This window comes from Lentibacillus sp. CBA3610, assembly GCF_013373365.1.
Taxonomy (GTDB): Bacteria; Bacillota; Bacilli; order Bacillales; family Amphibacillaceae; genus Lentibacillus.
Map to the genome: position 1 here is coordinate 3344695 of NZ_CP035925.1, position 56458 is coordinate 3401152.

The 56458-nt window shown below is 43.0% G+C and carries 69 protein-coding genes, 4 tRNA genes, 3 rRNA genes and 1 pseudogene (2 of these 77 running past the window's edge); 68 read left to right on the forward strand and 9 right to left on the reverse strand.

Annotation, left to right across the window (positions count from 1 at the left end; translation table 11 throughout):
- The 42 genes and pseudogenes from rpoC to rpsI all read left to right on the forward strand — a co-directional run.
- Window positions 1-86 carry the 3' end of a DNA-directed RNA polymerase subunit beta' gene (rpoC, locus tag Len3610_RS16430; protein ID WP_176448897.1) on the forward strand. It extends 3526 nt beyond the left edge of the window, so the window shows 86 of its 3612 coding nt (coding positions 3527-3612); the start codon falls outside the window, past its left edge; it ends in the stop codon at window positions 84-86.
- Window positions 87-321: 235 nt separating this feature from the next.
- Window positions 322-573, forward strand: coding sequence for a ribosomal L7Ae/L30e/S12e/Gadd45 family protein (locus Len3610_RS16435; RefSeq protein ID WP_176448898.1), 252 nt, complete (start codon window positions 322-324; stop codon window positions 571-573).
- Between the two features lie 139 nt (window positions 574-712).
- The gene (gene rpsL, locus Len3610_RS16440) at window positions 713-1132 is read left to right on the forward strand and encodes a 30S ribosomal protein S12 (RefSeq protein WP_176448899.1); all 420 of its coding nucleotides are present in this window, start codon (window positions 713-715) and stop codon (window positions 1130-1132) included.
- A gap of 40 nt (window positions 1133-1172) precedes the next feature.
- Window positions 1173-1643, forward strand: coding sequence for a 30S ribosomal protein S7 (gene rpsG, locus Len3610_RS16445; RefSeq protein ID WP_176448900.1), 471 nt, complete (start codon window positions 1173-1175; stop codon window positions 1641-1643).
- A 42-nt stretch (window positions 1644-1685) separates the two neighbouring features.
- On the forward strand, window positions 1686-3764 hold the full coding sequence (gene fusA, locus Len3610_RS16450; RefSeq protein WP_176448901.1) for an elongation factor G: 2079 nt from the start codon (window positions 1686-1688) through the stop codon (window positions 3762-3764).
- A gap of 123 nt (window positions 3765-3887) precedes the next feature.
- Window positions 3888-5078: an elongation factor Tu gene (gene tuf / locus Len3610_RS16455; RefSeq protein ID WP_176448902.1), complete on the forward strand. Its 1191-nt coding sequence runs from the start codon at window positions 3888-3890 to the stop codon at window positions 5076-5078.
- Between the two features lie 549 nt (window positions 5079-5627).
- The gene (gene rpsJ, locus Len3610_RS16460) at window positions 5628-5936 is read left to right on the forward strand and encodes a 30S ribosomal protein S10 (protein ID WP_176448903.1); all 309 of its coding nucleotides are present in this window, start codon (window positions 5628-5630) and stop codon (window positions 5934-5936) included.
- A gap of 30 nt (window positions 5937-5966) precedes the next feature.
- A complete protein-coding gene (gene rplC / locus Len3610_RS16465) occupies window positions 5967-6596 on the forward strand; it encodes a 50S ribosomal protein L3 (RefSeq protein WP_176448904.1) in 630 nt (209 codons plus the stop codon).
- Window positions 6597-6622: 26 nt separating this feature from the next.
- The gene (rplD, locus tag Len3610_RS16470; RefSeq protein WP_176448905.1) at window positions 6623-7249 is read left to right on the forward strand and encodes a 50S ribosomal protein L4; all 627 of its coding nucleotides are present in this window, start codon (window positions 6623-6625) and stop codon (window positions 7247-7249) included.
- Window positions 7246-7533 carry a 50S ribosomal protein L23 gene (gene rplW / locus Len3610_RS16475; RefSeq protein ID WP_176448906.1) on the forward strand — a complete coding sequence of 96 codons (288 nt, stop codon included), beginning with the start codon at window positions 7246-7248 and terminating at the stop codon, window positions 7531-7533. The genes rplD and rplW overlap by 4 nt, the downstream gene beginning before the upstream one ends.
- Before the next feature lie 28 nt (window positions 7534-7561).
- Window positions 7562-8398 (forward strand): 50S ribosomal protein L2, encoded by an 837-nt coding sequence (gene rplB, locus Len3610_RS16480; RefSeq protein WP_176448907.1) that lies wholly within the window; start codon window positions 7562-7564, stop codon window positions 8396-8398.
- 55 nt (window positions 8399-8453) lie between these two features.
- A complete protein-coding gene (gene rpsS / locus Len3610_RS16485) occupies window positions 8454-8732 on the forward strand; it encodes a 30S ribosomal protein S19 (protein WP_176448908.1) in 279 nt (92 codons plus the stop codon).
- Window positions 8733-8750: 18 nt separating this feature from the next.
- Window positions 8751-9092 carry a 50S ribosomal protein L22 gene (gene rplV / locus Len3610_RS16490; protein WP_176448909.1) on the forward strand — a complete coding sequence of 114 codons (342 nt, stop codon included), beginning with the start codon at window positions 8751-8753 and terminating at the stop codon, window positions 9090-9092.
- 3 nt (window positions 9093-9095) lie between these two features.
- A complete protein-coding gene (gene rpsC, locus Len3610_RS16495; protein ID WP_176448910.1) occupies window positions 9096-9770 on the forward strand; it encodes a 30S ribosomal protein S3 in 675 nt (224 codons plus the stop codon).
- Window positions 9763-10190, forward strand: a pseudogene (gene rplP / locus Len3610_RS16500) (50S ribosomal protein L16). The gene rpsC and the pseudogene rplP overlap by 8 nt, the downstream one beginning before the upstream one ends.
- Window positions 10180-10380 (forward strand): 50S ribosomal protein L29, encoded by a 201-nt coding sequence (rpmC, locus tag Len3610_RS16505; protein ID WP_176448911.1) that lies wholly within the window; start codon window positions 10180-10182, stop codon window positions 10378-10380. Before rplP ends, rpmC begins: the two are co-directional and overlap by 11 nt.
- Window positions 10381-10402: 22 nt before the next feature.
- Window positions 10403-10666, forward strand: coding sequence for a 30S ribosomal protein S17 (gene rpsQ / locus Len3610_RS16510; protein WP_176448912.1), 264 nt, complete (start codon window positions 10403-10405; stop codon window positions 10664-10666).
- 43 nt (window positions 10667-10709) lie between these two features.
- Entirely contained in the window at window positions 10710-11078 is a 369-nt protein-coding gene (gene rplN, locus Len3610_RS16515) for a 50S ribosomal protein L14 (RefSeq protein ID WP_176448913.1), read from the forward strand.
- A 37-nt stretch (window positions 11079-11115) separates the two neighbouring features.
- Window positions 11116-11427: a 50S ribosomal protein L24 gene (gene rplX / locus Len3610_RS16520; protein ID WP_176448914.1), complete on the forward strand. Its 312-nt coding sequence runs from the start codon at window positions 11116-11118 to the stop codon at window positions 11425-11427.
- Between the two features lie 27 nt (window positions 11428-11454).
- Entirely contained in the window at window positions 11455-11994 is a 540-nt protein-coding gene (gene rplE / locus Len3610_RS16525) for a 50S ribosomal protein L5 (protein WP_176448915.1), read from the forward strand.
- A 17-nt stretch (window positions 11995-12011) separates the two neighbouring features.
- Entirely contained in the window at window positions 12012-12197 is a 186-nt protein-coding gene (locus Len3610_RS16530; RefSeq protein WP_176448916.1) for a type Z 30S ribosomal protein S14, read from the forward strand.
- 30 nt (window positions 12198-12227) lie between these two features.
- Window positions 12228-12626 (forward strand): 30S ribosomal protein S8, encoded by a 399-nt coding sequence (rpsH, locus tag Len3610_RS16535; RefSeq protein ID WP_176448917.1) that lies wholly within the window; start codon window positions 12228-12230, stop codon window positions 12624-12626.
- Window positions 12627-12656: 30 nt separating this feature from the next.
- Window positions 12657-13193, forward strand: a complete 537-nt coding sequence (rplF, locus tag Len3610_RS16540) for a 50S ribosomal protein L6 (protein ID WP_176448918.1) — start codon at window positions 12657-12659, stop codon at window positions 13191-13193.
- A gap of 32 nt (window positions 13194-13225) precedes the next feature.
- On the forward strand, window positions 13226-13588 hold the full coding sequence (gene rplR, locus Len3610_RS16545; RefSeq protein WP_176448919.1) for a 50S ribosomal protein L18: 363 nt from the start codon (window positions 13226-13228) through the stop codon (window positions 13586-13588).
- Window positions 13589-13612: 24 nt separating this feature from the next.
- Window positions 13613-14116: a 30S ribosomal protein S5 gene (rpsE, locus tag Len3610_RS16550; RefSeq protein WP_176448920.1), complete on the forward strand. Its 504-nt coding sequence runs from the start codon at window positions 13613-13615 to the stop codon at window positions 14114-14116.
- Between the two features lie 13 nt (window positions 14117-14129).
- A complete protein-coding gene (gene rpmD / locus Len3610_RS16555; RefSeq protein WP_176448921.1) occupies window positions 14130-14315 on the forward strand; it encodes a 50S ribosomal protein L30 in 186 nt (61 codons plus the stop codon).
- Window positions 14316-14343: 28 nt separating this feature from the next.
- Window positions 14344-14784 (forward strand): 50S ribosomal protein L15, encoded by a 441-nt coding sequence (gene rplO / locus Len3610_RS16560; RefSeq protein WP_176448922.1) that lies wholly within the window; start codon window positions 14344-14346, stop codon window positions 14782-14784.
- Entirely contained in the window at window positions 14784-16076 is a 1293-nt protein-coding gene (gene secY, locus Len3610_RS16565; protein WP_176448923.1) for a preprotein translocase subunit SecY, read from the forward strand. Before rplO ends, secY begins: the two co-directional genes overlap by 1 nt.
- A 33-nt stretch (window positions 16077-16109) precedes the next feature.
- On the forward strand, window positions 16110-16754 hold the full coding sequence (locus tag Len3610_RS16570) for an adenylate kinase (protein WP_176448924.1): 645 nt from the start codon (window positions 16110-16112) through the stop codon (window positions 16752-16754).
- Window positions 16755-16935: 181 nt separating this feature from the next.
- Window positions 16936-17256 carry a KOW domain-containing RNA-binding protein gene (locus Len3610_RS16575; protein ID WP_176448925.1) on the forward strand — a complete coding sequence of 107 codons (321 nt, stop codon included), beginning with the start codon at window positions 16936-16938 and terminating at the stop codon, window positions 17254-17256.
- The gene (infA, locus tag Len3610_RS16580; RefSeq protein WP_010529010.1) at window positions 17249-17467 is read left to right on the forward strand and encodes a translation initiation factor IF-1; all 219 of its coding nucleotides are present in this window, start codon (window positions 17249-17251) and stop codon (window positions 17465-17467) included. Before Len3610_RS16575 ends, infA begins: the two co-directional genes overlap by 8 nt.
- Window positions 17468-17504: 37 nt before the next feature.
- Window positions 17505-17618, forward strand: a complete 114-nt coding sequence (gene rpmJ / locus Len3610_RS16585; protein ID WP_176449720.1) for a 50S ribosomal protein L36 — start codon at window positions 17505-17507, stop codon at window positions 17616-17618.
- A gap of 114 nt (window positions 17619-17732) precedes the next feature.
- Window positions 17733-18095, forward strand: coding sequence for a 30S ribosomal protein S13 (gene rpsM / locus Len3610_RS16590; protein ID WP_176448926.1), 363 nt, complete (start codon window positions 17733-17735; stop codon window positions 18093-18095).
- Window positions 18096-18114: 19 nt separating this feature from the next.
- Window positions 18115-18507, forward strand: coding sequence for a 30S ribosomal protein S11 (gene rpsK, locus Len3610_RS16595; RefSeq protein WP_176448927.1), 393 nt, complete (start codon window positions 18115-18117; stop codon window positions 18505-18507).
- A gap of 278 nt (window positions 18508-18785) precedes the next feature.
- On the forward strand, window positions 18786-19730 hold the full coding sequence (locus Len3610_RS16600) for a DNA-directed RNA polymerase subunit alpha (RefSeq protein WP_176448928.1): 945 nt from the start codon (window positions 18786-18788) through the stop codon (window positions 19728-19730).
- Between the two features lie 174 nt (window positions 19731-19904).
- Window positions 19905-20258, forward strand: a complete 354-nt coding sequence (gene rplQ, locus Len3610_RS16605) for a 50S ribosomal protein L17 (protein WP_176448929.1) — start codon at window positions 19905-19907, stop codon at window positions 20256-20258.
- A gap of 120 nt (window positions 20259-20378) precedes the next feature.
- Window positions 20379-21218, forward strand: a complete 840-nt coding sequence (locus tag Len3610_RS16610; protein WP_176448930.1) for an energy-coupling factor ABC transporter ATP-binding protein — start codon at window positions 20379-20381, stop codon at window positions 21216-21218.
- Window positions 21194-22063 (forward strand): energy-coupling factor ABC transporter ATP-binding protein, encoded by an 870-nt coding sequence (locus tag Len3610_RS16615; protein WP_176448931.1) that lies wholly within the window; start codon window positions 21194-21196, stop codon window positions 22061-22063. The genes Len3610_RS16610 and Len3610_RS16615 overlap by 25 nt, the downstream gene beginning before the upstream one ends.
- Window positions 22060-22860 carry an energy-coupling factor transporter transmembrane component T family protein gene (locus Len3610_RS16620; protein ID WP_176448932.1) on the forward strand — a complete coding sequence of 267 codons (801 nt, stop codon included), beginning with the start codon at window positions 22060-22062 and terminating at the stop codon, window positions 22858-22860. The genes Len3610_RS16615 and Len3610_RS16620 overlap by 4 nt, the downstream gene beginning before the upstream one ends.
- 16 nt (window positions 22861-22876) lie before the next feature.
- The gene (gene truA, locus Len3610_RS16625; RefSeq protein ID WP_176448933.1) at window positions 22877-23629 is read left to right on the forward strand and encodes a tRNA pseudouridine(38-40) synthase TruA; all 753 of its coding nucleotides are present in this window, start codon (window positions 22877-22879) and stop codon (window positions 23627-23629) included.
- A gap of 293 nt (window positions 23630-23922) precedes the next feature.
- The gene (rplM, locus tag Len3610_RS16630; protein WP_176448934.1) at window positions 23923-24360 is read left to right on the forward strand and encodes a 50S ribosomal protein L13; all 438 of its coding nucleotides are present in this window, start codon (window positions 23923-23925) and stop codon (window positions 24358-24360) included.
- 20 nt (window positions 24361-24380) lie between these two features.
- Window positions 24381-24773: a 30S ribosomal protein S9 gene (gene rpsI / locus Len3610_RS16635; RefSeq protein WP_176448935.1), complete on the forward strand. Its 393-nt coding sequence runs from the start codon at window positions 24381-24383 to the stop codon at window positions 24771-24773.
- 147 nt (window positions 24774-24920) lie between these two features.
- Here rpsI and Len3610_RS16640 read toward each other — a convergent pair whose 3' ends face one another.
- Window positions 24921-25442, reverse strand: coding sequence for a tyrosine-type recombinase/integrase (locus tag Len3610_RS16640; protein ID WP_255259663.1), 522 nt, complete (start codon window positions 25440-25442; stop codon window positions 24921-24923).
- A gap of 581 nt (window positions 25443-26023) precedes the next feature.
- On the opposite strand from Len3610_RS16640, the gene Len3610_RS16645 reads away from it, so the two are divergent.
- The 6 genes from Len3610_RS16645 (at window position 26024) to Len3610_RS21935 (ending at window position 29696) form a co-directional block, all read left to right on the forward strand.
- Window positions 26024-26317, forward strand: coding sequence for a DUF378 domain-containing protein (locus Len3610_RS16645; RefSeq protein WP_176448936.1), 294 nt, complete (start codon window positions 26024-26026; stop codon window positions 26315-26317).
- A gap of 172 nt (window positions 26318-26489) precedes the next feature.
- A complete protein-coding gene (locus Len3610_RS16650) occupies window positions 26490-27077 on the forward strand; it encodes a TetR/AcrR family transcriptional regulator (RefSeq protein ID WP_176448937.1) in 588 nt (195 codons plus the stop codon).
- Window positions 27078-27233: 156 nt separating this feature from the next.
- Complete coding sequence (locus tag Len3610_RS16655) at window positions 27234-27896, forward strand: hypothetical protein (RefSeq protein WP_176448938.1); 663 nt, start codon at window positions 27234-27236, stop codon at window positions 27894-27896.
- Between the two features lie 156 nt (window positions 27897-28052).
- Entirely contained in the window at window positions 28053-29120 is a 1068-nt protein-coding gene (locus tag Len3610_RS16660; RefSeq protein WP_176448939.1) for an ABC transporter permease, read from the forward strand.
- 52 nt (window positions 29121-29172) lie between these two features.
- Complete coding sequence (locus Len3610_RS21930) at window positions 29173-29418, forward strand: hypothetical protein (RefSeq protein WP_369693597.1); 246 nt, start codon at window positions 29173-29175, stop codon at window positions 29416-29418.
- A gap of 68 nt (window positions 29419-29486) precedes the next feature.
- On the forward strand, window positions 29487-29696 hold the full coding sequence (locus tag Len3610_RS21935) for an ATP-binding cassette domain-containing protein (RefSeq protein WP_369693598.1): 210 nt from the start codon (window positions 29487-29489) through the stop codon (window positions 29694-29696).
- 188 nt (window positions 29697-29884) lie between these two features.
- Here the strand turns inward: Len3610_RS21935 and Len3610_RS16670 are convergent, their stop codons facing one another.
- A complete protein-coding gene (locus tag Len3610_RS16670; protein WP_176448940.1) occupies window positions 29885-30154 on the reverse strand; it encodes an AEC family transporter in 270 nt (89 codons plus the stop codon).
- 819 nt (window positions 30155-30973) lie between these two features.
- Between Len3610_RS16670 and Len3610_RS16675 the strand changes: the two genes are divergently transcribed.
- The 7 genes from Len3610_RS16675 (at window position 30974) to Len3610_RS16705 (ending at window position 37023) form a co-directional block, all read left to right on the forward strand.
- The gene (locus tag Len3610_RS16675) at window positions 30974-31396 is read left to right on the forward strand and encodes a pyridoxamine 5'-phosphate oxidase family protein (protein WP_176448941.1); all 423 of its coding nucleotides are present in this window, start codon (window positions 30974-30976) and stop codon (window positions 31394-31396) included.
- A gap of 122 nt (window positions 31397-31518) precedes the next feature.
- Window positions 31519-31944: a YugN family protein gene (locus tag Len3610_RS16680; RefSeq protein WP_176448942.1), complete on the forward strand. Its 426-nt coding sequence runs from the start codon at window positions 31519-31521 to the stop codon at window positions 31942-31944.
- 865 nt (window positions 31945-32809) lie between these two features.
- The gene (gene eis / locus Len3610_RS16685; RefSeq protein WP_176448943.1) at window positions 32810-33982 is read left to right on the forward strand and encodes a GNAT family N-acetyltransferase; all 1173 of its coding nucleotides are present in this window, start codon (window positions 32810-32812) and stop codon (window positions 33980-33982) included.
- Window positions 33983-34101: 119 nt separating this feature from the next.
- A complete protein-coding gene (locus Len3610_RS16690; protein ID WP_176448944.1) occupies window positions 34102-34776 on the forward strand; it encodes a hypothetical protein in 675 nt (224 codons plus the stop codon).
- Complete coding sequence (locus Len3610_RS16695; protein WP_176448945.1) at window positions 34773-36143, forward strand: efflux RND transporter periplasmic adaptor subunit; 1371 nt, start codon at window positions 34773-34775, stop codon at window positions 36141-36143. The genes Len3610_RS16690 and Len3610_RS16695 overlap by 4 nt, the downstream gene beginning before the upstream one ends.
- Before the next feature lie 79 nt (window positions 36144-36222).
- Window positions 36223-36624: a DUF948 domain-containing protein gene (locus Len3610_RS16700; protein ID WP_176448946.1), complete on the forward strand. Its 402-nt coding sequence runs from the start codon at window positions 36223-36225 to the stop codon at window positions 36622-36624.
- Window positions 36625-36678: 54 nt separating this feature from the next.
- Window positions 36679-37023 (forward strand): DUF948 domain-containing protein, encoded by a 345-nt coding sequence (locus tag Len3610_RS16705; RefSeq protein ID WP_176448947.1) that lies wholly within the window; start codon window positions 36679-36681, stop codon window positions 37021-37023.
- 29 nt (window positions 37024-37052) lie between these two features.
- On the opposite strand, the gene Len3610_RS16710 is transcribed toward Len3610_RS16705, so the two are convergent.
- Complete coding sequence (locus Len3610_RS16710) at window positions 37053-37466, reverse strand: DUF948 domain-containing protein (protein WP_176448948.1); 414 nt, start codon at window positions 37464-37466, stop codon at window positions 37053-37055.
- 267 nt (window positions 37467-37733) lie between these two features.
- Between Len3610_RS16710 and cwlD the strand changes: the two genes are divergently transcribed.
- Both cwlD and Len3610_RS16720 read left to right on the forward strand, forming a co-directional pair.
- Entirely contained in the window at window positions 37734-38453 is a 720-nt protein-coding gene (cwlD, locus tag Len3610_RS16715; protein ID WP_176448949.1) for an N-acetylmuramoyl-L-alanine amidase CwlD, read from the forward strand.
- 126 nt (window positions 38454-38579) lie between these two features.
- Entirely contained in the window at window positions 38580-39638 is a 1059-nt protein-coding gene (locus Len3610_RS16720) for an Mrp/NBP35 family ATP-binding protein (protein ID WP_176448950.1), read from the forward strand.
- A 123-nt stretch (window positions 39639-39761) separates the two neighbouring features.
- Here the strand turns inward: Len3610_RS16720 and gerD are convergent, their stop codons facing one another.
- Window positions 39762-40430: a spore germination lipoprotein GerD gene (gene gerD, locus Len3610_RS16725; protein ID WP_176448951.1), complete on the reverse strand. Its 669-nt coding sequence runs from the start codon at window positions 40428-40430 to the stop codon at window positions 39762-39764.
- A 134-nt stretch (window positions 40431-40564) separates the two neighbouring features.
- Here gerD and Len3610_RS16730 point away from each other — a divergent pair, with 134 nt between their 5' ends.
- Window positions 40565-41209 carry a KinB-signaling pathway activation protein gene (locus Len3610_RS16730; protein WP_176448952.1) on the forward strand — a complete coding sequence of 215 codons (645 nt, stop codon included), beginning with the start codon at window positions 40565-40567 and terminating at the stop codon, window positions 41207-41209.
- Between the two features lie 93 nt (window positions 41210-41302).
- Here the strand turns inward: Len3610_RS16730 and pdaB are convergent, their stop codons facing one another.
- Window positions 41303-42061 (reverse strand): polysaccharide deacetylase family sporulation protein PdaB, encoded by a 759-nt coding sequence (gene pdaB, locus Len3610_RS16735; RefSeq protein WP_176448953.1) that lies wholly within the window; start codon window positions 42059-42061, stop codon window positions 41303-41305.
- A 237-nt stretch (window positions 42062-42298) separates the two neighbouring features.
- Here pdaB and Len3610_RS16740 point away from each other — a divergent pair, with 237 nt between their 5' ends.
- The 8 genes from Len3610_RS16740 (at window position 42299) to Len3610_RS16775 (ending at window position 49035) form a co-directional block, all read left to right on the forward strand.
- Entirely contained in the window at window positions 42299-42520 is a 222-nt protein-coding gene (locus Len3610_RS16740) for a hypothetical protein (RefSeq protein ID WP_176448954.1), read from the forward strand.
- 816 nt (window positions 42521-43336) lie between these two features.
- A 16S ribosomal RNA gene (locus Len3610_RS16745) occupies window positions 43337-44907 on the forward strand.
- A 74-nt stretch (window positions 44908-44981) separates the two neighbouring features.
- Window positions 44982-45058 (forward strand) — tRNA-Ile (locus tag Len3610_RS16750).
- Between the two features lie 16 nt (window positions 45059-45074).
- Window positions 45075-45147 (forward strand) — tRNA-Ala (locus Len3610_RS16755).
- 81 nt (window positions 45148-45228) lie between these two features.
- Window positions 45229-48559: ribosomal RNA gene (locus Len3610_RS16760) — 23S ribosomal RNA — on the forward strand.
- 136 nt (window positions 48560-48695) lie between these two features.
- A 5S ribosomal RNA gene (gene rrf, locus Len3610_RS16765) occupies window positions 48696-48811 on the forward strand.
- The 16S, 23S and 5S rRNA genes sit together here with 4 tRNA genes alongside, the layout of an rRNA operon.
- 69 nt (window positions 48812-48880) lie before the next feature.
- A tRNA-Asn gene (locus tag Len3610_RS16770) sits at window positions 48881-48955 on the forward strand.
- Window positions 48956-48962: 7 nt separating this feature from the next.
- Window positions 48963-49035 (forward strand) — tRNA-Thr (locus tag Len3610_RS16775).
- A gap of 132 nt (window positions 49036-49167) precedes the next feature.
- Here Len3610_RS16775 and Len3610_RS16780 read toward each other — a convergent pair.
- Complete coding sequence (locus Len3610_RS16780) at window positions 49168-49824, reverse strand: LiaF transmembrane domain-containing protein (protein WP_176448955.1); 657 nt, start codon at window positions 49822-49824, stop codon at window positions 49168-49170.
- 347 nt (window positions 49825-50171) lie between these two features.
- Window positions 50172-52256 carry a catalase gene (locus Len3610_RS16785; protein WP_176448956.1) on the reverse strand — a complete coding sequence of 695 codons (2085 nt, stop codon included), beginning with the start codon at window positions 52254-52256 and terminating at the stop codon, window positions 50172-50174.
- 180 nt (window positions 52257-52436) lie between these two features.
- Here Len3610_RS16785 and Len3610_RS16790 point away from each other — a divergent pair, with 180 nt between their 5' ends.
- Both Len3610_RS16790 and hag read left to right on the forward strand, forming a co-directional pair.
- Window positions 52437-52619, forward strand: coding sequence for a carbon storage regulator (locus Len3610_RS16790; RefSeq protein ID WP_176448957.1), 183 nt, complete (start codon window positions 52437-52439; stop codon window positions 52617-52619).
- 82 nt (window positions 52620-52701) lie between these two features.
- Window positions 52702-53586: a flagellin Hag gene (hag, locus tag Len3610_RS16795; RefSeq protein WP_176448958.1), complete on the forward strand. Its 885-nt coding sequence runs from the start codon at window positions 52702-52704 to the stop codon at window positions 53584-53586.
- Window positions 53587-53680: 94 nt separating this feature from the next.
- Here hag and Len3610_RS16800 read toward each other — a convergent pair whose 3' ends face one another.
- On the reverse strand, window positions 53681-56170 hold the full coding sequence (locus Len3610_RS16800) for a YheC/YheD family protein (protein WP_176448959.1): 2490 nt from the start codon (window positions 56168-56170) through the stop codon (window positions 53681-53683).
- A gap of 171 nt (window positions 56171-56341) precedes the next feature.
- Window positions 56342-56458, reverse strand: the final stretch of a protein-coding gene (locus tag Len3610_RS16805; RefSeq protein WP_176448960.1) for an amidase. 1269 nt of this gene lie beyond the right edge of the window; the window shows 117 of its 1386 coding nt (coding positions 1270-1386); its start codon lies off the right edge, out of view; it ends in the stop codon at window positions 56342-56344.

A 56458-nucleotide genomic window follows, 5' to 3' on the forward strand; every position in this document is an offset into this window, starting at 1 on the left:
TACAGCGTTATCGACAACTTGAAACAGAAGTTGATGAACCGGAAGAAAGTGTTGAAGAGCCTGTGGAGACTGAAGCGATACAGTAAAGTGACGCCGTTCAGCAGGGCGTTTCAATGACTCATGTGCTGGTATCAATCATACGGGAAGACAGAGGGGACTTCAGCAGTTTCCGGAACCCCCGTATGATTGCCATGCCGGCTTAAGCGGGATAAACCGGAAGCACTCGAAAAAATAGTTGAAATAACATTGACAATGTATATTCCGGATGGTAATATATTCAGGGTGCTTCCGATTATATTTGTTACTTTGGAGGATATGCAGATGTCTTATGAAAAAGTGACCCAGTTTCGTTCAGAGCTGGCAATCGGAACGAAACAAACACTTAAGGCAATCAAACACGGTACAGCAAGTGAAGTGTTTATTGCTGATGATGCAGACTGGCAAATCACACAAAAAGTGGAATACTTGGCTCATGAGTCGGGTGTCCCCTGCCACCGTGTGGACTCGAAAAGAAAACTCGGTGTCGCTTGCGGTATTGATGTTGGTGCATCAGCTGTTGCTGTAAAACAATAAAGGTTTTGGCGATTCTTTTCGCGGAAGCTTTGTTTTTTTACAAAAAATGAACCACCTGGATATGTGGTATTACGATAACTATTAAAATGGATAGTTATCCGTGTATGAAATAGTTATTTTAAGAAAGGAGGAAAATACAATGCCTACAATTAATCAGCTTGTACGCAAAGGTCGCGTAAGTAAACCGAAAAGAGCTGAATCCCCTGCATTGAACAAGGGATACAATAGTTTCAAGAAACGATTCACGAATGAAAACGCGCCCCAAAAACGTGGTGTTTGCACCCGGGTTGGTACATTGACACCAAAGAAACCGAACTCTGCACTGCGTAAATATGCACGTGTCCGTTTGTCCAATAATATGGAAGTAACGGCATATATTCCCGGAATTGGACACAATCTCCAGGAACACAGTGTTGTGTTGATTCGCGGCGGACGTGTTAAAGACCTGCCGGGTGTCCGTTATCACATTGTGCGTGGTGCTCTGGACACTGCAGGTGTGGAAGGCCGTGCAAAAGGCCGTTCAAAATATGGTACTAAAAAACCAAAAGCTAAAAAATAATAAGCTTATGTAATAGATTTTTGCGAAAGGAGGGGAATATATGCCACGTAAAGGTCCAGTACCAAAACGAGATGTATTGCCGGATCCGCTTTACAATTCAAAATTAGTCACCCGTTTAATCAACCAGATTATGATTGACGGAAGACGGGGAAAAGCACAAAAAATTCTCTATAACGCATTTGCCCTGGTTTCGGAAAGAAGCGGGCAGGACGCAATGGAGGTTTTTGAACAAGCAATGAAAAACGTTATGCCTGTCCTGGAAGTTCGGGCACGCCGTGTAGGTGGCTCAAACTACCAGGTACCGATGGAGGTCCGCCCTGAGCGTCGCCAGGCACTAGGCTTACGTTATATTGTTAACTACTCACGTCTCCGCGGAGAAAAAACGATGGAAGAGCGTCTTGCCAACGAAATTCTTGATGCTTCGAATAATACCGGAGCGTCTGTTAAAAGACGTGAGGAATTACACAAGATGGCCGAGGCAAACAAAGCTTTTGCCCACTATCGCTGGTAATTATATTAAAATACAAGCTTTCAAGAGAAAGGAGAAGAATACATGGCTAGAGAGTTCTCCTTGGAAAAGACGCGTAACATTGGTATTATGGCTCACATTGATGCAGGAAAAACCACTACTACCGAGCGTATTCTTTTCTATACAGGACGTATTCACAAAATTGGTGAAACCCATGAAGGTGCTTCTCAGATGGATTGGATGGAGCAGGAACAGGATCGCGGTATAACGATTACTTCTGCTGCAACCACTGCCCAATGGAAAAATCACCGTATAAACATTATTGATACACCGGGACACGTGGATTTCACAGTTGAAGTTGAACGTTCTTTGCGTGTTCTTGACGGTGCGGTGACAGTACTTGATGCCCAATCAGGTGTCGAGCCGCAGACAGAAACAGTATGGCGTCAGGCGACAACATACGGTGTACCGCGAATTGTCTTCGTTAACAAGATGGATAAAGTTGGTGCAGACTTCTTGTATTCAACCAACACATTGAAAGAACGTCTTGGTGCTAACGCCCATGCCGTTCAACTGCCAATCGGCGCCGAAGATAATTTTGAAGGTATTATTGACCTGATCACAATGCAGGCCTATTATTACGAAGATGAACTGGGAACACGTGCAGACGCCCGTGAAATTCCTGAAGATTATAAAGCAAAGGCCGAAGAATTGCGCGGCGAATTGATTGAAGCTGTAGCGGAAGTTGATGAAGACCTCATGATGCAGTATCTCGAAGGAGAGGAAATTTCCGAAGAGGATCTGAAAAAAGCAATCCGTACAGCAACATTGAATGTTGAATTTTATCCGGTATATTGCGGTTCAGCATTTAAAAACAAAGGTGTGCAACTGGTATTGGATGGTGTTATTGACTATCTCCCGGCACCAACGGATGTACCACCGATTGAAGGTTTTGACCCTGTTACGGAAGAGGAAACAACACGTCCGTCTGACGATAATGCGCCTTTTTCAGCATTGGCATTTAAAGTTATGACAGATCCGTATGTAGGTAAACTGACATTCTTCCGGGTATACTCCGGCACATTGGATGCGGGCTCATATGTTAAAAACTCCGCCAAAGATAAACGGGAACGTGTAGGACGAATCCTGCAAATGCACGCCAATTCCCGCGAGGAAATCAAGACGGTCCATGCCGGTGAAATTGCAGCGGGTGTAGGTCTGAAAGATACGTCGACCGGGGAAACCCTATGTGATGAAAAGGATCTTGTCATTCTTGAGTCCATGGACTTTCCAGACCCGGTTATCTCTGTTGCCATTGAACCTAAAACAAAAGCCGATCAGGATAAAATGGCTATTGCATTGGGCAAACTGGCAGAAGAAGACCCTACATTCAAGACGGAAACCGATGAAGAAACCGGTCAGACTATCATCTCTGGTATGGGTGAATTGCACCTGGATGTTATTGTTAATCGTCTGAAGGCTGAGTTCAAAGTCGAAGCACAGGTTGGCGCACCACAAGTGGCTTACCGTGAAACATTCCGTGAATCTGCTGAGGTTGAAGGGAAATTTATCCGTCAATCCGGTGGACGTGGACAATACGGTCACGTTTGGGTTAGGTTTGAACCAAATGATGAAGGTGCAGGCTACGAATTCGAGAATAAAATTGTCGGTGGTGTTGTACCGCGTGAATATATCCCATCTGTTGATGCAGGTATTCAGGAATCAATGGAAAGTGGTGTATTAGCGGGTTATCCGCTTATTGATGTTAAGGCAACGTTATTTGACGGAACCTACCACGATGTCGACTCAAACGAAATGGCTTTCAAAATAGCTGGCTCAATGTCACTCAGGGAAGCCAAAGCGAAATGTAAACCGGTTCTGCTTGAGCCGATGATGAGAGTAGATATAATTATTCCTGAAGAATACATGGGTGATATCATGGGTGATGTGACATCACGCCGTGGTCGTGTAGAAGGTATGGAACCACGCGGACCGGCACAACTTGTCAAGGCGTTTGTGCCGCTGGCCGAAATGTTTGGTTATGCAACATCCTTACGTTCTAACACGCAAGGACGTGGAACCTTCACCATGCATTTTGATCATTATGAAGAAGTGCCTAAAAGCATCTCTGAAGAAATTATCAAGAAAAATGCAGGAGAATAATTGATTTTTTCCTTAATCTGACGTATAACTTTTATTGAAGGCTAAGAATAGACTTTAACGGTTTATTCTTGCCTGTCAATAAACTTAAAAATAATTTCATTTATATTAAAGGAGGAACTATACATGTCTAAAGAAAAATTTGACCGCTCGAAAGATCACGTGAATATTGGGACTATTGGACACGTTGACCATGGTAAAACGACATTGACTGCAGCTATCTCAACGACATTGCATAAGCAATCCGGCGAAGGTACTGCAATGGCCTATGACCAAATTGACGCTGCGCCAGAAGAAAAGGAACGCGGGGTTACAATCAATACTTCCCACGTGGAGTATGAAACAGAGGCCCGTCACTATGCTCATATTGACGCTCCTGGACATGCTGACTATGTTAAAAACATGATCACTGGTGCTGCTCAAATGGACGGTGCTATTCTGGTTGTATCAGCAGCTGATGGCCCAATGCCACAGACTCGTGAGCACATCCTGCTTTCTCGTAACGTTGGTGTTCCGGCGATTGTTGTATTCCTTAACAAGGTTGATATGGTTGACGACGAAGAGCTGCTTGAACTTGTTGAAATGGAAGTGCGTGATCTTCTGACTGAATATGACTTCCCTGGAGACGATATTCCGGTTGTTAAAGGTTCTGCTCTGAAAGCACTTGAAGGCGAAGAAGAACACGAAGAAAAAATCCACGAACTGATGGCAGCGGTTGATGAGTACATCCCAACTCCTGCGCGTGATCATGACAAGCCATTCATGATGCCTGTTGAGGACGTATTCTCAATCACTGGCCGTGGTACTGTTGCGACTGGCCGTGTTGAACGCGGAACAGTTAAAGTTGGTGACGAAGTTGAAGTCGTTGGTCTTGCTGAAGACTCACGGAAAACAACAGTTACTGGTGTGGAAATGTTCCGTAAGCTGCTTGACTATGCTGAAGCAGGTGACAACATTGGTGCACTTCTTCGCGGTGTTTCCCGTGAAGACATCAACCGAGGACAGGTTTTGGCTAAACCAGGTTCAATCACACCGCACACGAACTTTAAAGCAGAAGTTTATGTTCTGTCTAAAGACGAAGGTGGCCGTCATACACCATTCTTCGCTAACTACCGTCCGCAGTTCTACTTCCGTACAACTGACGTGACTGGTGTCATCACACTTCCGGAAGGTGTTGAAATGGTAATGCCTGGTGACAACATCGAAATGGAAGTTGAATTGATTTCATCTATCGCCGTTGAAGATGGTACACGTTTCTCTATCCGTGAAGGCGGACGTACTGTTGGATCAGGCGTTGTAACTGAAATTCAAAAATAAACAATAAGTTTCATAAAAAAACAGGCAGCGTGACGTCACTGCCTGTTTTTTTATGTAAAAATCATAAACCATAATCAAAGACTATGAATGATTTTTTAACGAAAGTTACTTCCAGCGGTGTTGTTGACTTTAACACAAAACCCATAAACTGCGATGTAGAGTGCAGGGCTTTGGGCAACACTATCAGCATCAAGCATATTTCCGGAGCGGTGTCATAGCACTCAAATTTTTCACTGTGTCGCAGTTCATCTCAACTCCGACGTGGCAAAAAGTTTGTGAAAATAGACTAAGTGAAAATTGATTGCAAAAAAACCTCTCCAACCCTTGCAATCAAGCCGTTATGCATGTATAATACACAAATGTGCAATCTCATTGGTGTGCGAATCAGGGATTGCATTGACCACACATTTTTTGTATACTATTAATGTTGGTCAAAAAAGCGATGAAGTGAAAGGTTGTTGATACACCCGGCCCCTTTGCCATGGCGGGCTATCAAGAAATTTTCATGGAGCAGTTCTATTATAAAATAGGCGTAAAGGAGGGAAAATAATGGCAAAAGAGAAGATCAGAATTCGGTTAAAAGCGTATGATCATCGCATTTTAGATCAGTCTTCAGAGAAAATTGTGGACACTGCCAAACGTTCCGGCGCTAATGTTTCCGGACCAATACCATTGCCAACAGAAAAATCTGTTTACACGGTGTTGCGTGCGACACATAAGTTTAAAGATGCCCGGGAACAGTTTGAAATGCGTACTCATAAACGTTTGATCGATATCGTAAACCCAACACCGCAAACAGTCGATTCGCTGATGCGTCTTGACCTGCCATCCGGTGTTGACATTGAAATTAAGTTATAAAATACCTGAAAATTATAGGAGGTGTAACGGATGACGAAAGGAATCTTAGGCCGCAAAATCGGCATGACACAACTCTTTTCAGAAGAGGGTGAACTAACACCGGTAACTGTCATTCAAGCTGAGCCTAACGTTGTTCTCCAAAAAAGAACGCTGGAAAACGACGGCTACGAAGCATTACAACTCGGTTTTGCAGATAAAAAGGAATCACGTACAAACAAAGCGGAAAAAGGTCATGCTGAAAAAGCAAACACAACCCCTAAGCGCTACGTTCGTGAAATCCGTCACGCAAGCCCTGATGAATATGAAGTTGGTCAGGAAGTAAGCGTTGATGCTTTTGAGGCTGGCGACAAAATAGATGTGACAGGAACGACGAAAGGGAAAGGTTTCCAAGGTGCCATCAAACGCCATGGACAGGGGCGTGGACCGGAAACACACGGCTCACATTTTCATAGAAAGCCGGGTGCATTGGGCGATATTAACTCAATGCGTGTTTTCAAGGGTCAGACAATGCCTGGTCAAATGGGCGGCAAACAAGTTACCATTCAAAACCTTGACGTTGTAAAAGTAGATCCTGAACGAAATCTATTATTGATCAAAGGAAACATTCCTGGTGCAAAAAAATCTTACGTCAAAGTAACGAGTGCCATAAAGGCTAACTAATCATACACACGAAGGGAGGATAGGTCATGCCTAAAGTAGCACTATTAAAACAAGACGGGTCTCAAGCCGGAGACGTTGAATTGAATGATTCCGTATTTGGCATTGAGCCTAACACACATGTATTGCATGAAGCTGTTGTTATGCAGCGTGCGTCATTGCGCCAAGGCACACATGATGTGAAGAACCGCGGAGAAGTAAGAGGCGGGGGACGCAAACCGTGGCGTCAAAAAGGCACGGGCCGCGCTCGTCATGGTTCCATTCGTTCACCGCAATGGGTAGGTGGCGGAACTGTTTTTGGTCCAACACCACGCAGCTATAGTTACAAGATGCCGAAAAAAGTTCGCCGTTTAGCACTTAAATCAGCATTCTCTTCAAAAGTACAAGAAGATAACCTGGTTGTTTTGGAAGACATTACAATCGATGCGCCAAAGACAAAAGAAGTCGTGCAAATGCTTGAAGCACTGAATGTCGATACAAAAGTACTGATTGTAACAGCTGACAGAATTGATAATGTTATCCGTTCAGCAAACAACCTTCCAAATGCACATGTGCTGACAGTAAATGAAGTGAGTGTATTAGACTTGCTGAAGCATGACAAGCTGGTCATCACAAAAGATGCAGCTGAAAAAGCCGGGGAGGTGCTTGCACAATGAAAGATCCACGTGATATCCTAAGGCGCCCTGTTATAACAGAACATTCTGCCGACCAGATGGCAGAGAAGAAATATACGTTTGAAGTCGAGCCAAAGGCAAACAAGACCGAAATCAAACATGCTGTTGAGCTTGTCTTTGATGTTACAGTCGAACGTGTCAATACAATGAACATTAAAGGTAAATTTAAGCGGATGGGCCGTTATGGCGGCTTTCGTCCAGACCGTAAAAAAGCAATTGTACAGCTTTCAGAAGACAGTAAAGAACTGGACTTTTTTGAAGGCTAACTAACAGATAAGAGAAGGAGGGAAAACGATGGCGATCAAAAAGTTTAAACCAACGTCAAATGGTCATCGTATTATATCCGGATCGGACTTTGCAGAAATTACCACAGATTCTCCGGAAAAATCCCTGTTAAGTCCTGTCCATAGACGCGGCGGACGTAATAACTCGGGAAAAATGACAGTTCGTCATCAAGGCGGCGGCCATAAGCGTCAATATCGTATCATTGACTTTAAACGCGACAAAGATGGAATACCAGGACGCGTTGCTACGATTGAATATGATCCAAACCGTACTGCCAACATCGCATTAATCCATTATGCAGATGGGGAAAAACGGTATATCCTGGCTCCAAAAGGACTGAAAACCGGTCAACAGATTAAGTCTGGTGAAGATGCCGATATCAAACTTGGAAATGCTAAGAAATTAAAAGATATTCCGGTTGGTACGATTGTTCATAATGTTGAACTGAAGCCGGGGCACGGTGGTCAGCTCGTACGTTCGGCAGGTGCTGAGGCACAAGTACTCGGACGCGAAGGTAAATACACGTTAGTTCGTCTGACCTCAGAAGAAGTGCGTTTGATATTGTCTGAATGCCGCGCTACAATCGGCCAAGTCGGGAACATCGAAAACGAACTGATCCGGATTGGTAAAGCTGGCCGGTCACGCTGGTTAGGCAAGCGCCCAACTGTCCGCGGAACAGTTATGAACGCTTACGATCACCCGCATGGCGGTGGTGAAGGTAAGTCATTCATCGGCCTTAAAGCACCCGTGTCACCTTGGGGACAGCCGTCAATTGGTTACAAAACCCGCAAACGCAACAAACCGACTAATAAGTATATTGTGCGTGGTCGCAAACGTAAAAAATAATCGTCTACTCTGACGGGAGATAGAACCGTCGCTAATTGCGAAAGGAGGTTTATCCATGGGTCGAAGCTTGAAAAAAGGACCTTTTGCAGATGACCATCTCATGAAAAAAGTTGAAAGCTTAAATGAGGATAATAAGAAGCAAGTCATTAAAACCTGGTCACGCCGCTCAACGATTTTTCCTAATTTTGTCGGACATACCATCGCTGTTTATGACGGACGCAAACATGTACCCGTCTATGTAACAGAGGATATGGTTGGTCATAAATTGGGTGAATTTGCTCCAGGCCGTACGTTCAAAGGGCATGCAGGTAATGACAGGAAAACAAAACGCTAATGAGAGGAGGCACTCTACATGCAAGCAAAAGCCGTTGCAAAATCAGTTCGTATTGCTCCTCGTAAAGTTCGGTTAGTTGTAGATTTGATTCGAGGAAAAGAAGTTGGAGAAGCAATTGCTATTTTGCGTCATACACAACGTGGCGCTTCACCGGTTGTCGAAAAGGTTATCAATTCAGCTATTGCGAATGCTGAGCACAACTATGAAATGGAACCGGACAACTTGGTTATTTCGGAAGCCTTCGTCGATGAAGGTGTTACATTGAAACGTTTCCGTCCAAGAGCTCAGGGACGCGCAAGTCAAATCAACAAACGCACCAGCCACGTGACCGTCGTGGTATCAGAAAAAGAGGAGGGATAATAAGTGGGTCAAAAAGTAAATCCGAATGGTCTTCGCGTCGGCGTTATCCGTGATTGGGAATCGAAATGGTATGCCGGCAATGACTATGCAGACTTATTGCATGAAGATATTAAAATCAGAGAATACCTGGAAAACCGCCTGCAGACAGCAGCAGTTTCCAAAATTGATATTGAACGTGCTGCCAACCGAGTGAACATCACAATCCATACCGGCAAACCGGGAATGGTTATCGGTAAGGGCGGATCCGAAGTGGAAGCACTGAGAAAATCGTTGAACAGTCTGACAGGTAAACGGGTTCACATTAACATTGTGGAAATCAAGAACGTTGACTTGGATGCCACATTGGTTGCTGAGAACATTGCCCGTCAACTGGAAAACCGTATTTCATTCCGCCGTGCACAGAAACAATCCATCCAACGCACCATGCGCGGAGGAGCAAAAGGGATTAAAACGCAAGTGTCCGGACGGCTGGGCGGTGCTGATATTGCCCGTGTTGAACATTATAGTGAAGGAACCGTTCCATTGCACACGCTTCGTGCTGATATTGACTTCGGAACAGCAGAAGCAGACACAACTTACGGTAAACTGGGTGTCAAAGTGTGGATCTATCGTGGAGAAGTCCTTCCAACAAATGAGAATTTAAGGAAGGGGGGACATTGCATTATGTTTAATGCCTAAACGTGTTAAATATCGTAAAGAACACGTGGCCGCATGAAAGGCCAAGCTAAAGGTGGAACAACAGTCGCTTTTGGTGAATACGGACTGCAGGCTGTCGAACCAACCTGGATCACAAGCCGCCAAATTGAGGCAGCTCGTATTGCCATGACACGTTACATGAAACGTGGCGGTAAAGTCTGGATTAAAATATTCCCTGACAAACCATATACTGCAAAGCCCCTTGAAGTCCGTATGGGTTCTGGTAAAGGTGCCCCTGAAGGCTGGGTAGCAGTAGTGAAACCAGGAAAAATCATGTTTGAAATCGCAGGTGTATCAGAGGAAGTGGCACGTGAAGCACTACGTTTGGCTTCTCATAAACTGCCGATTAAAACAAAGTTTGTAAAACGTGAGGAAATTGGTGGTGAATCAAATGAAAGCTAATGAGATTAGAGAATTAACCACTGCCGAAATTGAACAAAAAGTCAAATCATTAAAGGAAGAATTATTTAATTTACGCTTTCAACTGGCAACCGGTCAATTGGAAAACACTGCACGCATCGGTGAAGTCAAAAAATCAATTGCCCGCATGAAAACCGTCGTACGTCAACGCGAACTAAGCGTAAACAATTAACCTGAGAGGAGGTTAGTCTCAAATGAGTGAACGTAATAATCGTAAAGTATACACTGGCCGTGTCGTATCAGATAAAATGGATAAGACCATTACTGTTGTAGTTGAGACGTATAAGTTCCATCAGTTGTACGGCAAGCGTGTCAAATATTCAAAGAAATTCAAGACACATGATGAAAACAATCAAGCTAAAAAAGGCGACGTTGTTAAAATCATGGAAACCCGTCCGCTATCAGCTACTAAACGTTTCCGTCTGGTTGAAATCGTTGAAGAAGCGGTCATTATCTAATTAAAGTTCGCTCGGAAGTTGTCCGAAGGGAGGTTACAACGATATGATTCAACAAGAAACCAATTTGAAGATTGCAGATAACTCTGGTGCTCGTGAAGTAAAGACGATTAAGGTTTTAGGCGGATCAGGAAGAAAAACTGCCAATATCGGTGATGTCGTTGTTTGCACGGTAAAACAGGCAACACCAGGGGGCGTTGTTAAGAAAAATGAAGTTGTCAGAGCCGTTATTGTTCGCACGAAATCCGGTGTACGCCGCAATGATGGATCGTATATTCGTTTTGATGAAAATGCTGCCGTTATCGTTCGTGATGATAAAGGCCCGCGGGGCACTCGTATTTTTGGACCGGTTGCGCGTGAACTACGTGATGCCAAATTCATGAAAATCGTATCTCTGGCACCGGAAGTATTATAAGCAATAATGAAAAGCCTTGTAGGGAGGTGCGTCAAACATGCATGTAAAAAAAGGTGACAAAGTTAAAGTAATCTCCGGTAAAGACCGTGGCAAAGAAGGAACAATCCTGGAAGCATATCCCAAAAAAGAACGTGTTTTAGTCGAAGGGATTAATATGATCAAGAAACACGCAAAGCCTTCACAGGATAATCCGCAAGGCGGTATTCTTAACCAGGAAGCAGCTATTCATGTTTCTAATGTCATGTTAATTGATCCGAAATCCGGTGAGCCGACCCGCATCGGGTATGAAGATCGTGATGGAGGCAAAGTCCGCATTGCCAAAAAATCCGGAGAAGCATTAGATAAATAGTCCATAGGCGAAAGGAGGGCTCTCGTAATGAACGAATTGAAACAAAAATATAAGGATGACGTAATGCCATCTTTGATGAATAAATTTGAGTATGATTCTGTAATGCAAGCGCCGACCATTGAGAAGATCGTCATTAATATGGGCGTTGGCGATGCAGTTCAAAATTCAAAAGCACTGGATAATGCAGTCGAGGAACTTGCATTGATTTCCGGACAAAAACCAGTCGTGACCCGTGCTAAGAAATCAATTGCCGGATTCCGTCTTCGTGAGGGAATGCCAATTGGAGCCAAAGTGACACTCAGAGGCGATCGGATGTATGAGTTTTTGCAAAAGCTGATTGGCGTATCACTTCCACGTGTCCGTGACTTCCGCGGTATTTCCAACAAAGCATTTGATGGGCGCGGCAACTACACATTAGGCATAAAAGAACAACTGATTTTCCCGGAAATTAATTACGATAAAATAAGCAAGGTCCGTGGTATGGATATTGTTATCGTAACAACATCCAATACGGATGAAGAAGCGCGTGAATTGCTGACTCAGCTCGGCATGCCTTTCCAGAAATAAATTAAGGAGGGAAAATCATGGCTAAAAAAGCAATGATTGCGAAACAAAAGAAACCGCAAAAGTTTAAAGTGCGCGAGTATACAAGATGCGAACGATGTGGCCGTCCACATTCCGTCCTCCGCAAATTCAAACTATGCCGTATTTGTTTCCGTGAACTAGCCTATAAAGGTCAAATTCCTGGCGTTAAAAAAGCAAGCTGGTAAACCCCGATTCGGGAAGGAGGTAATGTAGTAATGGTTATGACAGATCCAATTGCAGATATGCTGACTCGTATTCGTAATGCCAACATGGTACGGCATGAAAAATTAGAGCTTCCGGCTTCCAACTTAAAGAAAGAAATCGCTGATATCCTGAAACGTGAAGGATTTGTACGTGATTATGAGTTCGTTGAAGATACCAAACAGGGAATTCTGCGTTTATTCCTGAAGTACGGGGCAAATGATGAACGAGTTATCACAGGTATCAAACGTATTAGTAAGCCTGGATTGCGTGTTTATGCAAAAGCCGATGAAGTGCCTCGTGTACTGAATGGTTTAGGTATTGCTATCGTATCCACATCAAATGGCGTACTTTCCGACAAAGAAGCACGCACACAAGCTGTGGGCGGCGAAGTACTGGCATATGTTTGGTAATTTAAACTTTTAAGACAGGAGGTGTATGGAATGTCCCGTATCGGACTGAAACCGTTGGAAATTCCTGAGGGTGTAGACGTTCACCTTGATGGAAATACCATTACCGTGAAAGGCCCAAAAGGTGAATTAACCCGGAATTTCAACCAGGATATGAAAATCAATATAGAAGATAATATACTGACCGTTGAACGCCCGAGTGATCATAAAGAGTACCGTCAATTGCACGGAACAACCCGCAGCATGATTGCAAACATGGTAGAGGGTGTCCATAAAGAATTTGAAAAGGCTCTTGAAATCACCGGAGTTGGGTATCGTGCCCAGAAGCAAGGCGATAAAGTCGTTGTCAATGCAGGTTATTCACACCCTGTTGAAATTGAACCGGTCGAAGGTATTGAAATCGACGTTCCACAAAACACGAGAGTAACCGTAAAGGGTATTGATAAAGAATTAGTCGGCGCAGTTGCTGCAAAAATTCGTGCAATCAGACCACCTGAGCCTTATAAAGGAAAAGGTATCAGCTACGAAAACGAATATGTACGCCGCAAAGAAGGTAAAACTGCTAAGTAAGGTGAGTTAGGGAGCAGAAAGGAGTGACCTGGATGATTACAAAACCTGACAGAAACGATGTACGCAAAAAAAGACATGTGCGCGTTCGCAAAACTGTTTTTGGCACAGAAGAACGCCCACGTCTCAATGTGTACCGTTCAAATAAACACATTTATGCACAATTGATTGATGACGTTGCTGGAGCCACTGTCGCAAGTGCTTCGACCAATGATAATGCATTAAACCTGGAATCAACAGGTAATGTAGAGGCAGCTGAACAAGTAGGCGAATTAGTTGCAAAACGTGCCCGGGATAAAGGTTATAAAGCCGTTGTATTTGATCGTGGAGGCTATCTTTATCATGGACGCATCAAAGCATTGGCAGATGCTGCTCGCGAAACCGGACTGGAATTTTAATTGTGAAGTAAAGGAGGGACATAGATGCATACTAGCATTGATCCAAACAAATTAGATCTTGAAGAACGTGTTGTTGCGATTAACCGTGTTGCTAAAGTTGTAAAAGGTGGACGTAATTTCCGCTTTGCCGCATTGGTTGTGGTTGGCGATAAAAATGGTCATGTCGGTTTTGGAACCGGAAAAGCCAAAGAAGTACCGGAAGCTATTAAAAAAGCAGTAGACGATGCAAGGAAAAATCTGATTGAGGTACCAATTGTCGGAACAACAATTCCACACCAAATCCATGGACAATACGGTTCAGGAAATGTACTGATGAAACCAGCTACAGAAGGTACGGGAGTTATCTCCGGCGGTCCTGTGCGTGCTATCCTGGAACTTGCGGGTGTTAACGATATCCTGACAAAATCACTTGGATCCAACACACCAATTAACATGATTCGTGCAACATTAAATGGTTTATCAAATCTAAAAACGGCAGAAAACGTAGCTAAACTACGCGGCAAATCTGTAGAAGAACTGTTAGGATAAGGAGGGAATAACAATGTCTAAACAATTAGAGATCACCCTCACGCGCAGTGTTATCGGCCAATCGGAAGGACAGCGTCAGACTGTCCATTCACTGGGTTTGAAGAAAATTCGTCAATCCGTCGTACGTGAAGACACACCAGCCGTACGTGGTATGATCGATAAAGTATCTCATCTGGTTGCGGTTAAAGAAGTGTCATAATCTTAAAGCGGAAGAGGAGGTGCACACTATGAAACTTCATGAACTAAAGTCATCTGAAGGAAGTCGTAAAAAACGCAATCGTGTTGGCCGCGGAATGTCCTCCGGCAGTGGCAAGACATCCGGCAGAGGCCATAAAGGGCAAAAAGCACGTGAAGGCGGTAATACCCGCCCAGGCTTTGAAGGCGGACAAATGCCTTTGTTCCAGCGCTTGCCAAAACGCGGATTTACCAATGTTCACCGTAAGGAATTCGCTATAGTCAACTTAGATGCTTTAAATCGTTTTGAAGAGGGCACGGAAATTACTCCTGAGCTATTACTTGATGAAGGTGTCGTCAGCAAACCGAAATCTGGCATTAAAGTGCTTGGAAGAGGTAATGTTGAAAAGAAATTCACTGTAAAAGCTCATAAGTTCTCTGCTTCAGCGAAAGAAGCAATTGAGGCAGCGGGCGGTCAAACAGAGGTGGTTTAATGTTCCGTACAATCTCCAATTTAATGCGAGTACAAGATATCAGACGGAAGATTATATTCACATTATTAATGTTAATTGTTTTCCGTCTTGGTACGTTTATTCCGGTACCATATACAAATAGAGAAGCTATTGATTTTATGAACCAGCAAAATGTTTTCGGTTTTTTGAACACATTTGGCGGTGGGGCACTGCAGAACTTCTCCATTTTCGCAATGGGGATTATGCCTTACATTACAGCGGCCATCATTATGCAGCTTCTGCAGATGGATGTTGTGCCAAAGTTCGCTGAATGGAAAAAGCAAGGCGATATGGGTCGTAAAAAGATAGCCCAGGTTACCCGTTATGGAACGGTTATACTTGCATTTGTCCAGGCGATTGCAATGTCGATCGGCTTTAATGCGATGGCTGGCGGCATGCTGATAAGCGATCCGAGTGTCTGGAAGTTCCTTATAATTGCCATCATACTGACAAGCGGGACAACATTTTTGATGTGGCTTGGTGAACAGATCACAGCGAATGGTGTTGGCAACGGCATTTCCATTCTCATTTTTGCTGGTATTGTGGCAGCAGTTCCGAATGGTGTCAATCAATTATACAGCCAGTATTTCGTTGATGCCGGTGACGAGTTGTTCATTAACATTGTCATTGTCGCATTAATAGCATTGGTAGTCGTGGCAGTTACTGTCGGTGTTATCTTCATCCAACAGGCACTGCGCAAAATACCAATCCAATATGCCAAAAAACTGGTCAATCGTTCACCAGTGGGTGGCCATTCGACTCATTTACCGTTAAAAGTGAATGCTGCGGGGGTTATCCCGGTAATCTTTGCAATTGCATTTATTATTGCACCCCGAACGGTTGCCGGACTTTTTGAAGGAAATGAGATTGCAGCTACAGTCGAAACGATTTTTGATTATACCCAGCCGGTTGGGATGGTCATCTATGTCGGACTGATTATCGCGTTTACGTATTTCTATACATTTGTTCAGGTCAATCCCGAACAAATGGCGGAAAACCTGCAAAAACAAGGTGGATATATTCCAGGTATACGTCCTGGCAGGAATACAGAGACCTATCTTACACGTGTTATGTACCGCTTAACATTTGTAGGGGCACTCTTTTTAGCGGCAGTTTCTGTATTGCCTATCATATTAGGCGGTCTTGCAAATCTGCCTCAAGCAGTACAAATCGGCGGCACGAGCTTACTGATCGTTGTAGGTGTTGCCCTGCAGACGATGAAACAGCTGGAAAGCCAGCTGGTAAAACGCCACTATACAGGTTTTATCAAGTAACCAAAGCTGCCAATGAGAGCGAGGGGAAAATTGTTGAATTTAATCTTGATGGGTCTGCCGGGTGCCGGTAAAGGAACACAGGCAGAGAAAATAAATGAAACATATCACATCCCTCATATTTCAACAGGAGATATGTTCCGTTTAGCGATTAAGGAAGGAACTGAACTCGGCAGGAAGGCTAAAGAATATATGGATCAGGGTGAACTTGTTCCAGATGATGTTACAATAGGAATCGTAAAAGAACGTCTGAATAAAGACGACTGTAAAGACGGATTCTTATTGGATGGTTTTCCGCGAACGATTGCACAGGCGAAAAGCTTACAATCCTTACTGGACGAAATGAACACATCCATTGATTATTGTCTGCATGTCGATGTACCTGAAGAAAATCTGGTTGAGCGTCTTACTGGCCGAAGAGTTTGCCAGACATGCGGGGCAACTTATCATGTGATCTACAACCCTCCGGAACAAGAGGGGATATGTGATAATGACGGTTCCAAATTGATACAGCGTGAAGATGACCAGGCTGATACAGTGAAAAACCGTCTGGACGTCAACATGGAGCAGACGAAGCCTTTACTGGATTTCTATGATAATAAAGGATATCTTGTAACCATCAATGGTGATCAGGAAATTGACCACGTGTTTCAGGATATTCAATCAGCAATCGAAGAATAAACTTTCCGGCCGTATTGAATGGATGCAATCCTGCACACTTAACGATATAATGGGTGCTGTGGGTTATTTATAACAACCTTTGCACTATCCGGTATTAAAATCACATGAATTGATAATGAGGTCCGTGAATCATCGGATGGCATTATTATAAAATTCAAAGCCTAAGTGAAGGTGATCGTTGTTGAACGAGAATGATTCGGTTCCGCGAATAGGTCAAGTTGTTCGTATTTTGCAAGGACGCGAAGCAGGGCAATATGCGCTTGTTCTAAAATTGATTGATGATCGGTATGTCCTGCTTGCAGATGGGGAAAAACGTAAATATGATCGACCAAAGAAAAAGAATCTGCATCATATTGAAGTTATGGATTATATATCTCCGGAAGTCCAAAACAGCCTTCTAGAAACTGGTCGTGTCACAAATGGCAAATTGCGTTTTGCCATAACTAAATTCATGAATGAAATTGTGACTGATTTTAAGAAGGGAGACAGGCGCGATGGCTAAAGATGATGTAATTGAAGTGGAAGGTACCGTAACCGAAACGTTACCGAACGCTATGTTTAATGTGGAACTGGAAAACGGTCATACGGTATTAGCCCATGTTTCCGGCAAAATTCGTATGCATTTCATCCGCATTTTACCTGGTGATAAAGTGACGGTAGAACTTTCGCCGTATGACTTAACCAAAGGACGAATTACGTACCGTTATAAATAACTTTTTTAGAGCTCCGATATAAAAGGAGGTAAAGATGATGAAAGTCAGAGCATCTGTAAAACCAATTTGTGAAAAATGCAAAGTCATTAAACGAAAAGGCAAATTAATGGTGATTTGCGATAATCCAAAACACAAGCAGAAACAAGGCTAGGAAAACCCGCTGTTCACGGATTTTCCAGAAGTCAGAGATAAGAGGTCGGATTGGATCAAATCGGCGAAAGAGCCGATTTGTGGATAATAAAAAAACAGGAGGTGCTAGAAAACTATGGCACGTATTGCAGGTATTGATATCCCACGTGATAAACGTGCGGTTATTTCACTAACCTATATTCATGGAGTCGGAAAAAGCACTGCTCAGGAACTTCTTAAAGAAGCAGGCGTTCCGGAAGACACGCGTGTACGCGACCTGACAGAAGATGAATTGAGCAGCATCCGTAAAGCAATCGGTGATTATACGGTTGAAGGTGATCTCCGTCGTGAAACATCCCTTAACATTAAGCGCCTGATTGAAATTGGGTCTTACAGAGGTATCAGACACCGCCGGGGATTGCCATTGCGTGGTCAAAAAACGAAAAACAACTCACGCACACGCAAAGGTCCGCGCCGTACACAGGCTAACAAAAGATAGTAAAGGAGGGTAATCATTAATGGCACGGAAACAAAATACAACACGCAAGCGCCGCGTGAAAAAGAATGTCGATACGGGTGTTGCACATATCCGTTCCACATTCAATAACACAATCGTAACCATTACAGATGTAAAAGGAAATTCTATTGGATGGAGCTCTGCAGGTGCGCTTGGCTTTAAAGGTTCCCGTAAGTCAACACCATTCGCTGCACAAATGGCTGCAGAAACGGCTGCCAAAAATGCGGTCGATAACGGTATGAAATCATTGGAAGTAACGGTTAAAGGACCTGGAGCCGGCCGTGAAGCAGCAATTCGTTCATTGCAGGCAGCCGGACTTGATGTTACAGCAATTCGTGACTTAACACCAGTCCCGCATAATGGCTGCCGCCCGCCAAAACGTCGTCGTGTATAAGACTCGTGTATAGAATTTGTCACCCTGTCTATAATGGGTTATGATAGCTAAATATGAATTTTCGAACCATGAGACTCGACCGGGTTTTTAAACAGCTATTAAACATGTAATAAGGAGTTTATATTCCTTTTGATTAAACCTGAAACAACAAGACAGAGGCAAAGTCGTATTAAGAATGTTTTAGTGCAGAAACGCCAACTGCCTGTTCGGGGAATTTCGGTTAGACACTGATGGCCGTCTAACCGGGATTTCGACGTTTTAAAGGAGGGTTTTATAGTATGATCGAAATTGAAAAGCCGGGAATAGAAACGGTAGAGATCACCGATGATGCTACATTTGGGAAGTTCGTCGTCGAACCGCTTGAACGTGGATATGGTACTACTCTAGGAAACTCCTTGCGTCGTATCCTGCTATCCTCACTTCCGGGTGCTGCTGTTACTTCGGTTCAAATCGATGGCGCGCAACATGAATTCTCAACAATCGAAGGGGTTGTTGAAGATGTGACCTCCATTATTTTGAACTTGAAGAAGCTTGCATTGAAGATTTACTCTGATGATGTTAAGACATTAGAGGTTGATGTGCAGGGAGAAGGAAAAGTTACGGCTGCAGACTTGACATATGATAGTGATGTGGAGGTATTGAATCCGGATTTGCCAATTGCAACCATCAACGGCAATGGCAGTCTGTATATGAAGATTACGGCAGAGCGCGGTCGCGGCTATCGCCCGGCTGAAGCAAATAAACGTGATGAACAGCCAATCGGGGTCATTCCGGTTGATTCTATTTTCACACCAGTTTCACGTGTCACGTACCAAGTAGAGAATACACGTGTAGGACAAATAACAAACTATGATAAGCTGACAATGGATGTTTGGACTGATGGAAGCATTCGCCCTGAAGAAGCTGTTTCTTTAGGTGCAAAAGTGTTTAATGAGCATCTTAACATCTTTATTGGTCTGACGGATGAAGCACAAAAAGCGGAAATCATGGTTGAAAAAGAAGAAGATCAGAAAGAAAAAGTTATGGAAATGACTATTGAGGAACTTGATTTGTCTGTAAGATCCTATAACTGTTTAAAACGTGCCGGGATTAATACAGTACAAGAGCTTTCCAATAAATCAGAAGAAGACATGATGAAAGTACGTAACCTGGGCCGCAAATCGCTGGAAGAAGTCAAAGAAAAACTGGCAGACTTAGGCTTAGGCTTACGTGATGACGATTAACGTTACAAAAAAAGCGGAAGAAGCGACCGGTTAGCGAAGTGCGGCCTATACGGCAGAAACTTACGATCAGGATGTTCAACTGACCCAAGGCGAGGGAAGTCACGCTAGTCGCTTGAAGCTGGACGTAATCATATTGACAACTTTAGATTTTCATTAAAAAGGGAGGGATAGTCCATGGCCAGAAAATTAGGACGAGTAACAGACAGTCGTATGGCAATGCTTCGTAATCTTACTTCTGATTTAATTATTCATGAACGAATTGAAACAACAGAAGCTAAGGCAAAAGACCTGAAGTCAACTGCAGAAAAAATGATTACACTCGGCAAACGTGGTGATCTTCATGCCAGGCGTCAGGCAGCAGCTTTCCTGTATGATCAGGAAGCAAATGAAGACGAAATGGTTATTCAAAAATTGTTCGATGACATCGCTGGACGCTATGAAGAAAGACAGGGCGGTTACACACGTGTCCTCAAACTTGGGCCACGTCAAGGTGATGGCGCAAAAATGGCAATTATCGAACTTGTTTAATGAGTGCGATACGATAAGGGGCAGGACAGAATCTCTTCCACGAGGTGAATCCAAGCCCTTTTTTTGCACTCGAAGAAGTTAAAATGCAGGACTGGGGCAGAGAAAGAGGGGAAAGCAGAGATGCGGGAAAAATTAGTCGAGTTCAGACATGTATCATTCAGGTACGGAGAAGAGCAGCCCTGGGTATTAAACAATTGTTCATTTGAAATCTATGAAGATGAAGCGATGGCTATTATTGGCCATAATGGATCAGGTAAATCCACCATTGCGAAATTGATGAACGGCCTGCTGTTTCCCCAAGAGGGGCAAATTATCATTAATGGCAAAGAGTTAACACAAGAATCAATCTGGGAAATTCGCAAAGATGTTGGCATGGTTTTTCAAAATCCTGATAATCAATTTGTCGGAACAACCGTTCAGGATGACGTTGCCTTTGGTATGGAAAACCGTGGAATAGATCGGCACGAAATGGTGAAGCGGATTGATGACACATTATCGGCTGTTGGTATGGAGGCTTACCGGCTGACTGAGCCACACAAACTTTCAGGCGGTCAGAAACAGCGGGTGGCAATTGCGAGTGTTCTGGCCATTTTTCCGAACGTTTTAATTCTCGATGAAGCAACTGCGATGCTCGATCCGCGGGGACGGTCAGAAATTATGAATACCGTAACAAGTGTACAGGAGCAGCGTCATCTTTCTCTCATTACAATTACCCATGATTTAAAGGAAGTCGTAGAAGCTGAGCGTGTGATTGTGATGAATGACGGACAGGTTTGGGATGAGGCCACACCAAGGGAGATATTTGCCAAAAAGGAAGAACTGCGTGAAATTGGACTGGATATCCCATTTGTTGCGACTCTGTCTGACGAATTGCGTAAAGCAGGTGTATTCATTACCAATGAAGCGTTAAGCCATGAGGAGCTGCTGGAGGAACTATGGACATCACATTCAACAATGTAAGTTATATTTATCAGGCAAAAACCCCCTTCGCCCACAAGGCGGTTTCAGATCTGTCATTACACATCCCATCTGGTTCATATACTGCGGTTATCGGTCATACGGGATCCGGAAAGTCAACACTGATTCAGCACCTTAACGGGCTAATACGTCCAACCGAAGGAGAAGTCGTTATAGGTGATTACCGGATAACCAACGATGAAAAACCCAATAATCTGAAAATGTTGCGCAGCCGGGTCGGCGTTGTTTTTCAATACCCGGAACATCAGTTATTTGAGGAAACCGTCAGAAAGGATATTGCGTTTGGTCCGGCTAATTTTGGTGTATCGGAAGACGAAATCAGGAAACGTATTCAAACGTTAACGCCTGAAGTGGGATTGCCGGAAGAATTGCTCGAGCGTTCCCCATTTGATTTGAGCGGCGGCCAGATGCGCAGAGTGGCCATTGCCGGTGTGCTCGCTGCAAAGCCGGACGTTCTGGTACTGGATGAACCAACGGCGGGATTGGATCCGCGGGGCCAGCGTGAAATGATGGATATGTTTTATAATCTGCATAAACGGCAGGGGCTGACGACCATTCTTGTCACGCATAGTATGGAGGATGCTGTTCAGTATGCTGATAATGTCATTATTTTAAACGATGGCACAAAGTATATGGAAGGGAAACCGGAAGATGTATTGACACAGAAAGAAGCACTTAACAACGTTCAGCTTGATGTACCCGAAATGGTACAGTTTCTCAATGCGTTTTCGGAACTATTCGGACGGGATATTCCCTTTCGCAGGCAATCTCCGGAAGACTTGGCCAAGGAAATCCGGCAAATCCTGAAGGGGGGCCGGATCAGATGAATAACGTCTTAATTATCGGTCAGTATGTGCCCGGTGAATCGCTTGTCCATCGACTTGATCCGAGAACCAAGATTACTGTCATTTTTTTCTTCGTGTTTATTGTGTTTTTAGCAAACTCGGTATTAAGCTATAGTGCGTTAACGGCCTTTGCATTAGCGAGTATGTTTACAACCCGAATCCCGATACGCTTTATTTTAAAAGGGTTGATGCCAGTATGGTTTCTGATCATATTTACATTTATCCTGCATTTGATTGTCACGAATGAAGGAACCGTTTTATTCGATATCTTTGGATTCAGCATTTATTCAGGCGCACTTATACAAGGTTTTGCGATATCACTACGGTTTTTCCTGCTTATTCTTGTGACATCGCTGCTGACACTGACAACAACACCGATTGAAATAACGGATGCGATTGAGGATATGCTCCACCCGCTTAAAAGAATAAGGTTTCCTGTTCATGAGCTGGCACTGATGATGTCGATTTCATTAAGGTTTATCCCGACACTTATGCAGGAGACCGAAAAGATATCAAAGGCACAAGCATCCCGCGGAGTTGATTTCCGTACCGGGCCGTTAAAAGAGCGAATCAAGGCGGTTGTTCCTTTACTTGTTCCGCTATTTGTCAGTGCCTTTAAGCGGGCGGAAGAGCTAGCCATGGCGATGGAAGCGCGCGGTTATCAGGGCGGCGAAGGCCGTACAAAACTGCGTGAATTAAAACTTGAGAAACGGGACTTTTTAATCTTTATAGTGTTTATCCTGGTAACAGGTGTATTACTTTTTACGAGACATTATTAGAAAGGGCTGGCGCGACGTGACGAAGATTAAATGTGTCATAAGCTATGATGGTACTCATTTTTCAGGCATGCAGATCCAGCCGAACAATCGGACGGTCGAAGGGGAAATAAAAAAAGCACTGGCAAAAATTCACAAGGGTGAATCTATAAGGATTTATGCATCGGGCAGGACTGACGCAGGTGTGCATGCAATAGGACAGACATTCCATTTTGAGACAGATTATAAACTTTCAGTGCATGAGTGGAAACGGGCACTTAACGCATTGCTTCCGGCTGATTTGCATGTGAATGACACGAAGCAAGTGCCGGATTCGTTCCATGCCCGCTTTGATGCAACTGAGAAAGAATACCGCTATTATATCTTGAATGCACAGGAAAAGGATGTCTTCAAACAAAATTATGTTTACCAATATCCGTACCAATTGGATATTAATATGATGCAGCAAGCTGCACGATACTTTAAAGGGCAGCATGATTTCACCACATTTTCGTCGGCAAAATCGGAAGTCACAGGCAGCAAGGTTCGGACGTTATATGACGTTTCCTGTTATCAGGACGGGAAATGGATTGAATTTATCCTAAAGGGTAACGGCTTTTTATATAACATGGTCAGGATCATTGTCGGAACCCTTTTAGAGGTTGGCAGGGGCAAACTGGAGCCTTCTGAAATCAGCCATTTATTTGCCAAAGAGGACCGTCAATTTGCCGGTGATACTGTACCGCCACAAGGCCTGTATTTGTGGAATGTGACGTATAAAGAAGAATCGTAGCCCGCTTAAAATAGGACAAGTGAATTTCACCATTTCCCGGGAAATAATCGACAGGCTATAACAATTTTCCCGCATGTAAAAACCAGTCAGAATCTGAGATATCATGTGGTGTGAAGCGGCATGTTTCATTCGGAAAAACCGCGCGTAAAGCTTGACATTCATATGGTTCTGGTATATGATGATTTGTGGCATTTTATTTCTAAACCACGATTAGCCCCGGAAACTAATTGTGATGAAATATATTAAAAACGACTAACTTGAAACGAATTGATTGAAATTGGAGGGAATTAACCATGCGCACAACTTTCATGGCAAATGAAAAAACAATGGAACGCAAATGGTTTGTTGTGGACGCTGAAGGCGAGCGTTTAGGCCGCCTGGCAAGTGAAGTTGCTGCGATCCTGCGCGGAAAGCATAAACCAACTTATACACCACACGCTGATACTGGTGACCATGTTATCATTATTAATGCTGATAAAATAGAATTGACCGGCAAGAAGCTGACTGACAAAATGTATTATCGTCATTCAAACTACCCAGGTGGATTGAAATCACGCTCTGCCAACGAAATGCGCAGACACTATCCAGAGAAAATGCTTGAGACAACCATTCAAGGCATGCTTCCTAAAGGCTCTCTGGGACGCAGAATGGGTAAAAAGCTGCACGTATACAGAGGATCCGAGCATAAACATCAAGCACAACAACCGGAAGTTTACGAGCTTCGCGGATAATCAAAAGGAGGTAAATCAATTTGGCACAAGTACAATATTACGGCACCGGACGCCGTAAACGATCAACTGCACGTGTCCGTCTTGTTCCAGGGACCGGCCGTGTTGTTATTAACAAACGAAGCGCAGAAGACTATTTTCCATATGAAACACAACGTATTATTTTAAACCAGCCATTGAAAGCCACTGAAACAGAAGGCACATATGACGTGCTCGTAAATGTGGACGGTGGAGGCTTTACCGGCCAGGCTGGAGCTATCCGTCATGGCGTTGCCCGTGCCTTGCTGGAAGCTGATCCGGAATATCGTGCAACGCTTAAGCGTGAAGGCTATCTGACACGTGATTCACGTGCGACTGAGCGTAAGAAATACGGTCTTAAAGGCGCACGTCGTTCACCACAGTTCTCAAAACGTTAAGAAATCAAGTTTCACGAATCCCCCAACCACCTATGGTTGGGGGATTTTACTATATATACGTTGTTTTAAAAACAGGCAAAAATTCACACATAATATACAAGTAATATACGAGTAATATACAAGATTTAAATGAGAAACAGTAGCTTCTCATAGCTTGTCAATCGCTATGAGAAGCTGTTCTATGTCTTTATGTGTATAGACTTTGTCTGTGATATCTTTAGATGCATGTCCTATTATACGCTTAATCGACAACTTATTGGCATTAACATTATCCATGAGTGTTGCAAAGGTATGGCGGCAATCGTGCGGTTTATGATTCAATTCCAACTGTTCCATAACTTTCTTCCATCTTTCGTGGTAATACGTGTAGTAACTCATTTTATTTCCATCCTGATTCACGATTAAGTATTCATTTTTCGAATCCATTCGAGCATCAATAAGCGAATGTATTTTTTTATGGATAGGAACCCCTCTGTTTGTTCCAGCTTCTGTTTTAAAACCACCACGGAAATATCTTTCTTCAAGATAGATGTTTTTATTTTTCACCTCTAAAAGCTCCTCACCAGGTTGTAATCCAGTATAGATCATGATAAGAACAGTATCGATATCATCCAAACGATGGATATAAATACGCAATGGAAAATGATTTAATTCAAAAAGATTATTCAAGATTTGTAGATCTACCGAAAAATGAATCCAAAAGCTCACGCAAGCCGTTTTCACTCGATGAAATTGATAAATTATGGGACAATGCCTTTTCGTACCATGTGATCTATCGCAGTTGTCGATTACCGATTGCAGATGCGACTTTTTGATATTTAACAAATTTCATGTCATGAAGAGCTTCTGCTTTTTTAAATGATGAAGTGTATCCAAGCACATTGACTTTGATGACCACATTCTTACTAATTTACTTCAAACATCATCATTAAAATCGTTGGCCTTTCTTTCCGATCCGAATAATAACTCAATATCCTGGCGTTCATAGAACTTTTCTACTTTGTAAAGCGCTTTTCGATCGGTCACAATCACTGATAATATTGCCCCGTACCTGAGTGAAGAGGATGTTGCTATCGGACCTCATCTTTTTTATAAGATAAGAAAACACGCAAAATGATTTACAACAAAATTGTATAAAATAAGCATTCACTGAAATAATAAGAACGAAAGCGCTTCACTGAATGAAGTTTTATGTTATTAGCAGCTTTTGTATGGTACAGAGAAACCTAACTAAGTTTAGGGGGTGTAAAATGAGAACCATTCAACTTATCGCCTTGGTATTAGTCATCATCGGTGCGCTTAATTGGGGATTAATTGGATTGTTTCAATGGGATTTAGTGGCAACACTTTTTGGTGGACAGGATGCCGCATTATCGAGAGTCGTGTATACACTTGTTGGAATCGGTGCTTTATGCAGCTTGCCATTACTATTTGACCCAATGCATGAAGATGATCATGCTGATGACGGGGCTAAGAGATCCAGGAATTTAGATTACGCTACCGAATTTAGTGAAGAAAATGAGCCGTTTCGTGACAAAGAATAATATTCCAATACGGCATATAGATGAAATGAGACTGTTGCATTTTAGCAACAGTCTCATTTTTTAACAAATACGGAAATCTAATGTTATTTTAAGTTGCGGTTAAAGATGCCAATCCATAAAAAATTATGTAAAATATACGCTAAGAAAAGGTTTGTACAAGGGGGGACACTGTATGAGAAAACCACGAACGAAAGAGGAATTAGAATCGACAAGAGATCGGATTTTAAAAATTGCTCAAAAGCTATTCATGGAAAAAGGCTACCGAGCAGTGACGACCAGGGAGATTGCTGCAAAATGCAAGATCACCCAACCTGCACTTTATTATCATTATCCGGATAAACAATCACTGTATATTGCGATGCTGGAAGCTTTTGTCATGAACATACAGTCTAAAATAGAAGCGATATCTGAAGAAACGATTCCTAAGCGCTTAGAAGCCATGTTGGAGGTGTTATCAAAAGAGCACCCTGCAAGTATGATGATGATGATTCATGATACGTTTGTTGAATTCAAAGCGGAAAATCGCAGTCATATCTATTTATTATGGAAACAAACATACTTGGAGCCGTTTATTGAAATATTTAAAGAGGTGAAAGCGGATGGGGGATTAAGGGACATAATTTCACCTGAAGAAGCAGCACGCTTTTGTTTGTTGACAATGGGACAAACCATGTCTGCATGGAAATATCAATCTGAATCTTTATCCGGACAATACACCTTACTTGTAGACTTGATTTTGCATGGGACGACTAAATCTTGATTAGGGTTCATGTACTGGTAATAATAACATCACAACTCTGAAATCGTCACGTGTGTACACAACTTATCAATTGATAAGTTACCTGGGTTTATGATATAAATAAACTGTTACTTACAACAAGTCGTTTTTTCTGGCTTATACAAAGGAGAGGGTGCTTTGGATACATTTCTTTATTTCTTTTATTCAGCCGCCTATCTTGCTTTGTTTTTTTGGAGTATAAGAATTACCCCGAAAACACAATTCTGGTCTTTGCGTTTGTTTATTTACTTCGTTATCGTTGGTTTAATTTATGATAATACAGTAATCGCAGTTGGCAGGTTTGCAGGAGAAGGAGGGGTTTTAGAAAACCTTAATCTGTTGCGTTACTGGATTCATGCATTTTTCACACCAACACTGGTTCTATTTTCACTTGGTGTTCTGAGATCTGCCGGGGTAAAAGGGCTAAACAATAAGTTCTCCCTTTATGGTGCTATACTCTTTACAAGTATATTAATCGTTCTTGAATTGCTCACAGAAATTAGAGGGTTGAACATAAAACCTGAATGGGAACATGGTGTTTTGCATTATATTCAAATAGAGGCCGCCTCTGGACCACCACTTATGATTCTGCTGGTAACATTGGTGCTTGTTATTTCCGGTGTACTGTTGTGGAAATTTGATGGATGGGCGTGGATGTTTATAGGAGCCATTATCATGACGTTGGGAAGTGCTATTCCTATTCCTGTAAATAGTTCGGCAATAACAAACGGTTTTGAACTTTTATTAACGATCTCATTAGTCGCAACTAAGACGTATCAGGAGCGGCTTGATAGAAAATAGTAATAAGCTGTAATTGTGTATTGTACCATGTTAACAGTGTGTTATGCATAAAGCCTATCGATTGATAAGTGAATGAATGGGGTTAATAATAAATTCTGGAATAGGATTCATGTAATTAAATGAATTTATGAAGGCTTTGTAATTAGGAGGAAAGCAATGTTTTTGGCATGGAAGGAAATAAAATATAATAAACTGCGCTATACACTGATAACAGGGATACTGGTCCTTGTCTCGTATCTTGTGTTTTTCTTATCCGGCTTGGCGAATGGCTTGGAACAATTAAATCGGGAAGCAGTTGATAAATGGAATGCGGATGGCATCATCCTGACAGAGGAATCTGACATAAACCTGCCCCGCTCCAACATGAATATAGATGATTTCAATGGTAACGGGATTGAAGCTTATGCGGCATTAGGCCAATTAAATGCAATTGCCAGCGTTGGAGAACGTCAGTCCAATGTGTCTATCTTTGGAATCAAGGATGATGAATTTATTATGCCTGAGGTAACTGAAGGGGAAACATTTACGGAACAAGGGGAAGTTATTGCTGATGACACCTTGCAGGAAGAAGGGTTTGAGATGGGGGATGAACTTGAGATATCATCTTCGGATACCGCCTTAACGATTACAGGCTTCACAGACAATGCCCGGTTCAATACTGCCCCTGTTTTATATACAGACCTCGGGACATTACAGCAAGTCCGCTTCGGAGAAATGTCAGAAGAGAATGGAGGGCACGTGAACGGTTTTGTTATTCGCGGCGACAATTTATCAGATGTTTCGGTTGAAGACGAATTACAGGTAGTTGAGACATCTGCGTTTATCGAAAATCTCCCTGGCTATACAGCCCAGAACCTTACGCTGACCTTTATGATTTATTTCCTGTTTATTATTTCGGCAGTCATCCTGGCGATTTTCCTTTACGTGCTAACAATTCAAAAAATAAGCATGTTCGGGGTTATGAAAGCACAGGGAATCTCCAGCAGGTATTTGGCAAATTCAGTTATTGCCCAAACATTCCAATTGGCTTTTGCAGGTGTTGTAATTGGCTTTCTGCTGACGATTTTGACCGGCTTCTTTCTTCCCGCTGCCGTTCCAGTTGCATTTGATTATTTGATGATGCTGCTGTACGGGCTGGTATTGATTGCTGTGTCTGTATTAGGCGCATTAATTTCAGTCAGGACGATAGTCAAAATAGATCCATTAAAAAGCGATAGGAGCTAAATGCCGGCACTGAAATGCATGAAGTCAATAAAGCGTTGGAACAGGGCATACAATGGTGGAAGCTCTGAAACAGACAAATTTCACAGCGGAACCTGGTGAGTTAATTGTTGTGGTTGGGCCATCAGGATCCGGTAGAGTACATCCTGACGATTGCCGGAGGTCTTCAAACGCCGAATCATGGGAAGTGATAAATAAACATAATATAACACAGATGAAGGAAAAGAAACGATCAAACATTCGTTTGCATGAGATTGATATCTCAGGCATCCCAATCTGGTCCATTTCTGACAGTGGATGAGCAAATGAAACTGCTGATAAAGTGAAACAAATAATCTTTCCAAAAACGAATTGCAGAATTTATACCAGTTGCTGGATATCGAGCAATTAAGCGATAAGTATCCTTCTGAGCTTTCCGGAGGTGAACAGCAGCGTGTCGCCATTGCGAAAGGGTTGTACAGCGACCCCAGTTTCCTCCTGGCAGATGAACCGACTGCATCACTGGATACTGATCGGGCATTTGAAGTCATGAAGATGCTTAAAAGATTAAACAAAAAAAAAAAACAACGATTGTGGTGACACATGATACACGTTGCTGATATTGTGACAAAGTATGCCATCACTGACGGTGAAATCCGCTTGCAGCAGAATATCTAATAAAGATTTTCATGTACAGCTGTATAAGACATAATAAACCGCTCGCCTTAACGTTACAGGGGGCGGTTTTGCTTTGTTAACGACAATTTTTAGCTTGTCATTTTTAATGATTAATGAATCAGTTGTAAAACCACATATAACAATGGGATTGTCAAAACACCTAATAAACTGGAAACCATGACACCTAAAGAGGCAAATTGCGTGTCAGCTCCAAATTTCTGCGCATAAAGTGACATTGTTGGAGCGGAAGGCATGCCTGCTGTGAGAACGGCTATCATGAGGAAAGAGAATGGAACAGAAAAAGCTGCAAAAGGAGTTAGCAGCAACGGAATGATGAGAAGCTTGAGCATTACTGCTTTCCATATATAAATGTTTTTCAACAGAAAAGCAAAGTCTTTGTAGCTATATTGCGATTAAACTGCCGATTAAAAATCATGAAAGCGGAACAGTCATCTTTCCGACGCTCAAATGTATCTGTCAATAAACCCGGCCAGCTGGCAGGAAGAAACAATACCAGCATGCCAATCAATTGGAAAAAACACCAGGGTTTAAAAATATTTTCCTCCAGTCTATCTGAGATTTGTCTTTTGTGAATAAGTAAATACCATATGTCCATATGAGAATGAAATAAATCACATTAAACATGGTTAAATATACAATACCCTCTCCAAAAACAGCAAAGATGACTGCGAGCCAATATAGCCTTGATTGCCAAAGATAATCAGTCCTCATAAACAACTTTCCGGCTATGGAAGTTTGAACGCCTCCGCATCCATCCAGCGAGAAATGGATACAACAGGATAAGCAGACATAGCCACAGCAAGAAATTCCTTATTAAGGAATATGAAAAGGGATATCCAATGAAAATAAAATAAGGGCAGGAAAGTGTGATAATATATAAAATGAGCTGTGTCAATACATGTTCAGAGTTCTGATTTAAAATGCCTCTTTTCCTTACCATAAATCCAATAACTGCAATGATATAAAGATGAATCATCTCTTGCAGAAACGCCCATGCTGAATCCATAATGATCACTCCTGCTGTACTATATGAAACAATACCTTCATGGTTTATGCGACGTATGAATCTCGTTTGGATCTGGCTGCCAAAATTTTTGTATTAATTTCTTTTACAGGTTCATAATACGGATGAATACTTAATCAATATTACGCGCGATTGAATGGAAGGGGTGCATCAATTGAGCCAGCAGGAAATAAAATCGACTGTTGAAAAAATTATAGATGACAACGCTGTTGGTACGATGGCGACTGTTAAACAGAATAAACCACATTCACGATATATGACCTTTATCCGAAAAGGTTTAAAGCTTTATACAGCAACAAGCATCGAAACGCATAAATCAGAAGAAATAGAAGCCAATCCGCACACTCATATTTTATTAGGCTATGAAGGGGAAGGGTTTGGTGATGAATATGTGGAGTATGAAGGAAAAGCCGCTATAAACAGCAGCGTTGAACTAAAAACTGAATTGTGGAACTCATACATGGAGCACTGGTTTAATGGGCCGGAAGATTCAAACTATATTGTGCTGGAGATTACACCCGTTACGATAAGGATTATGAACAAAAAGGGTGCTGAACCAAAAACGATAGAGTTTTAGCATGGGGCGGACAAGTATTTGGGCTGGTAACCAAATGGGTGTTCCAATATAGATTTTGAGGTATATTGCGCCATCATTTGGTTAAATCTAATGATGATATCTTAATCGAGGAGTGAAGGTGCATGTTAAAACTGGAAACGGAAATTGAAGGGAAGAAAGCCTATTTTGGTGATGTGTACAGAATGTTCCGGTCCAATGGATATACACTTTGCGGGAACTGGGAATATGACCGTGGGATGTTCGATATGGTCCTGTGCCGGGAAGGTGGCGAGACGATCTATATCAGAATTCCATTTGACGTCATTGAAGGAGAACTTGACAGTGCTAAGGCCCGTTTGGAATTCCGGAAACCGTTTGTCATCAAGCATGTCGTAAACACAGGTTTGGATTGGGATGGAAATTCATTGCTGACAACAACAGGCTTCAATCAGTTCCAAACACCTCTTGATAAGGATGGGAACATAACTGATAAAAGCCGTTGGGAAGAAGCCGGTGAAAGGGAAGTAGATAAGGTTATCAATTCGATTGACGTTTTGAAAATATCATGATGACACTGTACACCAAGAAGGGCTGGCTGAGGAAGACGAATCTATAAGCTACGACTTCCTCAATAATTCATTACAATAATGATTGTTTTTTTAAAAACGATGTTGCTATTATATTCTTTATTATGGGAAAGAGACATAACTTTTAAAGCCAATAAGGATGTATCGTTTGGTAATAAAAAGGCTGCAAATTTTATGTGAGGTTTTGAAACCTTACATAAACCTCACACCTCACAAAATTTCAATAAAAACACGAAAATGGGCAAAGACAAGTCTGTATTTTTAGGTTTCAAAATAATACAAAAGGGTAGAAATTAAGGGAATGTAAAAGACATATCAAAGTAATCATAATGAATGTGGGTTAATCAATCTGTTTAGAATTCAAGATGTCCTGCAAGCTAATACAGTATTTTCCATAATACGAACGGGTGCAATTAATGAATAAAATTGCGTCCGTTTTTCTTTAACAAGACATACTTATACTTTCCTCTATAGGCACGGTTATTTCAGCTATAAACACCGCTATATTTAAGTAAATCACTTAAAAAATAAGGAAAGGTGAGAAACAACAATAATGAGACACCCTTGTTTTTCGTATCAAATGATTATTAATAATTATTTGATACGAAAAACCGTTAGGCATAAAGCAGATGATGCAGTAATCCAAGTATTTCAATGAAATCAAACGAAGGAATTTAAGAGTTGATAAACGAAATTACCATCTTAAAAGAATAAAGTGACCTTTTGTTTAAAACCACGTTGTCAGTTGGGAATAGTTTTCCCTGCACTAGTCTATTCATTTCCTTTTACTTTCATCAGTTTTATTATAATACATAGTGGAAATACACAGGACAAGGAGGCATACATATTGGCGGAGATTAAACGATTATCCTTGGCAACAGACGTTGATGGCATTTTTGAACTCTCACAATTTGCGTTTCAATATAGTCTGACAGAAGCTGATTTGAACAAGAAAAAGGAAGAAGCTGAGCGGCATATTATTTGGGGTTGGATGGAAGACGATCAACTGGCAGCTAAATTGCATCTGATTCCACTCGCATGCTATATCAATGGGAAAGTTTTTGAAATGGGCGGAGTCAGTTCTGTCGCCACATGGCCGGAGTTTCGCAGGCAGGGAGCGGTGAAACAATTACTCCATCACTCATTGCAATATATGCGGCAGCATGGGCAGACTCTCTCCTTTCTCCATCCATTTTCGTTTGCCTTTTACCGGAAATATGGCTGGGAGCATACGTTTTCCGAAAAAGCATATACCACTCCAATCGCTCAATTAAAGCGGCAATGGGAAGCTTACGGCTACGTTCGCCGTATTGAAGATGATATCGAAGTTTTACAGGCAGTTTATACCGCATATGCCAAAAAGTTTAATGGGATGCTGGCACGAGATGAAAAGTGGTGGAAACAGCGTGTTTTGAAAGGGGATTGGCATAAGGCGGCTGCTTATAATAGTGACGGAAAGGCAGAAGGATACCTCCTATACAAAGTGAAAGAAGGTAAACTGTCCGTTCAGGAACTGGTATATACTTCCCTCAATGCACAAAAACTGCTGCTGCAATTCATCGCCAATCATGATTCAATGGCGGAAACAGTCGATATGGTTGTCCCGGAAAATGACAATCTTTCACTGATTGTCGGTGAACCACGGTTTGAGCAGAAAATCAACCCATATTTCATGGCACGGATTGTCGACGTTTTTACGTTTTTAAAGGAATACCCGTTTCATAATGGAACCGTTGAATCAGTAATATTGCATGTTGACGATGCATTTCTGCCGGAAAATAACGGTGTTTATCAACTGTCACAAATCGGATCTGACACGAATGTGACGCATTTGCAGTCGAATGTCGGACAAGCGGCAGGTATTTACTGTGGGGTGCAGCAACTTACTTCAATCATGATGGGTTACAAACGGCCGACTGAAATGTATCATGCAGGCCTTATCCATGGAAAACCCGAACAGATCGAGCGGCTGGAACAAATCATTCCACGACGGCAGACCTATTTCCCAGATTTCTTTTAAATATCTGGGAAATAGGTCTGATTATGACAAAAAACATTAAAATTAGTGTGACATTTTCATATATTGCGTTAAAATAGAGCATACAGCAATAACCATTATTTACTAAAGGAATGTCGTCCATGCTCTATCGTGTTAATCTGGCAAAATTCTTCTTTCCCATCGATGATCATTTATTTCGGATTAAAAAAGCTGAAGCCTTAAAAAATTTGTGGAAGATTTGCGTATTGCTGATTCTTGGCAGTGCAGGTGTGTATGCCTGGATGGCCGTTCTCGGCATCGGGTCCGGTATTCTTTCCGGTGAAGCTGCAGCTTTGACAGCGTTACAATATGAGGCGGGCAAAGTCTGGTTTGTGTTGGGACGGATGACGTTTGCTGTCGTATTTGCCTTATTGGTTTTATTTATCCCATCATTGTTTTTTTATGCCTTTACGGATATTCCTTACAAAAAATTGGTGATCATGCAGCAAATTGTTCTGCTTGTCATGCTAGTCGAGCGGCTTTTATGGATACCACTTGCTGTCTATGCGGGGCTGGACTGGTTCGCATCACCGTGGTCGTTTGGTATTATAGCATCTTTTTTCACGGATGAATCTTGGGTGATTTTCTTTTTCGGTGCCATTTCACTGTTTCAGCTGTGGATCATCTGGTTTCAGGTGAAATTTCTAAGTTATATGTCACCAATCAGGAAACGCTGGATCTGGGTGATTGTCATTGGCATACATATTCTTTACTGGGCTGGCGCAGCTGCACTGGCCTTTCTGGATAGTCATTTGATAAGCGGGTGGTTTGGATGAGTCGCAGAAAGCTTATTCTGACGGTTGTGGTTTTGTTTATGGGTATCAATATTTTCCTTGTTTATTTGGACGATGACGCAAACGTTCCTCGGGTGTCCTATATTGAAAACTGGTCGAAAACGGCTGAAAAAGATATGTATGAAACGATCGAAACAACAGGCGTTTTGTCAGCGGTTGAGGAAAAGAATGTCTATTTTGATCAGGATCAAGGGACTTTTCAGGAATTTGTCGTTGAAGAGGGGACGACCGTGAACACTGGTGATCAGTTGTTTACGTATCGAGTTGATCACTATGCGGAGACAATGACTGACCTCGAAAGTGAACAGCAGAAATTGACCGGTGAAATTCAGGCGATTGAAGCGGCACTTGCATCGATTTCAGCTCATCAGATTCCGGACACGGATATGGACACAGTGTTTGAAGATGAGAACAGCACACTGGAGATGACGAGCCGATCGGTTGAGGCCAATTATATGAAAGAACAATATTTGGCTGAAAAAGAACGGGAACTTGCGCAAAAGGAAGCCGAGCTGCAATCGATCCAGAGTCGGATATCGGATCTGCAAACAACCGGTGAAACCATTACCGTTGAGAGTCCGTATGACGGGGAAGTTATCGCTGTTTCGGAATCATTGGACAACCCTGTTGTGACGATTCGGGATTTGCAGCTGCAAGCAGAGGGTGAATTAAGCGAGGCGGAGCGGATGGAAGTTGAACAGGGTATGCCTGTTGAGGTGGATATCACGGAGAGTGATGCTATTTTACAGGGGGCATTAAGCGAGATTAGTGATACGCCTGAAGCAACCAGTGTCCATGGTTCAAGCGTCTATCCGTTTGCGGCAAGCTTGGAAAATGAAGCGGGAGAAGCTGACGAATCGGGCGAAATGCCCGGCGATGATGCGTCAGAGGAACCGGCAGAAGGAGCGGGCCAGACAGAAGATTTGCCCGAAATAGAGGAATCACCACAAGCCGAAGAATCCGTTGAATCAACAGAGGCAGAACAATCAGTAATGGAAGATTTATTGCCTGGTTATCATGCAGACGTGACGATAACAACCAAAGAAGCCGCGGGGGCAACTGTGGTGAGTGATGATCAGCTTACTGGTGGTCATTTATGGAAAATGACGAGCACAGGATTACTTGATAAACAGCCTGTTGAAGCAGGTCTCAAGATGGATGGCCTGGCTGAGATAACCGACGGAGCGAACACAGGTGAAATGGTCGCCGATTCGTACCAAAATCAGTTTCGTGACGGGGCCAGATTTATAACGCCATTGAAGCTGAGTGATATAGAATGGCAAGATCCGGGGAAATATGATAATGTGAACTGGAAGAGATATTTTGTAATAGGATTATTATCACGGTAAATAGGGAAAATAATACTATATATTTCCTGCGATTGTTTAAAATTTGAAGTGAGAGTTTAAAAAAGGAGGGGCATATTAATTGGATCTTGTCTACATAGGAGTTCTCATGTGCGCTTTAGCGTTTGCTCTTGTAGTTGTCTATGCTTCCCTCGTATTGAAGCGTGCAGCAAACACGATGGAAAGCCTCAGTGAAACGTTAGGCGAAGTAGAGCAAAAAATGCAGCAGATCACGCCTGAATTGCGAAAAACAATGGATGAGACGGGTAAAACAATCGATGATCTGCAGGATAAGATGGCTGCTGCGGACAGTCTGATTATGACACTAGAAAATTTAGGGACTTCCATTAATGAGGGTAGCCGGTTTTTGGACAGACAATCAGAAAGTGCGTCATCATTTACATCACCCAAATATCGAAGCCGGCTGACGGAAACGATCAAATGGTTTGACGTAGCGTACAAGCTTTTTAAAAGGGTGAAGTAAAAGAGGCACAAAGTAAAGAGTTGGTACCAGAATTACAGGAAATGAGGGATATATATGAGTTTAACGGGAATAGGCGTTATATTGATCGGGGTAGCGTTCCTGGTAATGGCCGTTTATTTGGCCTGGACGTTAAATAATCTGGCAAACGTTCTCCGCGGTATTGAAAAAACGGTTGAACAAATGCCGGCGCAATTGGATGATATTTTCAGGGAAACAACCCAGATGCTCAATCAGACAAATGTTACGATTTCGGAAGTGAACGATAAGCTTCGTACATTAAGTCCGTTGTTTTATATGGTGAATGATGTCGGTGAAATGTCCAGAAAAATGACGACCCCTTTAGCCAAATTCAGTGTGAATATGAATAAGAAAGCGGAAAAGAATGAAGAACATAAGTAAATCCCCTGATTGCAGGGGATTTACTTATGTTATTTCGCTTTTTGCCGCTGAAATATGACATAGCCTAATGCCATAACACCGTAGATTCCTTCAAGATTGTAGCGCCTCATCATAGGGTTATTGGTTTTGGCTTTCATGTCGTCATTAATGGATGCCATCACGTTGAAAAGGTTTTGCAAGGCCATTACAGTGTTACGGATGAGCTGAAAAACGGGCTTAAGTTTATCAATTTGCTCGTTCATCTGCTGGATGGTGCCATTTGCGGCATTAAGTGTGTTTTTTGTACCAGCCATCACATCTGCTACTTGAGTTGGAAGTGCGTTTGTTGTGTTTTGCAGACCTGAAAGTACTTCCGTTAACTTTTTGAGCGGTTTGACCAGCAGGAAAGCCAGTCCAAGCAACGCAATACCTATGATGATGATGCCAAGTCCTGCCCAATCCATTTATCATTCTCCTTTCAGTTTACGGTTAATCCACCTTAATGCTTCAATGAATGACGTTTACCTTAATATTCCCTTTTTTATCCCGCATATAACTGGCAGTAACCCGCCAAAACACGGCGTCTGGCTGCCGGTAAATGCCCGATTCTGTTCAACTAACAATCAGCGGCTCAGGAGCATCCCGCTGATTGAAGTTTCACTTTATCTTATCATAAACGATAAACTCGTCCCATACAATAGAAAAAGCACTATGATAAGGGGCGAAGGGGAATGGAACGGTTTGGGAAGATACTCTTGTGGGCAGTAGGGTTCGTTGTTTTGGCATTTCTGATTCAATATCCGATTCAAAAAACAGACACGACCTGGGAATCATGGTCATTGCCGTTATCAGGTAAAACGATCGTCATTGATCCTGGGCATGGAGGTGTCGACGGAGGAGCTGTCGGAAAGGACGAGACGCTTGAGAAGGACATTGCACTGGAGGTTGCCAAAAAAATGCGTGATTTCCTGCAGCAGTCAGGGGCGCTTGTTTACTTGACCCGGGAAGAAGATAAGGATCTGGCAGAGGAGGATACCCAAGGCTTGTCACGGCGAAAAGCTGAGGATATTCGTAGACGGCTGCAGTTCATCCATGATCAGGAGGCTGATTTCTTTATCACACTCCATTTAAATGCATTGTCATCTGAACAATGGCATGGCGCACAGACGTTTTACCATCCAAAAGAAGAAAAAAGTAAACATCTGGCAGAGATGATCCAGGCAGAAATCATTCGTAATTTGGATAACACCAACCGGGGATCACTTGCCCTCAATAATGTCTATTTGCTGAAACATGCGGAAGTACCGGGTTCACTTGTTGAAATCGGATTTTTATCAAATGAACATGAACGAGAGCAGCTGAAAGAGGATTCCTACCAGCGGAAAATGGCTGGCAGCATTTATGAGGGGATTCTCCGGTATATAACAGAGGAACCGGAAGAAGAGGAATAAAAACGGTGGTCCATCCATGATTCATATCACTTAGAATTTTCATGATTTGTGTTATACTAGCGTTGTATAGCCAATTACCACAATGTTACGTTGGATATAGACGTTAGAAAAGGATGGTGACCAACCGTGTTATCAAAAGAAGAAGTAACAGAACTGCTTAAATCTGTTAAAGATCCGTTTTTACATAAAACACTGGAAGAAATAGACGGTATCAAAAATGTTTCGATTAAAGAAGAGAAGAAACATGTCAGTGTCAAAATTGGGATTTCCAAAACGAATACGGCAGAACAAATGGACTTGCAGCAGGAAATTGTCGGCATTTTAAAGAAAAATGGTGCATCGACTGTCGGCATCCGTTTTGAACAATTGGCTGACGAGGTCATTCAAAAGTATCAGCCGGCAGCAGAAGCCGAACAGGAAAAATCACTGCTTGGTGTGAGCAAACAGCCTAACTTTATTGCGATTGCCAGCGGAAAAGGCGGTGTCGGCAAATCAACGGTAACCGTTAATCTGGCGATGTCGCTGATGCGTTTGGGCAAAAAAGTCGGAATCATTGATGCGGATATATATGGTTTCAGTGTACCGGACATGATGGGAATTGAGAACAGACCCCAAGTACGCGGCGAAAAAATCATTCCGGTCGAACGTTTTGGTGTACAAGTCATTTCGATGGGCTTCTTCGTTGAGGATAATTCCCCGATCATCTGGAGAGGTCCAATGCTCGGAAAAATGCTGAACAGCTTTTTCAAAGAAGTGGAATGGGGCGAACTTGACTACTTGCTGCTTGACCTTCCACCGGGAACAGGCGATATTGCCATGGATGTCCATGAACTGATTCCGTCGGCAAAAGAAGTGATTGTGTCGACACCTCATCCATCAGCAGCATTTGTCGCAGCACGTGCCGGTCAGATGGCAATCAAGACAGAACACGAAATCCTTGGTGTCATTGAAAACATGGCTTATTATGAAAGCAAAAAAACCGGGGAAAAAGAGTATGTCTTTGGTAAAGGCGGCGGCGATAAGCTTGCTGAAGCACTGCAAACAAAAATACTGGGGCACCTGCCTTTGCAACAGCCATACGAAGATGAAGATGAATTCGCACCTTCCGTTTATCAGGAAGACCATCCGCTCGGGAAAGAATACCATAAAATGGCGTCGAAAATTGTTGCTAAAGTTGAAGGTTAAAAGCGGCATATCATAAAAAAAGAGGTGGCAATGGGTCACCTCTTTTTATAACGTCGAAATAATATGCGCTGTAGATGGTTGCGATAAAGGTGACGGTTGCAGTCAGTGTTCACTGTCATGGGATTACGGGCCACCACCGCCACCACCGGATCCGCCACCCCCGCCGGAGCCGCCAGATCCACCACCGCCGGATCCACCACCGCCGGATCCGCCGCCATCTTGTGACTGTTGACCCTGTTGTTGGTTTTGTTCTTCAGCGGCTTGCAGAAGTATTTCGCTCATTTTTTCCTGGAAGAGTGGTGTTTCAAGTGTTTGTTGAATTGTTTCTTCCAGGTGTTTATTGAATTCCTGGCTTTTCATAACACTTACCATCTCTTCAGTTACCTGAGGGTCTTTCAACAAATCAATCATCTGTTGTTGAAATTCAGAATCACTCATCAAATCCTTCATCATCTTTTTTTGCTCTTCAGCCATTGACTCTGAAAATGTTTTAACGAACGAAGGATCTTCAAATAATTGTTTCCACATGTCTTTTCCTTTATCTGACGTAAGTGTTTGTTCGACCGATTGTTTGACAGCATCCGAATCCATAACAAGCTGTTCTTTCATTTGTTGATCAGACATGATTTCCTGAAGTGCTTTTTTTCCATCTTCTGTTTGCAATATGTCAACTACCATTTTTTTCGTTGTATCATAATTCGCTTCATCCCCTGAGGCACCTTGACCGCCATTACAGCCGGAGATGAATAAAGCTGTTATTAGGAAAAGGGAAATAAAAGTCATCCGAAGCATGGTTCAGATCCTCCTTCCTGTCATGATTAATATGTGTGAAACAGCGATAAAATATGTATTTTTAAGAGGAAAAACGCGTCTGTTCGTGCTAAAATATGAAGAGGAATCTTAACATACTCTAGGAGGAAAATGAATTGAACAGTCGTAAGTGGGTAAATCTGTTTGTTAAAACATTATTGATTGGCGGAATCGCAGGGTTAGTGACCAGTTTTTTCGTGAAGCCTGCGTTTTATACAAATTACCTGAATCCATTTGATGGTTTTCAACTGTTAGGAGTCGTTCTCTTTTTTGTTGGTTTGGGCCTTGTATTCAGTGTCATTAGTCAAACCGGGTTTTTTGCTTATTTGTTCATTAACCGGTTTGGCCTTAGCTTGTTTCGGTCATTTTGGCCAACGGTTCAAGTGCTGCTGATTGCATTTGTCGTGTTTGATTTAGTTTATTTTCCATACACCGGGACTGATGGTATCGCCATATGGTGGTTCATTTTAATGGCGGCAGCGATTCTCGGATATGGCTGGATTGTTGCAAAAATTAAAGTACGTGAGACAAACCGGCGGGCATTTATTCCGACATTGTTTCTGATGGTCGTTATCACATCAATTGAATGGGTGCCGGGACTGCGTACAGAGGGAACCGATTATGCCTGGCTCATGATCATACCACTGCTTGCATGCAATACGTATCAAGTGCTCATATTGCACAGGCTGACAGGAAGTGGCAATTCTGACGGCAATCATAATAAGAATGCATCTGCCAAGTCAGGAACAAAGAAAGCATAAGGATTGCCCCAATGTGTATGGAGCACATTGGGGTTTTTGCCGGGGTTATCGAATGGTACCGCCGTTTAAAAAACAAAAGACTGCTGTATTCTTTTAGTCAACAATCCTTGATTCAGCATGTGCCTGATCAATTAGTTCAGATATGGTCACAAATTGAAATTCCTTATTTTTGAGTCCCGGTAATATCGTCTGTAAAGCTTCTGCCGTTTGTTTAACAGAATCGGATGCATGCATTAAGATAATGTCCCCATTTGATGTTTCTTCCATAACTGTATTTGTAATTTCCTGCGTTCCCGGATTTTCCCAATCGTTCGGATTAACATTCCAATGTGTGACCGTAAAGCCTTGCTCTTCAGCTAATTCAATAATCTCTTCGTCAAAGTGACCATTGGGAGGGCGCAAGAGATCGACATCTTCATATCCAAGTTTGTCGAATTCCTCTTTTGCCTTTAATAAATCTTGACGTACTTGATCCAATTCCTGATCAAGGTAACTTTCATAACGGTAACCGAGCATCCCCAGTTCATGTTCCTGATCTGTTATATCTTCCAAAATGTCCGGATGTCGCTCAGCCCATTCCCCGCTGACAAAAAATGTAGCCTGAACCTGATGCTGCTCCAGCTCGTCCAAAATGTCATGAACTTTTTCTTCTCCCCAGCTGATATTAAAGGTTAATGAAATATCAGGCTCATCCGCATTCCCCTTTGTAAACGCCAGGGGTTCGTTATTGGATATTACTGAAAATGCCCCGTCCCGCTCAAACCAAAGAAATACCGCGGCAAATAACGCCAACAATACGACAACTGCATAACGTTTCCATTTTTTTAATTTCATCACATAAAAATGATCCATTACATCATTCCTCTCAAACCATCCTTAATTCATTCTATGATTGCAACATCTTAATATGAACAAGCCTTTATAGGAAAAATCCTGAAAGTATATAAAAAAGGGGGATAAAAAATCTGTTTTTCGGGGAATAGTAAAGTCTGTACATACTCATTTGGTATCTGGGTTTCTACATTCGATAAAAATTTACTAATCATAATTGAAACAATACATCTCTTAAATATAGAAAGTTGGGTTACTATGCTTGGTTTTATGATTAATGATGCAGAACAAAAGGAAATGGAATATATGATAAAACGTGAATTAGAGGAATTATTAATGGATATGGAGGATAACCGGATCGATCAAATGGTCAAAAATGCCATGAAGGAGCGCTATCAGACAGTCTTTAATTTATATCGCCGTATCGCAAGCAGAGAGGAATGCATGAAGTACATGCCTAAACGGACCGGTAATCAGTAAGGCGCTTTTTGTAAAGGTTTTGACTCGCATCTTGAATTTAAAAAGTACGCGTATCTATTCTGACAACGTGTACACTTCCCGCAGTTTGCAGCGCGGCTCATTTCAAATATGCTTTGCTTTATGCTTGTCGCATTGCAGATTATTTCGGGGAGGGACACACTCCCCGCAAACTGCAGATTACTTGGTGCGCTTGATCAGTAAAGCAGTGTTAGGTAAAATAATCGACGGGGTCAGGTTGCCTCAGAAAGACTATTCTTTTAAGGGCTAATGCGGGCAAGTTTGGATGGTTTCCATTTATATTGTTTTTGATGAAAGCGGAACTATCTTTATAAGGTCAGAAAGTATAACATTTTAGATAAGACTTCAATCTTGAAATCGGCTAGTTCGCCGAATTCTTCTAATCCGACCTCTGACCTCTGGCATCTGAAAAGACGCGTCAGCGTTTTTTCTTATTGGGCGCATTAAATTTGATTCATCATTTTTTTGGTTACCTATTGAACTCACCGTTTAATTATGCTATATTATTTTTTGTTGTCAGCAAAACAATAGCGTTTTTTGACGAATTAAAACGTGAAGAAAAAAGTTATTGACATTTTGTTGCAACCATGATAAATTATAATTCGTCGCTGAAAACGACGCAGTGATAATTGATCTTTGAAAACTGAACAAAACAACCTGTATGATAAACAGATGTCAGAGGTAAGAGGTCGGAAGTCGGATTGTTTTAATCCGAATGATGACACTTTAACCCTTGGAATCAATTTTTGAAGCTAAGACATTGATAAGGTTGATCGGTGTCGACCTTATGGCAAACTTTTATTGGAGAGTTTGATCTTGGCTCAGGACGAACGCTGGCGGCGTGCCTAATACATGCAAGTCGTGCGCGGGAAGCAGGTGAACGCCCTTCGGGGCGCTTCACCTGTGGAACGAGCGGCGGACGGGTGAGTAACACGTGGGCAACCTGCCTGTGAGACCGGAATAACTCGCGGAAACGCGAGCTAATACCGGATGACACTTTCGGTCGCATGATCGGCAGTTGAAAGACGGCATTAAGCTGTCACTTACAGATGGGCCCGCGGCGCATTAGTTAGTTGGTGAGGTAAGAGCTCACCAAGGCGACGATGCGTAGCCGACCTGAGAGGGTGATCGGCCACACTGGGACTGAGACACGGCCCAGACTCCTACGGGAGGCAGCAGTAGGGAATCATCCGCAATGGACGAAAGTCTGACGGTGCAACGCCGCGTGAGTGAAGAAGGTTTTCGGATCGTAAAACTCTGTTGTCAGGGAAGAACACGTTCTGTTCGAACAGGGCAGGACATTGACGGTACCTGACCAGAAAGCCCCGGCTAACTACGTGCCAGCAGCCGCGGTAATACGTAGGGGGCAAGCGTTGTCCGGAATTATTGGGCGTAAAGGGCACGCAGGCGGTCTTTTAAGTCTGATGTGAAATCCCGCAGCTTAACTGCGGGTGGTCATTGGAAAACTGGAGGACTTTGAGTACAGAAGAGGAGAGGAGTGGAATTCCACGTGTAGCGGTGAAAATGCGTAGAGATGTGGAGGAACACCCAGTGGCGAAGGCGACTCTCTGGTCTGTCACTGACGCTGAGGTGCGAAAGCGTGGTAGCGAACAGGATTTAGATACCTGTAGTCCACGCCGTAAACGTTGAAGTGCTAGGTGTTAGGGGTTTCCACCCTTAGTGCTGAAGTTTAACGCAATAAGCACTCCGCCTGGGGATTACGGCCGCAAGGCTGAAAACTCAAGAATTGGACGGGGGGCCCGCCACAAGCGGTGGAGCATGTTGGTTTAATTCGAAGCAACGCGAAGAACCTTACCAGGTCTTGACATCCTCTGATGGCGGTAGAGATACCGTGTTCCCTTCGGGGACAGAGTGACAGGTGGTGCATGGTTGTCGTCAGCTCGTGTCGTGAGATGTTGGGTTAAGTCCCGTAACGAGCGCAACCCTTGATCTTAGTTGCCAGCATTAAGTTGGGCACTCTAAGGTGACTGCCGGTGACAAACCGGAGGAAGGCGGGGATGAGTCAAATCATCATGCCCTTATGAACCTGGGCTTACACACGTGCTACAATGGATGGAACAAAGGGCAGCGAAGCCGTGAGGTGAAGCAAATCCCATAAAACCATTCCCAGTTCGGATTGCAGGCTGCAACTCGCCTGTATGAAGCCGGAATCGCTAGTAATCGCGGATCAGCATGCCGCGGTGAATACGTTCCGCGGCTTGTACACACCGCCCGTCACACACGAGAGTTGGCAACACCGAAGTCGGTGAGGTAACCTTTCGGAGCCAGCCGGCCGAAGTGGGCCAATGATTGGGGTGAAGTCGTAACAAGGTAGCCGTATCGGAAGGTGCGGCTGGATCACCTCCTTTCTAAGGATTTTTAAGGAAGTCATGCATGGTTGTTTGGTTCAGTTTTGAGAGATTAATTTTCTCAGGATATAGATGGGCCTGTAGCTCAGTCGGTCAGAGCGCACGCCTGATAAGCGTGAGGTCGGTGGTTCAAGTCCACCCAGGCCCACCATCTATACTGACATTACGGGGCCTTAGCTCAGCCGGGAGAGCGCCTGCTTTGCACGCAGGAGGTCAGCGGTTCGATCCCGCTAGGCTCCATTTTGCACCTTGAAAACTAAATAAGAGCAAGACATTCAACGACATTGATTTAAAAACGTTCGTCAAACGAACGCACGTATTAGTTAAGTGAACGATGGCGCACGGTGATGCCTTGGCACCAGGAGCCGACGAAGGACGGGACTAACACCGATATGCCCGTGAGTCCGTAAGTAGACTGGCGACCCGGGGATTTCCGAATGGGCAAACCCGCCTGTCCGTATGGGGGCAGTACTTGTGTCTGAATTCATAGGGCACAAGAGGCACACCCGGGGAACTGAAACATCTCAGTACCCGGAGGAAGAGAAAGCAAACGCGATTTCCCGGTAGCGGCGAGCGAAACGGGAAACAGCCCAAACCGGAAAGCGATGCTTTTCGGGGTAGAAGGACACGCCATGGGAGTTATCAAGAAATGGCTTAGACGAATCGATCTGGAATGATCAGCCGAAGAAGGTAAGAGCCCTGTAGTCGAAAAGCCATTTCCTCCGGCGTGGATCCTGAGTACGGCGGAACACGGAAATTCGTCGGAATCCGGAGGACCATCTCCCAAGGCTAAATACTCCTGGTGACCGATAGTGGAACCAGTACCGTGAGGGAAAGGTGAAAGCCACCGGAAGGGAGTGAAACAGAAACCTGAAACGTGTGCCCTGCAAGTAGTCGAAGCCCGTTAATGTGACGGCGTACCTTTTGTAGAATGGACCGGCGAGTTGCGATTGTATGCAAGGTTAAGTGGCAAACACGGAGCCGAAGCGAAAGCGAGTCTGAATAGGGCGTAAACAGTATACGGTCGCAGACCCGAAACCGTGTGATCTACCCATGTCCAGGGTGAGGGTCAGTAACACTGACTGGAGGCCCGAACCCACGTATGCTGAAAAATGCGGGGATGAGGTGTGTAGGGGTGAAATGCCAATCGAACACGGAGATAGCTGGTTCTCTCCGAAATAGCTTTAGGGCTAGCCTCAGGGAGAAGCGTTCTGGAGGTAGAGCACTGATTGGACTAGGGGCCCTCACCGGGTTACCGAATTCAGTCAAACTCCGAATGCCAGTAACGCAACCCTGGGAGTCAGACTATGGGTGATAAGGTTCATAGTCGAAAGGGAAACAGCCCGGACCGCCAGCTAAGGTCCCTAGTATAACGTTTAAGTGGAAAAGGATGTGGAGTTGCCCAGACAACCAGTATGTTGGCTTAGAAGCAGCCATCATTTAAAGAGTGCGTAATAGCTCACTGGTCGAGTGACTCTGCGCCGAAAATGTACGGGCTAAACGTATCACCGAAGCTGCGAAGCAGAGGTCAAGATACCAGAGGTCGGAAGTCAGAAGTGAGGAAGATAGTGATAAAACAACTATAGGATTTACGGATTTATCAACAGGCCTTATGACCTTGCAATTGAAATTCATAAACTCACCTTGGAATTTCCTGACTTTGAAAAATATGAACTTGGTGCTCAACTGAGAAGAGCAGCCCTTTCTATTCCAGCAAATATGCTGAAGGATATGGAAAGAAAGATTCTATTAATGACTTCAAGCGTTTTCTTAAAATATCACTTGGCTCCAATAATGAAGTCAAGGTTATGTTGGATTTTGCAAGAGATTTGACATATTTGGATGAACAGAAATACACCTATCTTTATCAACGGTATGAAGAAGTTAGTAAGCAATTTATTCCTCTATACAAAAGTGGAAATAATCCGACTTCTGATTTCTGGCCATCTGACTCTGTTTGTAGGAGAGCGTTCCAAATGCTGCGAAGTCAGACCGTGAGGACTGGTGGAGCGTTTGGAAGTGAGAATTGCCGGTATGAGTAGCGAAAAAAAGAGTGAGAATCTCTTTCACCGAAAGCCTAAGGTTTTCCTGAGGAAGGCTCGTCGCTCAGGGTTAGTCGGACCTAAGCCGAGGCCGAAAGGCGTAGGCGATGGCCAACAGGCAGATATTCCTGTACCACCTCGTGAGCGTTTGAACGATGGGGGGACGCAGCAGGATAGGGAAAGCGCACTGTCGGAATTGTGCGCCCAAGCAGTGAGGGAGTTGGATAGGTAAATCCGTCTGACAATCCCAAGCTGTGACGGGGAGGGAAATTGAGTACCGAAGTTCCTGATTCCACACTGCCAAGAAAAGCCTCTAGTGAGTTCACAGGTGCCCGTACCGCAAACCGACACAGGTAGGCGAGGAGAGAATCCTAAGGTGATCGGGAGAACTCTCGTTAAGGAACTCGGCAAAATGACCCCGTAACTTCGGGAGAAGGGGTGCTCACACCGAGTGAGCCGCAGTGAATAGGCCCAAGCGACTGTTTACCAAAAACACAGGTCTCTGCGAAGCCGAAAGGCGAAGTATAGGGGCTGACACCTGCCCGGTGCTGGAAGGTTAAGGGGACGCGTTAGCGTGCTTGTCACGCGAAGCGCCAAACCGAAGCCCCAGTAAACGGCGGCCGTAACTATAACGGTCCTAAGGTAGCGAAATTCCTTGTCGGGTAAGTTCCGACCCGCACGAAAGGTGCAACGACTTGGGCACTGTCTCAACGAGAGACCCGGTGAAATTATACTATGCGTGAAGATGCGCATTACTCGCCGACTGGACGGAAAGACCCCGTGGAGCTTTACTGCACCTTGATATTGAATGTTTGGTACAGTACAGGATAGGTGGAGCCGTCGAAACGTGAGCGCCAGCTTTACGTGGAGGCACCCGTGGGATACCACCTGGCTGTACGAACATTCTAACCCAGGACCGTAATCCGGTCCGGAGACAGTGTCAGGCAGGCAGTTTGACTGGGGCGGTCGCCTCCCAAAAGGTAACGGAGGCGCCCAAAGGTTCCCTCAGAATGGTTGGAAATCATTCGCAGAGTGCAAAGGCAGAAGGGAGCTTGACTGCGAGACCTACAAGTCGAGCAGGGACGAAAGTCGGGCTTAGTGATCCGGTGGTCCCGCATGGAAGGGCCATCGCTCAACGGATAAAAGCTACCCCGGGGATAACAGGCTTATCTCCCCCAAGAGTTCACATCGACGGGGAGGTTTGGCACCTCGATGTCGGCTCATCGCATCCTGGGGCTGTAGTCGGTCCCAAGGGTTGGGCTGTTCGCCCATTAAAGCGGTACGCGAGCTGGGTTCAGAACGTCGTGAGACAGTTCGGTCCCTATCCGTCGTGGGCGCTGGAAGTCTGAGAGGAGCTGTCCTTAGTACGAGAGGACCGGGATGGACACACCGCTGGTGTACCAGTTGTTCCGCCAGGAGCACAGCTGGGTAGCTACGTGTGGCAAGGATAAGTGCTGAAAGCATCTAAGCATGAAGCCCCCCTCAAGATGAAACTTCCCATCACTTTAAGTGAGTAAGATCCCTCAGAGACGATGAGGTGGATAGGTCCGAGGTGGAAGCGTGGCGACACGTGGAGCTGACGGATACTAATCGATCGAGGACTTAACTAAACCATATGTGGTTGAATGGAACTCTTATTTAGTTTTCAGGGTGCAAATTCCTGAAAAACCCCTTGCATTTTTCGTCAAAAATGGCTATAATGATTCTTGTCCTTAATAAAGGAATCGACACACAAAATGAAAAAGGTCTGGTAGCGATAGCGGAGAGGTCACACCTGTTCCCATGCCGAACACAGCAGTTAAGCTCTCCAGCGCCGATGGTAGTTGGGGTTTAACCCCTGCAAGAGTAGGACGCCGCCAGGCATTTTACTATACTTTTTTCTTTATAATTTTTCAGTGGTTAGGTCCACGTTAATAAACACTCTAAACTATTCCACAGTAGCTCAGTGGTAGAGCGGTCGGCTGTTAACCGATTAGTCGCAGGTTCGAATCCTGCCTGTGGAGCCATTTTTTTGCTTCCATAGCTCAGTCGGTAGAGCGCTTCCATGGTAAGGAAGAGGTCGCCGGTTCGAGTCCGGCTGGAAGCTCTATAACAGATAGGCGTTAAATCTTTATAAAGTGAGGATTTGCGTCTATTTTTTAACCGTAAAAAATCTCCCTCATATGCATCGCCTGCATGTTGTGAGGGAGATTTTCTCTTCTATTCTGATAGATGATTCTTAATTTGTAATTTCTCCCCCACCGAGAATCGTAAGACAGTTAATTTTCAATACGACAACGTCTTCATTTTCTCCCTGGACCCTTGTATTATCCTCCCAGCCGCCAAGGATTGGGACACCTGATATTTCGACATGAACATTATCAGGAACCATGATACTCGCCCCTCCCAGGATAGAGGTTAAGTCAAGTGAGGCCCCATCTTCAATAATCGCATCGCGGAGGTCAATTTCCGCCCCGCCGAACATCGTCGTCACACTTCCACCTTGAAAATTTTTCGATTGACTCTTGATCTCTGCTCCTGAAAAAAGCAGGAATGTGTTTAGATTCTCGTTCGTATGAGGAGTTTTTCCATGTTTGGCCCGGGTAAAAATGATGATAATACCGATAAAGATAAAAATAAGCGGCCATAAATAAGAAACTAAATTCATGTCAAACCATTGATTGATGAAAAATAAGGTCCCCACAAATAAAAACAAGAAACCTGAGACTTTAGAAGATTGTGTACGATTGATTAGCTGAATAATACCTATGATAATCAGAATAAACGGCCACCAATTTGACAGTAGATACCCTAAATCAATGATATCTGCTTGGTGCAAAAGCAAACTAACACCAAACAAAAGAAAAAACAGACCTGGCCACACTCTTCCAGACATGGGCAAATCCCCCCTATAAGACACTTTATGTATTGAAGTGTTTTTGAATGATAATTGGAAAGTGCGTTTTCCAACTTAGAACAGAATTCCAACGTTAATATAATTGTAAATTCAGTGACTGATTTAATTATTCACATAATTAGATGGTATGTCAATACTAAACGATTGCAGGTTGTGAACATGCTTAAAAATCATTGTTTAGTGTAGTGGTGATTAGTGATGCTTCCTGACATAAAAGTGAAACTTCACTCAGTGGAGGGAACTCTAAAAAATAATGTCCCGATAATGCAAAGTGAAAGTAAAAATAAAAACAGGGAAATAATGCTTTATCTCCCTGTGACTATCTTCTATGTCCGATCCCAAAAACGCTGCTGGGCAATGGCTGATACAAAGTCATCCCTGAAGTTTTGGTTATTGGCGGCAAAAACAACGCCGGCGAGGTTATTTTCCTGTGATGATTTGACATAAGGCTGGCCGGTTGTCGCGACACCAATTGGCTTATATTGTTTATAAGCCTGATTAACGAATTCCATAACATTTTGCGTGAATTTAGCCTCGTTGTCGGCTTTTCCGCCTACAACATAGAGCGCGTCATACAGAACTGGGTAGGTTGTTATAAACGTCTCATTCACTTCAATTTTTGTACCATCAGATCCGGTAACTGTCCCCAGTTTTTCACTGATAATATCAATGAATACGCCACAGTGATGGAGATAGTCCAATGTGCTTCTTACCTCTTCACCGTTAAATCCATTGTCAATCAGCACACCAACTTTTTGTGTAGCGGCGTAATGCGGCGTATTGGCCTGGCTGATGGCCGGCGAACTCTTTGACACGGGAACATGGGAACCCTTTGGTTGGTCGACACCAATATTGTCAGCAATGGTACAGGCCATTTCCCTATCAACATTAGCCCAAAATTCCACATTTTGCTGTCTCACTGATTTGCTTTTAACATAGCCAAGGTGATAGATAAACGTATCGGTAAGATCTTGTTTTTCAACATGTGATAAACTGTTCCAGAAAAGTCTTGATTGTGAAAAGTAATCAAAAAATGATTCGCTTGGACGTTCTCGCGTGACATGCCCGTCGACCTTTTGGGGATAATGGGAATATCCCCCTTCTTCAGGTGGAGTCTCGGCAGGAGTATTACCAGCTAATGTATTGTTATGATAATCGACGTAATTAAGATCAATTTCATAATCTGAATAACCGGCCCTAAAGTTATCGTTCACTTCAGAGATAGGCTTGTTAACGGGTATTTCATTAATATTTCCTGTACCTAGCCGGTGGTAATCGGTATCTCTGTAAGCAAAAGCCCTTCCTTGCAGGACAGGATCAATCGTGAAGTCAATGCCTGGAACAAGCGAAGCAGGGTCAAATGATGATTGTTCTTCCTCTGCGAAGAAATCATTAACCAATCGATTCAATGTTAATTTACCGATGATTTCTACAGGAACTTCCTCTTCCGGCCAGAGTTTTGTATCGTCTAAAATGTCAAAGTCAAAGTTAAACTCATCTTCTTCAGCAATTAATTGCACACCTAATTCATACTCCGGATAGGCACCGCATTTGACCGCTTCAATGATATCACGGCGATGGAAGTCCGGGTCGACGCCGCCGATAACATTCGCTTCATCAAGCAGCAAGGAGTGAACGCCAAGTTTAGGCACCCATTTAAATCGTACAAAGGTCGATTTACCTTGTTCATTAATAAACCGGAATGTATTGATTGGCCAACCCGCCATCATACGCCAGCTTCTTGGACGCCCCCGCATGGACATTAACCACATCACCATATGGGCTGATTCCGGGTTGCTGACGACATAGTCCCAAAAACCATCCTGTGCGACAGTCGCTTGCGGTATATCCGTAATCGGGTTTGGTTTAGCCGCATGCGTCACATCCATAAATTTCATCGCATCTGCAAGAATGAAGACAGGAAATTGGAGTGCCAAATTATCATAATTTCCTGCTTGTGTGTAAAACTTGGTTGCAAAGCCACGTATATCGACTGCTGTATCTTTGGAACCTTTACTGCCAATAAAGTTGGAAAATCGCGTGAACACAGGTGTTTTGGAGCCAGGTCGTTGCAGGAAATCAGCTTTAGTTACATGTTTCATTGACTTATATAACTCAAAGTCTCCATATAGTCCGAATCCCCTGGCATGGACCACTTTTTCTGGTATGCGTTCTCGGCTAAAGCGGGACTGTTTTCTATAAAAATGAAAGTCCTGAAATAATAAGGGGCCACGCCTTCCTGCCCGCAAGCTCCACCTGTCATTGGAAATTTTAAACCCCGCATCATCGGTCATTTTTTTACCTGGACCAGTGTTTTGGTGATAGTATTGTTCAAGCTGTTCCTCTTTTTCGTCCTTGTGGTGTTTATGATGATGGTACCCTCTTGAGGAATTGTTTTCGTGTTCGTCCATGGTATCACCCATCCTTATCGTTTAAAAATTTACTCCAGTTACATACATATTCGGATTGGGCGGAATTATGCATTTTTTAGAACCTGACAAACACTCGCAAAAGTTCTTAGGCCAAACGATTTAAACATTCCACCATCCTGCCGATATAAGAAGGGAGATCATCATGGAGGATGATTAGCCATGGCGTTAACGCTCAGAAGAAAACCGGGAGAAAAAGTGTTTATCGAGGATGAACACGGCAGGAACATTGAAGTCGAAGTAGTCAAAGCTGAGGGAAACATGAATAACGCCCTTAAGCTCCGCATCACAGCTCCACAGGTATTCAACATTGTCCGTGGAGAGATTTACGGTAATAACTCCTAATATTCAGGGGCTATTATAAAACTAGCATTTCACAAGGACAGGTCCTGCTAGTAAAAAATAAAAACATGGAGGTCGATTGATTATGCAAATTAATCACAACATTGCGGCGCTGAATACGCAGAATCAGCTAGTACAGAACAACAAGGCAACTCAAGGGTCTTTGGAAAAACTTTCTTCAGGTCTTCGTATTAACAAGGCTGGAGACGATGCTGCAGGTTTGGCAATTTCTGAAAAAATGCGCGGACAAATTCGTGGGTTGGAAATGGCTGAGAAAAACGCACAAGATGGTGTATCACTAATTCAAACTGCTGAAGGTGCATTGAATGAAACGCACTCTATTCTTCAACGTATGCGTGAATTGACTGTACAAGCGGGTAATACAGGTACTCAAGGTAACGATGACTTAAAAGCCATTCAAGAAGAAATTGATGCCCTACAAGAAGAAATAGGAGGAACGGCCGATAGTCAGGGTATATCTGATCGTACACAATTTAATGGGAAGAACCTTCTAGATGGTTCACTCACTACAGGTGAATCAGGTGCACTAAATTTCCAAATAGGTGCAAATGAAGGTCAACAATTGACAGTTGAGATTGGAGACATGAGTGTTGAGTCTTTAGGCTCAGAAGCCGGTATAAAAATAGAGGATATTGATGTTACTGAATTTGCCGAAGAGTCTCCTACGAACGATTTTGATACTCAATTGGGTGCCATCGATGATGCAATAGAGCAGGTTTCCACTCAACGTTCAGAATTAGGAGCAGTTCAAAATCGTTTAGAGCATACTATTAATAATCTTAGTGCTTCTACGGAAAATCTAACTGCAGCTGAATCACGTATAAGAGACGTGGACATGGCTTCAGAAATGATGGAATTCACGAAGAATAACATCCTTACGCAAGCATCTCAAAGCATGTTGGCTCAGGCAAATCAGCAGCCTCAAGGTGTTTTACAACTTTTACAATAGAGATAAAAATGGTCGTCCTTTTCAGACGACCATTTTAATATGAACATTATGGGATATATACAATATTTTATTCCCCAATTTGGATAGAACTATTCTAATTTTTTTCAACTAAAGAAATAGCATAGGGAATTGCATGTTTTGCAACTTCAAAGTCATAATATATTATTCCCGGTTTGTTAACATTAACTTCTATTATATAAACTTTCATTTCTTTATCTATTGCTATATCGAATGCAATTTCACTTAAATGTTCATCGTATAAATTGTCGAAGATTTCCGAACAACGTAAAGTGATAAATTTTATATCTTCTTTAATTTTTTTACTTGAAAAGTTTCTATCTAAAAATCCAGATAGTTCACCAATATAGCCTCCCTTACTAGTGCTGGAAATGACTGCATAATAAAATCCTATCCTAGGATAACTGTTGACAATTGACCATTCACCATTATCACCTTTCATCATATGAACTCTAATATCAAATGGCTGTCCCTCTAATGTTCTTGTTTCAATGTATTCCTGAACAATAAAAGTTCCCTGTTTAATCAATTTTCTAAGGTAATTTCTGATAGAAACTTCATTATAATATTTTTCGTGTTCACCCACTGCAACAAAAAAGTCATCAATGTCTTGTTTTTCTATAAAATGAACTCCCTTTGCAAACGAACCAACTTCAGGTTTGAGAATGACTTTTCTGTACTTATTAATAAATTTGAAAATGTCTTTTATTCGATCAACTTTTTGATAAGGTATGATGGCGTCGTCAATTTTTCCAGTTGATGTGAGTTTATCATAAACTTCCAACTTACTTATTGAATTCCCAAAAAATTCATTTGTGAACGGAATGTCTTCTAATTCTTCATATACAAATTTATACCCTTGCATTCCTCTAAGCCTTAGACGATCATATATAGCATCTGGATACTCAACAATTTTAGTTACCCATTCTTTATCTTCATAGAAGTGCCCTCTAATCAGCATTTCACCAAAGTCTATGTCCCTAGGTGAAAAGTAGTAAAAATCTACCCCCTCGTACTTAGCTACATAAGCACAGGCAACTGCTAAATTTTCAACTTCATTTTCGTTAACCAACATACCAATTCGATATCGGTTATCTAAATTCGCCCATTCCAAATCTGTAACAAGTGCATTAAACTGTCCTTTTGAAGTAGTTCCTTTATCGGATTCATTTGTATTTACAATACCATTTTTGGCAATATAGGTGGCATAAGCTATTGTATTTGATGCTCTTTCAGTTTCATGAAATGTCGATTGAGGTCCGTTGTTTACTTCATGCAGCCAAAAACGACCATTTTGATCAATGGCTAAATCAAGTCCGAGCTCATCAAGAGCTAACCCATGTATTTTGTCGAGATGCTTTGTTAAATCAATGGCCAGCTTTCGAATCTCCTCACCATACTGTAGTCCATCTTTACCAAACTGTTCCTTTAATAGGACTTCAAAATTATCTGTTCTGCCACCACGGCTGATGTTACTAAGAATACTTTGCCTATTTCCAATACGTGGATAAATACGAGTTAATTGCCATTTCCCCTCACCATTTTTCTGAACGTGTGCGCGGATATCATAAGGTTCTCCTTCTTTTGTACGAGCTTGAATATAGTGTTGAATCATATAGCTGTTTCTGTTCTTTAGAATAACTTTAGAAATCCATTCACTGAATTTTTCAGTACCAAGAACTTGTTCCTTTTTTTGGTCTAATACGGAATACCGATTACCCCTTTTTTCGACAAAAAAGATATTTTCGCCCCGTCGTCCCATAATCGGCTTGAATACGACAATTTTATTATCCTGCATGAAATCATGGATCACATTCTCATTCTTGCAAACCTTGAATGGAACGAGCAAATCCGCATATTTTCTATATTTGACGAGCTTTTTCGGCAAATGGTATTTATTACCGACATAAAAACTGGTGAAGGGCAGTTCACGCCGCAATTTTCGTTCAACCCGGGATTGCTGGATGCGGGAGCTTGGACTGATATTATTGATGACATCCGGAAAAGGTGCATCGATTTTTTGCCATTGATTGTCTTTGAAAGCGTCAGCCTTGATCTGCCTGTTTTCAACATCCACATCATCTGAGGAAAAGAAGATTAGCCCGACACCCTGACGCTCTGCTTCTTCAATGTAGGCGTTAATCCGTTCTTCCGGATACGCGACACGAGGATTGGCTCTACTGGAATAGACACCAATTGTGATGGGCTGTGCCACCTGTTCACCGGAAATGCCAGCTTCAAATGTCCATCTCAATTCCCTCAACTGCGGCATCAGCGAAAACTGGACGACTTCTGCGATTTTCAGGAAATTCCCCTGTTCCATTTGTTTGGCAATCAAGTGGATACTGCGCTCAATGTTTTTTTTACTTTTATGAATGCTTTCCGATTGTGTACTTGTTAATGTTTTCTCAATGGCACTAAATCCATCAACAATGGAACTGAATATATAAACACTTTGATTAAAATTCTTTTCTTTGGACAGACCGGAAAAATGGTCAGTCGCTTCGATTAATGTATCAATAATGTTCAATGTCTGTGGAAGTTTCTTTTCTTTAAGTGTAGCCATGGCGTATGCTCCTTACAAAAATAGTCGGGAATAATCCTGTCTATTATATCGGCTAAAGGGATGCAAAATTGAACAGGAAATCCTTGTAAAACGATTACACTGATTTATGGGGTCTGTCCCCCACCACTTTAACGCGTTACCGCGGTGGGGGACAGACCCCATCAACGACACTTACATTTGAAACTGGAAGGGCTCCACGCTTTCCCATGCATATCCGACTTGAAGTAATTGTTGTTCGGAAAGGTGGTTGCCAATGAATTGCATGCCGGTGGGGAGTCCTCTTGAGTC

Bases quoted from the DNA above. Each gene is read 5' to 3' on its own strand.
- rpsE (WP_176448920.1), top strand. From the start codon at position 13,613: ATGCATACTAGCATTGATCCAAACAAATTAGATCTTGAAGAACGTGTT.
- rplN (WP_176448913.1), top strand. From the start codon at position 10,710: ATGATTCAACAAGAAACCAATTTGAAGATTGCAGATAACTCTGGTGCT.
- Len3610_RS16650 (WP_176448937.1), top strand. From the start codon at position 26,490: ATGAGAAAACCACGAACGAAAGAGGAATTAGAATCGACAAGAGATCGG.
- rpsH (WP_176448917.1), top strand. From the start codon at position 12,228: ATGGTTATGACAGATCCAATTGCAGATATGCTGACTCGTATTCGTAAT.
- gerD (WP_176448951.1), bottom strand. From the start codon at position 40,430: ATGCTTCGGATGACTTTTATTTCCCTTTTCCTAATAACAGCTTTATTC.
- Len3610_RS16705 (WP_176448947.1), top strand. From the start codon at position 36,679: ATGAGTTTAACGGGAATAGGCGTTATATTGATCGGGGTAGCGTTCCTG.
- Len3610_RS16615 (WP_176448931.1), top strand. From the start codon at position 21,194: ATGGACATCACATTCAACAATGTAAGTTATATTTATCAGGCAAAAACC.
- rpmC (WP_176448911.1), top strand. From the start codon at position 10,180: ATGAAAGCTAATGAGATTAGAGAATTAACCACTGCCGAAATTGAACAA.
- rplD (WP_176448905.1), top strand. From the start codon at position 6,623: ATGCCTAAAGTAGCACTATTAAAACAAGACGGGTCTCAAGCCGGAGAC.
- rpmJ (WP_176449720.1), top strand. From the start codon at position 17,505: ATGAAAGTCAGAGCATCTGTAAAACCAATTTGTGAAAAATGCAAAGTC.
- rplE (WP_176448915.1), top strand. From the start codon at position 11,455: ATGAACGAATTGAAACAAAAATATAAGGATGACGTAATGCCATCTTTG.
- rplO (WP_176448922.1), top strand. From the start codon at position 14,344: ATGAAACTTCATGAACTAAAGTCATCTGAAGGAAGTCGTAAAAAACGC.
- pdaB (WP_176448953.1), bottom strand. From the start codon at position 42,061: ATGGATCATTTTTATGTGATGAAATTAAAAAAATGGAAACGTTATGCA.
- Len3610_RS16530 (WP_176448916.1), top strand. From the start codon at position 12,012: ATGGCTAAAAAAGCAATGATTGCGAAACAAAAGAAACCGCAAAAGTTT.
- Len3610_RS16620 (WP_176448932.1), top strand. From the start codon at position 22,060: ATGAATAACGTCTTAATTATCGGTCAGTATGTGCCCGGTGAATCGCTT.
- Len3610_RS16660 (WP_176448939.1), top strand. From the start codon at position 28,053: ATGTTTTTGGCATGGAAGGAAATAAAATATAATAAACTGCGCTATACA.
- rplX (WP_176448914.1), top strand. From the start codon at position 11,116: ATGCATGTAAAAAAAGGTGACAAAGTTAAAGTAATCTCCGGTAAAGAC.
- fusA (WP_176448901.1), top strand. From the start codon at position 1,686: ATGGCTAGAGAGTTCTCCTTGGAAAAGACGCGTAACATTGGTATTATG.
- Len3610_RS21930 (WP_369693597.1), top strand. From the start codon at position 29,173: ATGGTGGAAGCTCTGAAACAGACAAATTTCACAGCGGAACCTGGTGAG.
- Len3610_RS16435 (WP_176448898.1), top strand. From the start codon at position 322: ATGTCTTATGAAAAAGTGACCCAGTTTCGTTCAGAGCTGGCAATCGGA.
- rpmD (WP_176448921.1), top strand. From the start codon at position 14,130: ATGTCTAAACAATTAGAGATCACCCTCACGCGCAGTGTTATCGGCCAA.
- rplC (WP_176448904.1), top strand. From the start codon at position 5,967: ATGACGAAAGGAATCTTAGGCCGCAAAATCGGCATGACACAACTCTTT.
- rpsS (WP_176448908.1), top strand. From the start codon at position 8,454: ATGGGTCGAAGCTTGAAAAAAGGACCTTTTGCAGATGACCATCTCATG.
- cwlD (WP_176448949.1), top strand. From the start codon at position 37,734: ATGGAACGGTTTGGGAAGATACTCTTGTGGGCAGTAGGGTTCGTTGTT.
- Len3610_RS16790 (WP_176448957.1), top strand. From the start codon at position 52,437: ATGGCGTTAACGCTCAGAAGAAAACCGGGAGAAAAAGTGTTTATCGAG.
- rplV (WP_176448909.1), top strand. From the start codon at position 8,751: ATGCAAGCAAAAGCCGTTGCAAAATCAGTTCGTATTGCTCCTCGTAAA.
- rpsK (WP_176448927.1), top strand. From the start codon at position 18,115: ATGGCACGGAAACAAAATACAACACGCAAGCGCCGCGTGAAAAAGAAT.
- rplB (WP_176448907.1), top strand. From the start codon at position 7,562: ATGGCGATCAAAAAGTTTAAACCAACGTCAAATGGTCATCGTATTATA.
- infA (WP_010529010.1), top strand. From the start codon at position 17,249: ATGGCTAAAGATGATGTAATTGAAGTGGAAGGTACCGTAACCGAAACG.
- hag (WP_176448958.1), top strand. From the start codon at position 52,702: ATGCAAATTAATCACAACATTGCGGCGCTGAATACGCAGAATCAGCTA.
- rpsG (WP_176448900.1), top strand. From the start codon at position 1,173: ATGCCACGTAAAGGTCCAGTACCAAAACGAGATGTATTGCCGGATCCG.
- Len3610_RS16645 (WP_176448936.1), top strand. From the start codon at position 26,024: ATGAGAACCATTCAACTTATCGCCTTGGTATTAGTCATCATCGGTGCG.
- rplR (WP_176448919.1), top strand. From the start codon at position 13,226: ATGATTACAAAACCTGACAGAAACGATGTACGCAAAAAAAGACATGTG.
- rpsL (WP_176448899.1), top strand. From the start codon at position 713: ATGCCTACAATTAATCAGCTTGTACGCAAAGGTCGCGTAAGTAAACCG.
- tuf (WP_176448902.1), top strand. From the start codon at position 3,888: ATGTCTAAAGAAAAATTTGACCGCTCGAAAGATCACGTGAATATTGGG.
- rplM (WP_176448934.1), top strand. From the start codon at position 23,923: ATGCGCACAACTTTCATGGCAAATGAAAAAACAATGGAACGCAAATGG.
- Len3610_RS16740 (WP_176448954.1), top strand. From the start codon at position 42,299: ATGCTTGGTTTTATGATTAATGATGCAGAACAAAAGGAAATGGAATAT.
- Len3610_RS16710 (WP_176448948.1), bottom strand. From the start codon at position 37,466: ATGGATTGGGCAGGACTTGGCATCATCATCATAGGTATTGCGTTGCTT.
- secY (WP_176448923.1), top strand. From the start codon at position 14,784: ATGTTCCGTACAATCTCCAATTTAATGCGAGTACAAGATATCAGACGG.
- Len3610_RS16680 (WP_176448942.1), top strand. From the start codon at position 31,519: ATGTTAAAACTGGAAACGGAAATTGAAGGGAAGAAAGCCTATTTTGGT.
- Len3610_RS16800 (WP_176448959.1), bottom strand. From the start codon at position 56,170: ATGGCTACACTTAAAGAAAAGAAACTTCCACAGACATTGAACATTATT.
- rpsM (WP_176448926.1), top strand. From the start codon at position 17,733: ATGGCACGTATTGCAGGTATTGATATCCCACGTGATAAACGTGCGGTT.
- Len3610_RS16695 (WP_176448945.1), top strand. From the start codon at position 34,773: ATGAGTCGCAGAAAGCTTATTCTGACGGTTGTGGTTTTGTTTATGGGT.
- rplQ (WP_176448929.1), top strand. From the start codon at position 19,905: ATGGCCAGAAAATTAGGACGAGTAACAGACAGTCGTATGGCAATGCTT.
- Len3610_RS16785 (WP_176448956.1), bottom strand. From the start codon at position 52,256: ATGGACGAACACGAAAACAATTCCTCAAGAGGGTACCATCATCATAAA.
- Len3610_RS16610 (WP_176448930.1), top strand. From the start codon at position 20,379: ATGCGGGAAAAATTAGTCGAGTTCAGACATGTATCATTCAGGTACGGA.
- rpsQ (WP_176448912.1), top strand. From the start codon at position 10,403: ATGAGTGAACGTAATAATCGTAAAGTATACACTGGCCGTGTCGTATCA.
- rplW (WP_176448906.1), top strand. From the start codon at position 7,246: ATGAAAGATCCACGTGATATCCTAAGGCGCCCTGTTATAACAGAACAT.
- rplF (WP_176448918.1), top strand. From the start codon at position 12,657: ATGTCCCGTATCGGACTGAAACCGTTGGAAATTCCTGAGGGTGTAGAC.
- Len3610_RS16690 (WP_176448944.1), top strand. From the start codon at position 34,102: ATGCTCTATCGTGTTAATCTGGCAAAATTCTTCTTTCCCATCGATGAT.
- Len3610_RS16780 (WP_176448955.1), bottom strand. From the start codon at position 49,824: ATGTCTGGAAGAGTGTGGCCAGGTCTGTTTTTTCTTTTGTTTGGTGTT.
- rpsJ (WP_176448903.1), top strand. From the start codon at position 5,628: ATGGCAAAAGAGAAGATCAGAATTCGGTTAAAAGCGTATGATCATCGC.
- Len3610_RS16600 (WP_176448928.1), top strand. From the start codon at position 18,786: ATGATCGAAATTGAAAAGCCGGGAATAGAAACGGTAGAGATCACCGAT.